Genomic DNA, 55,407 nt, shown 5'->3' with positions numbered 1-55,407 from the left:
GAGTCTGCGCAGGGCGTCGATGCCGTCCATGCCCGGCATCTTGACGTCCATGAGGACGACGTCGGGCCGCAGTTCCTCGGCTCGGGCGACTCCCTCGGCTCCGTCGGCGGCCTCGCCGACCACCTCGATGTCGTCCTGCACCTCCAGGAAGGTGCGCAGCCCCCGGCGGACGACCTGGTGGTCGTCGACCAGCAGCACTCTGATCGCTTCACCCACCGGGGACCTCCAACTCGATCGTGGTGCCCTTGCCGGGCGCCGATTCCACGGTCAGCGTGCCGCCGACCCCGCTCGCCCGGTCCCGCATCGAGACCAGGCCCAGGTGGCGGCCGGCACGGCGGACCGTCTGCGGGTCGAAGCCGCCGCCGTCGTCGGTGACGCGCAGGACCGCTCCGCCGCCGCGGCGCGCCACGCTGACGTCGACGTGTCCGGCGCCGGAGTGGCGCAGGGCGTTGTGCAGGGCCTCCTGGGCCACCCGCAGCAGGGCCTCCTCCTGGGCGGCGGGCAGGGCACGGAACCCGTTGCCGGTGAAGGTCACGCGCGCGGTGTGGGCGCGGTCGAGGACCTGCGTCTGGGTGCGCAGGGTGGCTATCAGACCGTCCTCGTCGAGGGCAGCGGGCCGCAACTCCACCACGGCGGCGCGCAGTTCGTCGACGGCTTCGGCGGCGAGGACGGCCACCTGGTGCAGTTCCCCCTTGGCGCGGGCGGGGTCGCGGTCGACGAGGGCCGCCGCGGCCTGTGCGGTCAGGCGCAGCGAGAACAGCTTCTGGCTGACCGCGTCGTGCAGTTCGTGGGCGAGGCGGGAGCGCTCCTCGGCGATGGTCAGCTCGCGGCTGCGCTCGTAGAGGCGGGCGTTGGTGAGGGCGATGGCGGCGTGCTGGGCGAGGATGCCGAGCAGATCCTCGTCCTCCTGGGTGAACCCGCAGCTTCCCTGCTGTTTGGGGCAGTTCTTGTTCGCGAGGAACAGGGCGCCGATGACCTCGTCGCCGTCGCGGATGGGCAGGCCCAGGAAGTCGGCCAGTTCGGGGTGCGCGGCCGGCCAGCCCTCGAAGCGGGGGTCCGTGCGCACGTCGGCGAGGCGCTCGGGGCGGGCCTCGTGCAGCATCGCGGCGAGGATGCCGTGCTGGCGGGGCAGCGGGCCGATGGCCTTCCACTGGGCGTCGCTGACGCCGTCGACGACGAACTGGGCGAAGCCTCCGTGGTCGTCGGGGACGCCGAGGGCGGCGTACTGCGCGTCGAGCAGCTCGCGGGCGGAGGCGACGATCGTCTTGAGGACGTCGCGCACCTCCAGGTGCCTGCTCATGGCCAGCAGCGCGGAGCTGACCGCGGCGAGGCCGGACCGGGGGCCTTGACTCATGTCCTCACGGTACCGGCGGGGTCCGGCGGTGCGGATCGGACCTGTGGCGGCAGGGCCGGGCCGCTGGGCCTAGGGCGGGAGACGTACGCCCGGGAGGCCGGGCGGGGCGCAGGTCCTGCGTCGCAGGGCCCGCGGTGTACGTCCTGCGGCCCCGGGCGTGCGGTGTACGCCGAAGGGACCGTGTGCTCTGCGGCCCGCGTCCGAGGCGGCGGGGACCGTGCCGTTCCTAGGTTGTGGTCACCGCCCGGCGTGGGCGGTGAGCGACGAGGGGACGGTTGTCATGCCGGTAGCGATCATCACGGGGGCCTCGAAGGGCCTGGGGCGAGCGCTCGCCGAGGCGCTGGCCGCGCGCGGCTGGGATCTGGTGCTCGACGCCCGGGGTGCCGGGGCCCTGGCGGAGACCGCCGAGGCGGTCGCCGGCCGGGGGGCGCGGGTGGCGGCACTGCCCGGTGATGTCACGGACGCGGAGCACCGGGGGGAGCTGGTGGCCGCCGCGGAGAAGTTCGGGGGTGCCGATCTGCTGGTGAACAACGCGAGCGCGCTGGGCGCGGAGCCGCTGGTGCGGCTGGCCGAGCTGCCCCTGGAGGGGCTGCGTCGGGCGCTGGAGGTGAACGTGACGGCCGCGCTCGGCCTCGTCCAGGGGGTGCTGCCGCTGTTGCGGGAGTCGCCGGCGGGTGCGGTGATCGCGGTCAGCTCGGACGCGGCGGCCGAGGCGTACGGGACGTGGGGCGGCTACGGCGCCTCGAAGGCGGCCCTGGACCAGCTTTCGGCGGTGCTGGGGGTGGAGGAGCCCGGGCTGCGGGTGTGGGCGGTGGACCCCGGGGACATGGCCACCGACCTGTACGCGGCGGCCGTACCGGACGACCACGGTCCGCGGCCGGCGCCCGCCGGGGTGGTGCCGGCGTTCCTGCGGCTGCTGGACGAGCGGCCGGCCAGTGGGCGGTACGCGGCGCCGGCGCTGCCGGCGGCGCCGTGACCGTCGACGTGCGGGTCCCCGAGGAGCTGTCCGCGCGGGTGCCGGCCGAGCAGCGGGGGCCGGGGCTGGACCGGGACGCCGTACGGCTGCTGGTGTCGCGCGGTACGGAGGTGACGCATCACGCCTTCCCCGAGCTGCCGCGGTTGCTGCGGGCCGGGGACCTCCTGGTCGTGAACACCTCCCCGACGCTGGCCGCCGCGGTGGACGGACGGATCGGTCACGCGCGCGTGGTGGTGCACTTCTCCACGCGCGGGGACGACGGGCGGTGGGCCGTGGAGCTGCGGGAGCCGGACGGGCGCGGTACCACACGCGCGCGTACGGGCACGCGCATCCGGACGGAGGTGGTGCTGCCGGGCGGGGGCCGGCTGGTGCTGGAGGAGCCGCTGAGCCCGCGCGGGGAGCGGCTGTGGTGGGCGCGCGCCGCCGGTGCGGCCGTACCGGAGGTGCTGCGGGAGCACGGGCGGCCCATTCGCTACTCCTATACGGAGCGGGACCAGCCGCTGTCGGTCTACCAGACGGTGTTCGCACTGCCCGCGCCGGACGGGTCGGGCAGCGCGGAGATGCCGAGCGCGGCGCGGCCCTTCACCGCGCGGACGGTGGCGGAGCTGGTGAGCCGGGGGGTGGGGTTCGCGCCGGTCGCCCTGCACACGGGAGTGGCGTCGGCGGAGGCGCACGAGCCGCCCTGTCCGGAGCGGTTCGCGGTGCCCGCGGCCTCGGCGCGGCTGATCGAAGCCGTCCGGGCCGGTGGGGGCCGGGTGATCGCCGTGGGGACGACGGCGGTGCGGGCCGTGGAGTCGGCGGTGGGGGCGGACGGGGTGGTCCGGGCGGCGCGGGGATGGACGGATCTGGTGGTCACGCCGGAGCGGGGGGTGCGGGTGGTGGACGGGCTGCTGACCGGACTGCACGAGCCGGAGGCCTCGCACCTGCTGATGCTGGAGGCGGTCGCCGGGCGGCCCGCGGTCGAGCGTGCCTACGACGAGGCGCTGCGCGGGCTCTACCTCTGGCACGAGTTCGGCGACGTGCACCTCCTCCTGAGGGAGGAGGATCCTCACGCAGCGAATTGCTGCGGCAACTCCATGTGAAACCGGTGGGTGGCCGGTGTGAGCCCGCACATAGGGCCCACATCACGTACGAAAGGGCATAGGAGATAAACCGCCCCCACATGAACGGGGCAGACGGTCTCGTCTGTCCCGATTTGCCCTTCCCTGATCCACTATGGGGGATCGTACGTCACACCTTTGCCTGGGGATTTTGCGCCAGCTAAGAATTGCTTCCGTCGCTCAGCGCCGTGGGTTTCCGCCCCGCGGCGTTCGTGTGGGAGGAACCGATTCCCACGGCGGACGCAAGAGCGACCTCCGCGCTACAGAAGAGGTCCTTCAGCCATGCCCAAGAACATTCTCGGTCGAGCTCATAGTCGCAACCTGACCAAGCAGCACAAGATCGCGATCGCCGGTGTCGCCGCTCTCGGCGTCGCCGCCATCGCCGCCTCGGCCGTCCCCAGCAGCGCCGACACGGTCACCACCGGCGCCCCGGCCACGGCCGCCCAGGTCGCCACCGGCACGGCCCTGAAGAACGTCCACGGCACGGTCACCGACCAGCTCGCCACCCAGACGGTCAAGCTCGACACCTTCGCGGCCCAGAAGAAGGCCGCCGACGCCGCCGTCGCGAAGAAGGCCGCGGACGCCGCCGCCAAGAAGGCCGCCGTCCAGGCCGCCGCGAAGAAGGCCGCGCAGGCGCACGCCGTCCAGGCCGCCGCGAGCCGTTCCACGCAGCGCGTCGAGATCCAGCCGGTCGCCGCGAAGACGTACACGAACAACCTGGACGGCTGGATCCGCCAGGCCCTGGACATCATGAAGTCCAAGAACATCCCGGGCTCCTACCACGGCCTGCACAAGAACATCATGCGCGAGTCCTCGGGCAACCCGATGGCCATCAACAACTGGGACATCAACGCGATCAACGGCATCCCGTCCAAGGGCCTGCTGCAGGTCATCCCGCCGACCTTCAACGCGTACCACGTCGCCGGCACCTCGTGGAACATCTACGACCCGGTCGCGAACATCACCGCCGCCGCCAACTACGCGGCCGACAAGTACGGTTCGATCGACAACGTGAACAGCGCGTACTGAGGTCGGCGCGGACCTCTGACGTAACGCGGAAGGGCGGCACCCCTCGGGGGGATGCCGCCCTTCACGTCGTCCGGACGCGGTGTCGCGGTTACTTCCGCATGACCTCCGGCTCGTGCCGGCGCAGGAAGCGGGACACGAGGAAGCCGCAGACCACACCGAGCACGATCAGCGCGACCATGTCGATGCCCCAGGCCGAGGCCGCGTGGTCCCACAGCGGGTCGGTGCTGCCCGGGTCGTCGGTGTTCGGGGCGATGTTGTTGAAGTCCAGCGTGGCGCCGGCCGCGGCCACCGCCCAGCGCGACGGCATCAGGTACGAGAACTCGTTGACGCCGACGGTGCCGTGCAGGGTGAAGAGGCAGCCGGTGAAGACGACCTGGATGATCGCGAACATCACCAGCAGCGGCATGGTCTTCTCCGCGGTCTTCACCAGCGAGGAGATCACCAGGCCGAACATCATCGAGGTGAAGCCGAGCGCCATGATCGGCAGGCACAGCTCGAACAGCGTCGAGTTGCCGAGGACGACCCCCTCGGCGGGGATCTCCCGGCTCGAGAAGCCGATCAGGCCGACCATCAGGCCCTGCAGCACGGTGACCGCGCCCAGCACGACCACCTTGGACATCAGGTACGCCGACCGGGACAGGCCGGTCGCCCGCTCCCGCTCGTAGATGACCCGTTCCTTGATCAGCTCACGCACGGAGTTCGCGGCGCCCGCGAAACAGGCGCCGACCGCGAGGATCAGCAGGACGGTGGTCGCCGTGCCGTTCGGGATCGGCACATGGGTGCGCGGGTTGACCGGGTTGACCAGCAACCCCTTGTCCGAGTCGATGAGCAGGCTGACCGCGCCGAGCACGGCCGGCAGGATCACCGTCAGCGCCAGGAAGCCCTTGTCGGACGCGATGACCGACACGTAGCGCCGGATCAGGGTGATCAGCTGCGAGCCCCAGCCCTGCGGCTTGGGCGGCTTCATCGCCTGCGGCGGAGGCATGTGTACGGACTGCGGCGCCACCGCGTCGATGTCGGCGGCGTACATCTGGTAGTGCTGCGAGCCCTTCCAGCGGCCGGCCCAGTCGTAGTCGCGGTAGTTCTCGAAGGCGGAGAAGACATCGGCCCAGCTGTCGTAGCCGAAGAAGTTCAGCGCCTCCTCCGGCGGCCCGAAGTAGGCGACGGCACCGCCCGGCGCCATCACCAGCAGCTTGTCGCACAGGGCCAGCTCGGCCACCGAGTGGGTGACCACCAGGACCGTACGGCCGTCGTCGGCGAGGCCGCGCAGCAGCTGCATGACGTCACGGTCCATGCCCGGGTCGAGACCGGAGGTCGGCTCGTCCAGGAAGATCAGCGACGGCTTGGTGAGCAGCTCCAGCGCCACCGAGACACGCTTGCGCTGACCGCCGGACAGGGACGTGACCTTCTTGTCCTTGTGGATGTCCAGCTTCAGCTCGCGCAGCACCTCGTCTATCCGGGAGTCGCGCTCCTGGGCCGTGGTGTCGGCCGGGAAGCGCAGCTTGGCCGCGTACTTCAGGGCCTTCTTGACGGTCAGCTCCTTGTGCAGGATGTCGTCCTGCGGGACCAGACCGATGCGCTGACGCAGCTCGGCGAACTGCTTGTACAGGTTGCGGTTGTCGTAGAGGACCTCGCCCTGGTTGGCGGGCCGGTAGCCGGTGAGCGCCTTGAGCAGGGTCGACTTGCCGGAGCCGGACGGGCCGATGACCGCGATCAGGGACTTCTCCGGGACACCGAAGGAGACGTCCTTCAGGATCTGCTTGCCGCCGTCGACCGTGACGGTGAGGTGGCGTGCGGAGAAGGAGACCTCACCGGTGTCGACGAACTCCTCGAGACGGTCGCCGACGATGCGGAAGGTGGAGTGGCCGACGCCGACGATGTCGTTCGGGCCGAGCAGCGCCGAGCCGCCCTTGGCGATCGGCTGACCGTTGACGTAGGTGCCGTTGTGCGAGCCCAGGTCGCGGATCTCCATGCGGCCGTCGGGCGTCGAGTGGAACTCGGCGTGGTGCCGCGAGACCTGCAGGTCGGAGACGACCAGCTCGTTCTCCAGGGAACGGCCGATACGCATCACACGGCCGATGGAGAACTGGTGGAACGTGGTCGGGCTGCGGTCGCCGTACACCGGCGGCGCCCCCGCGCCTCCACCGGGCGTCTTCTGCGCGTACTGGTCGGGCGGTCCCGACTGCTGCTGCGGGAAGCCGGCCCCCGCCTGCGGCTGCTGCCAGCCGGGCTGCGGGTTCTGCTGCGCCGGTGCCTGATGCGGCACGGACTGCGGCGGCGCGGACTGCTGCGGCGCCTGCTGCTGGGCCCAGCCCGGTGCGCCGGCTCCCTGGGCCGCGTACGGCGCCGCCCCCTGCGGCTGCCCGCCGACCGGGGCGGCGGCCCCGGACAGGTTCAGCCGCGGCCCGTCCGTCGCGTTGCCGAGGTGCAGCGACGAGCCCGGGCCGATCTCCATCTGATGGATCCGCTGGCCCTGCACGAACGTGCCGTTGGTGCTGCCGTGGTCCTCGATGGCCCAACTGCGGCCGTTGTGACTGACCGTGGCGTGCCGCCAGGAGACCCTGGCGTCGTCGAAGACGATGTCACCCTGCGGATCGCGGCCGAGGGTGTAGGACCTGGACGTGTCGAGCGTCCAGGTCCGTCCGTTTGATTCCAGTACGAGTTCCGGCACTCCATGCCCCACTGAGTTGTCCCCCGAGTTACCCCCATCACAGGGAGTCTAGGGATGTCGAACATCGTGGGGAACTATTTCAGGCTCGGCCCTCTGACCGAAACTCGGGCCTTGCGAAGAACAACGGTGCGCGCATCAAGTCGCCCCGTTGACGGGGTTGAAACCGGGCCGGAGAGTGGTAATCCCCCACGAGGGGGACCAGCGCGGCTGCGACGCCGCGCCGCGGATCGGGGGGTCTGCCATGAGCGTTGCCCTGGACGTCGGGACCGCACGTCGCGGTACCGGGCTGCCCTGGACGGACATCGCCGTGTCCGCGATCGCCACGGTGAGCTGGGCGTTGATCGGGATGGCGGGCACCGCCGCGCTCGGCCTGCACCTGCTGCAGGCCGACTCCTCGGCCTCACTGGGCCCCATGACGGCGGCCGTTGTGGCGTTGGGTGCGGGTGGTTCGGTCTCGCCGTCCGGCGATGTGTCCGTGTTCGGGCTGAAAGGCGCGGAGGCGCACACCGCCATCGAGATCACGCCACTCGGCGTGGGCCTGGTCGGAGCGCTGCTGCTGTCGTGGTTCTTCCTACGGTCCCTGCGTACGGCCGGAGTTGCCGTCACGCCCGCCGAACTCCTCGCGCGCGCCGGCACGGTGATCGCGCTCTTCGTGGCGATGCTGGGCGGACTCGCCTGGGCCGGGCACGACGTCGTCACCATCGACGGCGGCTCGCTCGGCCTGGACCGGCTGCCGGGCGGAGGCGGGAAAGGCGGCGGCGGCCTGAGCGTCCCGGGCCTCGGGGACCTCGGCGGGCTGCTGCCGGACAAGGTCGGTGACCTGGTCCACGCCGAGGCGGCCGTCGGCTTCACCGTGGACACCCCGGCCACGCTCCTCGGCGGCTTCGGCTGGTGCGTCGGGATCCTGCTGATCGCACTGTTCGCCTCCCGCCGCGCCCCCCTGCCGCCGGGCTGGGCTCCCCTGCACCGGTTGGTCCGGCCGGCGGTCTCGGCACTCGTGACCGTGCTGCTGCTGGCCGTGCTGGCGGGGGCCGCCGCGGCGGCGTACGCGGCCATCGGCGACGACCACCCGCGGCGGATCGCCGGCGCGGCGCTGCTCGGCACGCCGAACGGGGTCTGGCTGGGCCTCCCGCTCGGCCTGTTCGTCCCCTGGGACGGCCGCGCCACCGGCGTGCTCGGCAAGCTGCTCCCCCATCCCCTGGACCAGCTCCTCGGCGGGGGCTCCGACGAGCCGGTGACCCTGGGCCGGCTGGCCGGACTGGACGACCGGGTGTGGCTGCTGGCGGTGGCGTCCGCGCTGACGATGCTGCTCGCCGGGGTGCTGACGGCCCTGCGGACGCCGGTGGTCCGAGGGGCCGGGGCGGCCGGGGGTCCTGCGTCGGCGGCCGGGACGAGCGGCAGCGGGAGGCGTGGCGGCGGGGCCGCCGACAGTGCTCTCGGACTGGCGGGACGGTGCGCGCTGCGGCTGGGGGTCGCGACCGCGCTCGCCCTGCCGCTGCTCGCCCGGCTGACGGACGTGTCCGTGGACGCCTCCCTGTCCGTCCTCGGCTTCGACGCCTTCGGCGCGGGTGTCACCCTGCACGGGCACCTCGGCGCGGCCCTGCTCCTCGGGGCCGTGTGGGGGGCCGGGGCCGGAGCGGTGGGAGCGCTGCTCGCCCGGGCGACCGGGGCGGCGGGGGCATGGGCGGCGGCCGGAGACGGGACCCGGGGCGCCGGGAGCCCGGCCGTGTCCGGGTACGTGGCGGATCAGGGGCGGGCCGGCGTGTGCGGCCCGGCGTCCGGGGGTGGCGGGCGGGTGCCCGGCGGAAGTCCCACCGGGCCGGAGGGCGAGGCCGGGCCGTACGTGCCGGGCCGGCCCCACCGGCCGCCGAACCCCGACACGAACCCCTATCTGCGGGTCCCGGAGGAGGTGCGGGACGCCCCGGCGCCCCGGGCGGGGGACGACGTGTACGGCGCCCCGACCGTCGTCCGGCCGCTGGGCCAGACTCCCCCGCGACAACGGAAACGCCCGGCCGCGCGGTCGGGTGAGCGCCCGCCGGGGCCGGACGGCTCCGAGTGGCCGCCGCCACCGCCACCGCCGCCGCCACCGGGGAGGCCGAAACGCGGCGGGTGAGGCCCGCGGCCCGGGAAGCACGCGATGCAGGGGAAGGAGACCGCCCTGCCGGTCCGAAGAGGGCGGCGGCCGTGGAACTGCCTTCGGGGGCATCCCGTGGCACAGTCGTGGTGGGGCCGGAGACACGCGGGCGGGTGGCCGTGCCGTCCTCCGGTGGCAAGATTCCTGACATCGGGCCGACACCCACTGTTCCCTGTCCGGCAGGCGGACCTCGGCGGCGTGCGGCACTGGGTGCCGGATACGGTGGTGACACCATGAGCGCTTCGCAGACCTCCGAGGTCCCCACTCTCCTCGTCAAGATCTTCGGCAAGGACAGGCCGGGCATCACGGCCGGCCTCTTCGACACCCTGGCCGCCTACTACGTCGACGTGGTCGACATCGAGCAGGTCGTCACCCGGGGCCGCCTGGTGCTGTGCGTGCTGGTCACCCAGCCGCCGGCCGGCCGGGAGGGCGACCTGCGGGCGACCGTGCACAGCTGGGCCGAGTCGATGAAGATGCAGGCGGAGATCCTCTCGGGGCACGGCGACAACCGTCCGCGCGGTGTCGGGCGCTCCCTGGTGACCGTGCTCGGTCATCCGCTCACCGCCGAGTCGACGGCCGCCATCGCCGCGCGCATCGCGAAGGCGGGCGGCAACATCGACCGCATCTTCCGCCTGGCCAAGTACCCGGTGACGGCGGTGGAGTTCGCCGTCTCCGGGGTGGAGACCGAGCCGCTGCGCACGGCCCTGGCCTCCGACGCGGCGGCACTGGGTGTCGACATCGCCGTCGTCTCGGCGGGTCTGCACCGGCGTGCCCAGCGGCTGGTGGTCATGGACGTGGACTCCACCCTGATCCAGGACGAGGTCATCGAGCTGTTCGCCGCGCACGCCGGCTGCGAGGACAAGGTCGCCGAGGTGACGGCGGCGGCGATGCGTGGGGAGCTGGACTTCGAGCAGTCGCTGCACGCGCGTGTGGCGCTGCTGGCGGGGCTGGACGCCTCGGTGGTGGAGAAGGTGCGCGACGAGGTGCGGCTGACGCCGGGCGCCCGTACCCTGATCCGCACCCTGAAGCGCCTCGGCTACCAGGTCGGTGTCGTCTCCGGTGGTTTCACCCAGGTGACGGACGATCTGAAGGAGCGGCTCGGGCTCGACTTCGCCCAGGCCAACACGCTGGAGATCGTCGACGGCAAGCTGACCGGCCGGGTCACCGGCGAGATCGTGGACCGGGCGGGCAAGGCGCGGCTGCTGCGCCGGTTCGCCGCGGAGGCCGGGGTGCCGCTGTCGCAGACGGTGGCGATCGGTGACGGCGCCAACGACCTGGACATGCTGAACGCGGCCGGTCTCGGTGTCGCCTTCAACGCCAAGCCGGTGGTCCGCGAGGCGGCGCACACCGCGGTGAACTTCCCCTTCCTCGACACCGTCCTCTACCTGCTCGGCGTCACCCGCGAAGAGGTCGAGACCGCCGACACGCACGACGAGGACTGAACGCCGGCGGACGCGGGAGGGCCCGGCGCCCCTGAGGCGCCGGGCCCTCCCGCGTACCGGACACGCCGGGCCGTCCGTGACTCACTCCGAGGGCGCCCAGTACTCCGTCAGCGTGGCGACGGCGGGCTCGAGGCTCTTCCAGGGGCCGTCGTGGGAGAGCAGCGCGAAGCCGGCGGCGGGGAAGCCGCGGCGGTTCATCCGGTCGCGGGCATCTCCCTCCGCGGCGCCGGACAGGATGTCGGCCAGGCCGTGGATGCCGGGGTTGTGACCGATCATGATCACGTTGCGCACGTCGTCCGGGATCTCGTTGAGCACGGCGATCAGCTCACCGGGCGAGGCCTCGTAGACCCGCTCCTCGTAGATGGTTTTCGGCCGGTGCGACAGTTCGTGGACGGCGAGCTTCCAGGTCTCGCGGGTCCGGACCGCGGTGGAGCACAGGGCCAGGTCGAAGGTGATGGCGGTGTCGGCCAGCTTCCGTCCGGCGACCGCGGCATCCATGCGGCCGCGCTCGGCGAGCGGGCGCTCATGGTCGGACACCTGGGGCCAGTCTGCTTTCGCATGCCGGAAGAGGGCGATCCTGCGGGGTTCTGCGGCGCTCATGTGACCCAGCTTCGCATGAAACAGGCCACGCGGCGCAGGGAGTTGACATGCGGATTCACCGCGCGCGCAGGCTCCGGGTCAGCGTGCGAGGAGCCGCTGGGCGCGTTCCAGGAGGTGGGTGATCGCCGGGTCGCCGGTCGCCGCGTGGGCGTCCGACGGGTTCAGTATCAGCGCGAGCAGCGCCATGAAGGCGAGCGCGGGCAGGGCGAGGGCCCACCAGGGCAGCCGGATGTCGACGCCGCCCGTGGTCGCCGGGTGGGGCCGGGAGTGGGTGCGAGCCGGCATGGTCGCCTCCGTGTCTTCGAGCGGGTCCGTGACCACGTCGTGCGGTCGTATCTCGAAGGTACGGATCACGGGGCAGCCAACCCATCCGGAAGTCCACCCAGTTGACCCTGAGCCTGACCCCCTAGGGGTTGGGGGGCCAGCACCACCATCGGCGGGGTGCGGGCCGCCGTCAGGGTGACGCGATGGTCGCGATGACGGCGATGATCACGAAGATGGCGAGGAACGAGCCGAAGACGAGCAGCATCTTCTTCTGGCCGTTCTTCGGGTTCGGGTCGAGCACAGGCTGCATGCGCCCAGTCTCGCACCCTTCGTCCGGAGAGTTCCGCCGGGGTCGCCCGGTCAGCGCACCGCCGCTTCCTCCTCGACCGTGCGGTTGCGGCCCGCCAGGACGCCCATGACCATCTGGGGCACCATGAGGGCCGCCATCAGGGCGATCGGCAGCCCCCAGCCGCCGCTGCGCTGGTAGAGCACGCCGACCAGCAGCGGGCCGGGGATGGAGATCAGGTAGCCGGTGCTCTGCGCGAACGCGGACAGCTGGGCCACGCCCGGTCCGCTGCGGGCCCGCATGCCGACCATCGTCAGCGCGAGCGGGAAGGCGCAGTTGGAGACGCCGAGCAGCAGGGCCCAGGCCCAGGCGCCGGCGGCCGGCGCGAAGTACAGACCGGCGTATCCGGCGAGCCCGCAGGCGCCCAGGACCAGCGCGATCGGCCCCTGGTGGGTCAGCCGCGTGGCGACGCGCGGGATGACGAAGGCCAGCGGCACGCCCATCACCATGGTGACGGCGAGGAGGACGCCCGCGGTGCCCGCCGGGACCCCGGCGTCGCGGAAGATCTGCGGCATCCAGCCCATGGTGATGTAGGCCGCGGTGGCCTGGAGGCCGAAGAAGACGGCGAGCGCCCAGGCGGTGCGGCTGCGGGCCATCCGCAGCGGGGCGTGCTGTTCCGCCGTCCCGGCCGCCCGCTGCCGGGACGGGGCGGGCGCGGTGCCGCGGTCCCTCACGAGCGGCAGCCAGGGCAGCACGGCGGCCGCGGCGAGGGCCGCCCAGACGGCGAGGCCGGACCGCCAGCTGCCGCCCAGGGCGCCGGTCAGCGGGACGGTCACCGCGGCCGCGAGGGACGTGCCGAGGGCGAGGGCCATCGAGTACAGGCCGGTCATGGAGCCGACCCGGTCGGGGAACCAGTGCTTGACGACGACCGGCATCAGGACGTTGCTGACGGCGATGCCCATGAGGGCGAGCGCGCTGGCGGCCAGGAAGCCGGCGGTGCCGCCGGCGTAGGGGCGTATCAGCAGGCCCGCGGCGATGGCGGCCATGCCGGCGCAGATCACCGCGGCCGGTCCGAAGCGGCGGGCCAGCCGGGGCGCGGTGACCCCGAAGACGGCGAAGCACAACGGCGGCACGGAGGTGAGCAGCCCGGCCACGCTGCCGCTCATGCCGAGATCGTCGCGCACCTCCTCCAGGAGGGCGCCGAGGCTCGTGATGGCCGGGCGGAGGTTCAGGGCGGACAGCAGGATGCCGGCGACGACCAGCCGGGTCGCCCACGCGCGCGTACGGCCCGCGCCGGGGTTCGTCTCCTCGGTGCCCGCCACGGCGTCCGTACCGCGTTCGGTGGGTGACATCGCCGTACGGGTGTCCACTGTCCGGAACTTCTCACTAGCCATGAGGTCCATCATAGAATCATGGGATGATTGGTTGTCCATTCCCGGGACGTCCCCGCCCGGGCCTCTCGTGCGAAGGTGGGCCATGCCCCTGAGCCACCCGCGCCGTTCGGCGCTGTCCGAGCAGGTCATCGCCGCGCTGCGCCACCAGATCACCTCCGGCGAGTGGCCGGTCGGCTCGCGCATCCCGACCGAGCCGGAGCTGGTCGAGCAGCTCGGAGTGGCCCGCAACACGGTCCGCGAGGCGGTTCGCGCCCTCGCGCACAACGGACTGCTGGACATCCGGCAGGGCTCGGGCACCTACGTGGTGGCGACGAGCGAGCTGGCCGGCGTGATGCACCGGCGCTTCGCCGACGCCGACCCCCGGCACATCGCCGAGCTGCGCTCCACGCTGGAGTCGGCCGCGGCGAAGCTGGCCGCCGGGCGGCGCACCGAGAAGGACCTCAAGCAGCTGGACGCGCTCCTCGCGCGGCGCGAGGAGGCGTGGGAGACGGGCGAGGCGGAGGCCTTCGTGACCGCCGACGCCACGTTCCACCTGGCCGTCGTGGCCGCGTCCCACAACGACGCCATGACCGCCATGTACGCCGACCTGGGCGAGGTGCTGCGCGACTGGCTGCGCGCGGACGTCGGCGCGGAGCTGACCCCGGAGACGCACATGGACCACACCCGGCTGGTGGACGCGATCCGCACCGGGGACGCCGAGGCGGCGGCGGTGGAGGCCGCCAGCTACCCGTTCCTGTGCCGTCCGGACAGGTTCAGCGGACCTTCTGGTGGCTGACCCACACCGAGCCGACGTCCTTCCAGCACCGGCCGCTGAGCCGGACGGTCATCGCGGGCCCGGCGTCCACCGGGGCGCTGTCGGTGTCGATGTCCCACCAGCGGGCGCACTCGATGTGCAGGCGCACGCGGTCGGTGTCGACATAGGGGTTGTGGCAGTAGGCGACCACGTGGGAGCCGTCGACCGAGGTCCGGCAGGCGGCGCCGAACAGTCCGGGCGCGGGAGGCTTGCCGTCACCCGCGCGGACGTGCGACATCGCGTCGTACGGCAGACAGAGCACGAGGGCCACGGCCACGGTCAGCGGGGCCAGGCTGCGGGACAGGCGCACAAGGGGACCTCCTCGCCGGGCTGCGGTGGGGAAATCGCGAGGTGAACGCGTAATCCAGGGTGCTCCGCCGGTGCCCCGGCGGCCCGGCCGGTGGGCCGAACGGGTGACGCCCGCACGCATTCCCCCGTACGGCCGAGGCCCGCACCCCGGAGAGGGTGCGGGCCTCGGTGGCGATCAGGCGCGGCGATCGGGCGCCGGTGGCGGTGATCAGGCGCCGATGGCGTGCAGACCGCCGTCGACGTGGATGATCTCGCCCGTGGTCTTCGGGAACCAGTCGCTGAGCAGGGCGACGACACCCTTGCCCGCCGGCTCCGGGTCCTTCAGGTCCCACTCCAGCGGAGAGCGGGTGTCCCACACGGAGGCCAGCTCGCCGAAGCCCGGGATGGACTTGGCGGCCATGGAGCCGATCGGGCCCGCGGAGATGAGGTTGCAGCGGATGTTCTGCTTGCCCAGGTCACGCGCCATGTAGCGGTTGGTCGCCTCCAGGGCGGCCTTGGCCGGGCCCATCCAGTCGTACTGCGGCCAGGCGTACTGGGCGTCGAAGGTGAGACCGACGACCGAGCCGCCGTTCTGCATCAGCGGCAGGCAGGCCATGGTCAGCGACTTCAGCGAGAAGGCCGAGACGTGCATGGCGGTGGAGACCGACTCGAACGGCGTGTTGAGGAAGTTGCCGCCGAGCGCGTCCTGCGGGGCGAAGCCGATGGAGTGGACGATGCCGTCCAGTCCGCCCAGCTCCTCGCCGACGACGTCGGCCAGGCGGCCGAGGTGCTCGTCGTTCGTGACGTCCAGCTCGATGACCTTGGTGGGCTTCGGCAGCTTCCTGGCGATGCGCTCGGTCAGCGTGGGCCGCGGGAACGCGGTCAGGATGATCTCGGCGCCCTGCTCCTGGGCCAGCTTGGCGACGTGGAAGGCGATGGAGGACTCCATCAGCACGCCCGTGACCAGGATGCGCTTGCCCTCGAGAATTCCGCTCATGGTGATCAGTGACCCATTCCCAGTCCGCCGTCAACGGGAATGACGGCTCCAGTGATGTACGAGGCGTCGTCCGAGGCGAGGAACCGCACCGTCGCGGCGATCTCCTCCGGCTGCGCGTAACGGCCGAGCGGCACCTGCGAGACGATGCTCTCGCGCTGCTCGTCGGTGAGCGCCTTGGTCATGTCGGTGTCGACGAAGCCGGGCGCGACGACGTTGAAGGTGAGGTTGCGCGAACCCAGCTCACGGGCGAGGGAGCGCGCGAAGCCGACCAGGGCGGCCTTGGAGGCGGCGTAGTTCGCCTGCCCCGCCGAGCCGAGCAGACCGACCACGGACGAGATGAGGACGACGCGGCCCTTCTTGGCGCGCAGCATGCCGCGGTTCGCACGCTTGACGACGCGGAAGGTGCCGGTGAGGTTCGTGTCGATGACCGAGGTGAAGTCCTCCTCGGACATGCGCATCAGGAGCTGGTCCTTGGTGACGCCGGCGTTGGCGACGAGAACCTCGACCGGACCGTGCTGCTCCTCGATCTCCTTGTAGGCCTGCTCCACCTGCTCCGGGTCGGTGATGTCGCACTTGACCGCCAGGAAGCCGGCCGGCGGCTCCCCGGAGCGGTACGTGATCGCGACCTTGTCGCCGGCGTCGGCGAATGCACGGGCGATGGCGAGGCCGATGCCCCGGTTGCCTCCGGTGACGAGAACCGAGCGGCTCAACGGATCACCCTTTCGATAGCGGTCTAGCAGCGGTCCGACAGCCCGCCCGAACACCTGGTGACAGGCGGCTTCATCCAAAAACCTATCGGTCGCGCCCCTGCCGCGGGCAATCGGGCACCGACAGTGGCTGGGGGGAGTCACTGTCGGGTCCCTACAGAAACGCCCGGAGACGGGCGGAAACATGTGGTCCGCCGGGCGGGTCGCGCGACATGATCGGAGCCGACAGGCCACGACAGCAGGGAGATCTCCGTGCCCCATTCCATCGACGAAGCCTTCACGGCGCTTCCCCTACGGGCCCTCGCCGACGCCGCGCTCGCACGCGCGCGTGCGCTGGGGGCCGAGCACGCGGACTTCCGGTTCGAGCGGGTGCGCAGCGCCTCCTGGCGGCTGCGGGACGCCAAGCCCGCCGGATCGTCGGACACCACCGACCTCGGGTACGCGGTCCGGGTCGTGCACGGCGGTACGTGGGGCTTCGCGTCCGGGGTCGACCTGACCATGGACGCCGCCGCGAGGGTCGCCTCGCAGGCGGTGGCCATGGCCAAGCTCTCCGCGCAGGTGATCAGGGCGGCCGGGTCGGAGGAGCTGGTGGAGCTCGCCGACGAGCCCGTGCACGCGGAGCGGACGTGGATCTCGTCGTACGAGATCGACCCGTTCTCCGTGCCCGCCGAGGAGAAGGCCGCGCTGCTGGCGGAGTGGAGCGCCCGGCTGCTGGCGGCGAACGGCGTCGACCACGTCGACGCCTCGCTGCTCACCGTGCACGAGAACAAGTTCTACGCCGACACCGCCGGGACCGTCACCACCCAGCAGCGGGTGCGGCTGCACCCGGAGCTGACCGCGGTGTCGGTGGACGAGTCCAGCGGCGAGTTCGACTCGATGCGGACCATCGCGCCGCCGGCCGGGCGCGGCTGGGAGTACCTGACCGGCACGGGCTGGGACTGGGACGCCGAGCTGGAGCGGATCCCCGAGCTGCTCGCCGAGAAGATGCGCGCGCCCAGCGTGGAGCCCGGCCTGTACGACCTCGTCGTCGACCCGTCCAACCTGTGGCTGACCATCCACGAGTCCATCGGGCACGCCACGGAGCTGGACCGCGCCCTCGGCTACGAGGCCGCCTACGCCGGCACCTCCTTCGCCACCTTCGACCGGCTCGGCAAGCTGAAGTACGGCTCCGAGCTGATGAACGTCACGGGTGACCGCACCGCCGAGCACGGTCTCGCGACCGTCGGCTTCGACGACGAGGGCGTCGAGGCGCAGTCCTGGGACCTGGTGAAGGACGGCACGCTGGTGGGCTACCAGCTGGACCGGCGGATCGCACGGCTGACCGGGTTCGAGCGGTCCAACGGCTGCGCGTTCGCCGACTCCCCCGGGCATGTGCCGGTGCAGCGCATGGCGAACGTCTCCCTGCAGCCGGATCCCGCGGGGCTGTCCACCGAGGACCTGATCGGGGGCGTCGACCGGGGCATCTACGTCGTCGGCGACCGGTCCTGGTCGATCGACATGCAGCGGTACAACTTCCAGTTCACCGGGCAGCGCTTCTTCCGGATCGAGAACGGCCGGATCACCGGGCAGCTGAAGGACGTGGCCTACCAGGCGACGACCACCGACTTCTGGGGGTCCATGGCGGCGGTCGGCGGACCGCAGACCTACGTCCTCGGCGGCGCCTTCAACTGCGGCAAGGCCCAGCCGGGCCAGGTGGCCGCCGTGTCCCACGGGTGCCCGTCCGCGCTCTTCCGGGGCGTCAACATTCTCAACACCACGCAGGAGGCCGGTCGATGAGCGCCCGCACCCACAAGCCGCACGAGATCGTCGAGCAGGCCCTGGCGCTGTCCCGTGCCGACGGCTGCGTCGTCATCGCGGACGAGCACTCCACCGCCAACCTGCGCTGGGCCGGCAACGCGCTCACCACGAACGGCGTGACGCGCGGCCGTACGCTCACCGTGATCGCGACCGTGGACGGCAAGGAGGGCACCGCCTCCGGGGTGGTGTCCCGCTCCGCGGTCACCGCGGACGAGCTGGAGCCCCTGGTACGGGCCGCCGAGGCCGCCGCGCGCGGGGCCGCACCGGCCGAGGACGCGCAGCCGCTGGTCGGCGGTGTGCCCCAGTCGCCGGACTTCACGGACGCGCCCGCCGAGACCTCCTCCGCGGTGTTCGCCGACTTCGCCCCGGCGCTCGGCGAGGCGTTCGCACGCGCGCGTGCGGGCGGCCGGGAGCTGTACGGCTTCGCCAACCACGAGCTGGTCTCCACGTATGTCGGCACCTCCACCGGGCTGCGCCTGCGGCACGACCAGCCCACCGGCACGCTGGAGCTGAACGCCAAGTCGCCCGACCGCACCCGTTCGGCCTGGGCCGGCCGGTCCACGCGGGACTTCAAGGACGTCGACCCCGGGGCGCTCGACGCCGAGCTCGCCGTACGGCTCGGCTGGGCGGAGCGGCGCGTGGAGCTGCCCGCCGGCCGCTACGAGACGCTGCTGCCCCCGACCGCGGTCGCGGACCTGCTGATCTACCAGCTGTGGTCGGCGTCGGGCCGGGACGCGGCCGAGGGCCGGACGGTGTTCTCCAAGCCGGGCGGCGGCACCCGCGTCGGCGAGAAGCTGAGCGAGCTGCCGCTGACCCTGCGCAGCGACCCGAACGAGCCGGGCCTGGAGTGCCCGCCCTTCGTCGTCGCCCACTCCTCCGGCGGCGACCAGTCGGTGTTCGACAACGGACTGCCCACGCACGCGACCGAGTGGGTCGACGAGGGGGTGCTGAAGCACCTGACCACCACCCGGCACAGCGCGGGCCTGACCGGGCTGCCGGTCGCCCCGGCGCTCGGGAACCTGATCCTGGACGGCGGCAGCGACCGCTCGCTGGACCAGATGGTCGCGGACACCGAGCGCGGGCTGCTGCTGACCTGCCTGTGGTACATCCGCGAGGTCGACCCGGCGACGCTGCTGCTCACCGGTCTGACCCGGGACGGCGTCTACCTCGTGGAGAACGGCGAGGTGACCGGGCAGGTGAACAACTTCCGGTTCAACGAGTCCCCGGTGGGCCTGCTGGGCCGGGCCGCGGAGGCCGGACGCACGGAGAAGACGCTGCCGCGGGAGTGGAGCGACTGGTTCACGCGGGCCGCGATGCCCGCGCTGCGGATCCCCGATTTCAATATGAGCTCTGTCAGTCAGGGCGTATAACCTCGTAGTCGGCTGTCACCCGACCGCCCCGAAGATCACCGAGGAGACACGAGAACCGTGACGGACATCGTCGACGAGCTGAAGTGGCGTGGGCTGTTCGCCCTGTCCACCGACGAGGACGCCTTGCGCAAGGCTCTCGCGGACGGTCCCGTCACGTTCTATTGCGGCTTCGACCCGACGGCGCCGTCCCTGCACGTGGGGCACCTCGTGCAGGTGCTCACCGTGCGCCGGCTCCAGCAGGCCGGGCACCGGCCGCTGGCGCTGGTGGGCGGCGCGACGGGTCTGATCGGCGACCCCCGCCCGACCGCGGAGCGCACGCTGAACGACCCGGAGACGGTGGCCGGCTGGGTCGGCAAGCTGCGTTCGCAGATCGAGCCGTTCCTGTCCTTCGAGGGTGAGAACGCGGCCGTCATGGTCAACAACCTCGACTGGACCGCGAACCTCTCCGCGATCGAGTTCCTGCGGGACGTCGGCAAGCACTTCCGTGTCAACAAGATGCTGACGAAAGACTCCGTGGCCCGCCGCCTGGAGTCCGACCAGGGCATCAGCTACACGGAGTTCAGCTACCAGATCCTCCAGGGCATGGACTTCCTCCAGCTCTACCGCCGCCACGGCTGCACGCTCCAGCAGGGCGGCAGCGACCAGTGGGGGAACCTCACGGCCGGGCTCGACCTGATCCACCGGCTGGAGCCGGGTGCCGAGGTCCACGCCCTGGCCACCCCGCTGATGACGAAGGCGGACGGCACCAAGTTCGGCAAGACCGAGGGCGGCGCCGTCTGGCTCGACCCGGAGATGACGACGCCGTACGCGTTCTACCAGTTCTGGCTGAACGTGGACGACCGGGACATCTCCAAGTACCTGCGCATCCTGTCCTTCAGGTCCCGCGAGGAGCTGGAGGAGCTGGAGAGGCAGACCGAGGAGCGTCCGCAGGCCCGGGCCGCGCAGCGCGCGCTCGCCGAGGAGCTGACGACGCTGGTGCACGGCGCCGACCAGACCGCGGCGGTCGTCGCGGCGTCCAAGGCGCTGTTCGGGCAGGGCGAGCTGGCGGAGCTGGACGGCCCGACACTGGCCGCGGCGCTCTCCGAGGTGCCGCACGTGCGGGTCACCGAGCTGGGTCCGGTCGTCGACCTGCTCGCCGAGGTCGGGCTCGTCGCCAGCAAGTCCGCCGCGCGGCGGACGGTGAAGGAGGGCGGCGCGTACGTGAACAACGTGAAGGTCGCCGCCGAGGACGCCGTCCCGGCGAAGGAGGACCTGCTGCACGGACGGTGGCTGGTGCTGCGCCGGGGGAAGAAGAACCTCGCCGCGGTCGAGGTCGTCCCCGCCTAGCACGACGAGGGGCGCGCCTCGTACGAGGCGCGCCCCTCGCCCGGGAACGGTCCGGCTCGCTCAAGGGCGGTGCGGCCGGCTCAGGCCCGCTGCTGTTTCCTCTTCCCCAGGGTCGCCATGTAGAGGGCGTCGACGAGCGCGACGATAATGATCGCGGCCACGAGCTGGAAGAAGTGCCGGCTCCAGTCGATGCCCCGGGTCTCCGCGACGCCGAGGGCACTGGCGATGGCGTTGCCCGCGATGGCGCCCAGGATGCCGCAGATGGTGGTCAGCCACAGAGGGCTGTGCTGCTTGCCCGGGATGACCGCCTTGGCGATCAGGCCCAGCACGAATCCCACGATGATCGCCCACAACCAGCCCATGGCTCCTCCTCGTACGGCTCGACGTGAGCACTACCGCCAGTGTGGTTGCGTACACCGTTCGGCGCATGTCGGCCTCCCCCGTACGGGGCCGGGCCCATGGCGTTCCCGCTGGCAGGGCGGTGACCCGGTCTCGTGGGCGGCGCGGGCGCGGCGTACCGTAAGAGATGCCCGGGCCGGTTCCCCGCCGGGTGTGACGACGGTGCGGGCCGGGGTGAGTCCGATGCGCGCGGATGGTGGAATGTGACGCGGAAACAGCACGGCGGAAGCGCCCAGGTATTCCGGATCACCGGGGCCCGGACCGGGCTCGCCGAGGACGTGCGGGGCCGGCAGCGGCGCTACGTGATCTCGATGTCGATCCGTACGGTCTCCGTGATCCTCGCGGCGACGCTGTGGAACGTCGAGCGGTACGTCGCCGTCGTGGCGCTGGTGTTCGGTGCCGTCCTCCCCTATGTCGCCGTAGTGATCGCGAACGCCGGCCGGGAGCGGCCGCCGACGCTGCCCTCCACGTTCGTGGCTGCACCCACGCGCCCCATGATCAACGCGCCGCGCGGCGAGGACGAGCGGACGGAGCCCGCGGCGGAGGGCGCGACCCCGGACCCGGCGGCCGGAGCGCGGGGCGAGCGGGCCGACCCGGTGTGACCACGGCCGACGCGGTGGAAGCGGAACGCGGCCACCCGGGAAGCTCAAGAAAAGCTCAGATCAATCATGCTGTTCCGGTGCCGTGCGGCGGGTGACCCATGACATACTGCGTACGCGCTCCGCATCCCCCGTCGGAGCGACGGACCGACGCCGGGCAGCTCCCCCCGTGGCTGCTCGGCGTCGCCTTGTTTCCGGGGGCTTTGCGAGACGGAACCAGTGACTGACCTGTGAGTGAGACGCCTGTCTGTTCGGCCAAGGGATGCCGCGTCGACGCCGTGTGGGTGCTGGCGTGGAACAACCCGAAGATCCACACGCCGGAGCGGCGCAAGACGTGGCTCGCCTGCGAGGAACACCGCGAGCATCTGTCGCAGTTCCTCGGGGTGCGCGGGTTCCTGAAGGACGTCGTCCTGCTCGGCGAATGGGAGGACCCGCGTCCCTGACGGGGTCCGTCAGCCGCCGATGGCGGACATCGGCCGGTCGGGCTGGACGAACGACGGGTCGTCCAGCCCCGCGCCCGCCTTCTTGCCCCACATCGCCAGACGCCAGAGGCGGGCGATCTCCTCGTCCGGGGCGCCGGAGCGCAGGGCGGCGCGGAGGTCGGTCTCCTCGGTGGCGAAGAGGCAGGTCCGTATCTGCCCGTCGGCCGTCAGCCGGGTACGGTCGCAGGCCGCGCAGAACGGGCGGGTGACCGACGCGATCACCCCGACCCGGTGCGGGCCGCCGTCGACCAGCCAGCGCTCCGCCGGTGCCGAGCCGCGCTCGTCGGCGCCCTCGGGGGTGAGGTCGAAACGGGTGAGCAGGGAGTCGAGGATGTCCCCGGCGGTGACCATGCCGTCGCGCTTCCAGCCGTGCTGGGCGTCCAGGGGCATCTGCTCGATGAACCGCAGTTCGTAGTCGTGCTCGACGGCCCAGGCCAGCAGGTCGGGGGCTTCGTCGGCGTTGAGTCCCGGCATCAGCACCGAGTTGACCTTGACCGGGGTGAGGCCGGCCTCGCGGGCCGCTTCCAGGCCCTCGAGCACGTCCTTGTGGCGGTCACGGCGGGTGAGCGTCTTGAACACGTCCGGGCGGAGGGTGTCCAGGGAGACGTTGACCCGGTCCAGGCCCGCCGCCTTCAGGGCGGACGCGGTGCGCCGGAGGCCGATGCCGTTGGTGGTGAGGGACATCCGGGGGCGCGGGTCGAGCGCGGCGACGCGCTCGACGATGCCGACCAGGCCGGGGCGGAGCAGGGGTTCGCCGCCGGTGAAGCGGACTTCCTCGATGCCCAGCGTGCGGACCGCGATGTCGATGAGGCGGACGAACTCGTCGTCGGTGAGCAGGTCGGGCTTGGCCAGCCACTGCAGCCCCTCCTCGGGCATGCAGTAGGTGCACCGCAGATTGCACCGGTCGGTCAGCGAGACCCTCAGGTCGGTGGCCACTCGGCCGTAGGTGTCGATGAGCACGTGGGCCCCCTCCCTCTCTCTCCCGGTCACACTTGGTTCCGCACGGGCGAGGTGAGTCACCCGTCACTTGCGAGCCTACGTGACATCGCCGACACCGGGCAGCGATCCGATCTTACGAGGTACGACCCGGCCACGTCGTAGGACCGTACAGTCCGGAACGACGCGGCCGTCCGTACGAAGCTCAGTGCGCTCCGGTACCGGTCAGGGACCGCACCTCCAGTTCGGCGTACTTGCCGGCGTCCGGGACCTCCTTCGACAGCCAAGTGCCCACGACGCCCAGCAGGAATCCGACCGGGATGGAGATGATCCCGGGGTTCTCCAGCGGGAACCAGTGGAAGTCGACGTCGGGGAACATCGAGGTCGGCTTGCCGGAGACCACCGGGGAGAACAGCACCAGGCCGACGGCGGTGACCAGTCCGCCGTAGATCGACCACAGGGCGCCCGAGGTGGTGAACCGCTTCCAGAACAGGCTGTACAGGATGGTCGGCAGATTGGCGGAGGCGGCGACCGCGAACGCGAGGGCGACGAGTCCGGCCACGTTCAGGTCGCGGGCGAGCGCACCGAGCACGATGGAGACGGCGCCGATGCCGACCGTGGCCCAGCGGGCCGCGCCCAGTTCCTGCTTCTCGGTGGCCTGCCCCCTCTTGATGACGTTCGCGTAGATGTCGTGCGCGAAGGAGGACGAGGAGGCCAGGGTGAGGCCGGCGACGACCGCGAGGATCGTGGCGAAGGCGACCGCGGAGATGGTGGCCAGCAGGACGGCGCCCCAGTTGGAGTCCACTCCCCCGAGGTGCAGCGCGAGCAGGGGGGCGGCGGTGTTGCCCGCCTTGTTGGAGGCGATGATCTCGTCCGGCTTGATCAGCGCGGCGGCGCCGAAGCCGAGGGCGAGGGTCATCAGGTAGAAGGCGCCGATCAGGCCGATCGCCCAGATCACGGACTTGCGGGCGGCCTTGGCGGTGGGGACCGTGTAGAAGCGGATCAGGATGTGCGGCAGGCCCGCGGTGCCGAGGACCAGGGCGATGCCGAGCGAGAGGAAGTCCAGCTTGGTGGTGCCGGAGGCGCCGTACTTCAGACCGGGCTCCAGGAACGCCGAGCCCTTGGCGCTGTTGTCGGCGGCGCTGCCGAGCAGGTCGGAGATGTTGAAGTCGAACTTCAGCAGGACCAGGAAGGTCAGCAGCAGGGCGCCGATGATCAGCAGCACGGCCTTGACCATCTGCACCCAGGTGGTGCCCTTCATGCCGCCGATGGTGACGTACACGATCATCAGGACGCCGACCAGGGCGACGATGCCGATCTTGCCGCCGTCGCTGGTGATGCCCAGCAGGAGCGAGACGAGGACGCCGGCGCCCGCCATCTGGGCCAGCAGGTAGAAGATCGAGACGACGATGGTGGAGGTGCCCGCGGCGGTGCGGACCGGGCGCTGGCGCATCCGGTAGGCCAGCACGTCGCCCATCGTGTAGCGGCCGGAGTTGCGCAGCGGCTCCGCGACGAGGAGCAGGGCGACCAGCCAGGCGACCAGGAAGCCGATGGAGTACAGGAAGCCGTCGTAGCCGAAGAGGGCGATGGCGCCGGCGATGCCGAGGAAGGACGCGGCGGACATGTAGTCGCCGGAGACGGCGAGGCCGTTCTGGAAGCCGGTGAACTGGCGTCCGCCGGCGTAGAAGTCGGCGGCGTCCTTGGTCTGGCGGCCCGCCCAGACGGTGATGACGAGGGTCGCGGCGACGAACACCGCGAACAGCGTGATGATCAGCGTGCGGTGCTCGCTCGCCTCTCCGGCGGCCAGCAGGGTGTGCTGTACGGGGCTCATGCGCCGCCCTCCATCCGGGTCTTGATGGCCTCGGCCTTGGGGTCGAGCTTGGCGGCGGCGTGCCGCGCGTACCACCAGGCGATGAGGAAGGTGGTCAGGAACTGGGCGAGGCCCAGCACGAGGGCCACGTTGATGTTGCCGGCCACCTTGGTGCCCATGAAGCCGCCCGCGTAGCTGGACAGCAGCACGTACAGCAGGTACCAGGCGATGAAGGCGACGGTCAGCGGGAAGGCGAAGGAGCGGTAGGCGCGGCGCAGTTCACCGAACTCCGCGCTCTGCTGCACCTCGGTGAACTCCTCGGTGGAGGGAAGTGTGGTCCCCCGCGCGGGGGGCGGTGTCTCGGTGGCCACGGAGTCTCCTCGGGTGACGGACATGCGCGATGTCGGACCTCACGGGATCGGGATCACGTTACCGAAAGTCAGTTTCCGACTCCGCCGTGTGATTCCGGCGGGGGCCACGATCCTGCTGGGCCCCCTGTCCACGGTCACGGCGCCACGCGCGGAGCGGTTCAAGCCGGTCGGACTCTTTCGGAGATCGGGCGTGGAAGATAGCTTCGGCCTGCACCACCCGTCATGCACCTGCCCGAGCACCACCTGTGTCTCGGGCAGGTTTCGTTTTCGGATGATGTGGAGACCCCATGGCTCATCTGCGTTCCAGACGCCGGCTCGCGCTCGCCGTGCCGGTCGTGCTGTCGCTGACCGCCTCGCTCGGCTTCCTGCCGGCGGCGGCCTCGGCGGCACACGCCGCGCCGGCGGCGGCGCGGGCGGCGGACGGCACGAATCTCGCGTACGTGGTCAACACCCGGACGGACCACCGCACGATCGAATCGGTACAGCGCGCGATCGCCCTCAACGGCGGCAGCGTCGTGGTCAGTTACGACAGGATCGGCGTGATCGTCGCCCATTCGGCGGACCCGGACTTCGGTGCGCGCATGCGCGCGGTGCGCGGCGTGCAGTCGGCGGGCGCCACGCGTACGGCGCCGCTGAGCGCGGCGGGCACGACGGACGAGGGCGCGGTCCAGGTCCTCTCCAGGGCGGAGGCCGCGAAGCTCGCGAAGGGCGCCGCGGCGGGCGAGGAGCCGCTGGAGGCGGACCAGTGGGACCTGCGGGCGATCGGCGCCGACAAGGCCGCGCGGATCGACCCTGGCAGCAGGAGCGTGACCGTCGGCGTGATCGACACGGGCGTCGACGACACCCACCCGGACATCGCCCCGAACTTCTCCGCCTCCCAGTCGGCGAACTGTGTGAGCGGCAAGCCGGACACGACGTACGGCGCGTGGCGGCCGGTGGACGCCGACCACTACCACGGCACCCATGTGGCCGGTGAGATAGCGGCGGCCCGCAACGGCGTCGGCGTGGCGGGTGTGGCGCCCGGGGTGAAGGTCGCGAGCATCACCGTGGCGCAGCCGGACCCGTCGTCGCTGTTCTACCCGGAGAGCGTGGTCTGCGCCTTCGTGTTCGCCGCCGACCACGGCATCGAGATCACCAACAACAGTTACTACGTCGACCCGTGGCTGTACAACTGCATGGACGACCCCGATCAGCGTGCCATCGTGGACGCGGTCAACAGGGCGCAGCTGTACGCCCAGCGCAAGGGCACGCTCAACGTGGCCTCGGCGGGCAACTCCAACGACGACCTGGACTCGCACGCGCTGGTGGACGACTCCAGCCCGGACGACTCGACGGCGACCCCCCGCACGGTCGATCCGCACGAGTGCTTCGACGTGCCGACCCAGCTGCCCGGTGTGGTGACCGTCAGCGCGGTGGGCGTGCGGGGCGCCAAGTCCTACTACTCCAGCTACGGGCGGGGCGTCGTCGACGTGGCGGGGCCGGGCGGCGACAAGTACCAGATCCCGGACACCCCGTCGAAGAACGGCCGCATCCTGTCCACGCTGCCCAACGACCAGTACGGATTCCTGCAGGGGACCTCGATGGCGTCCCCGCACGTGGCCGCGGTGGCCGCGCTGCTGAAGTCGGCGCACCGGCACGCCACTCCCGCCCAGCTGCAGGCGCTGCTGAAGGCCCAGGCGGACAACCCGGGCTGCCCGGCCGGCCCCTACGACGGGGACGGCGACGGGGTCGTGGACGCGACCTGCGTCGGCACCAAGCGGGTCAACGGCTTCTACGGGTTCGGCATCGTCGACGCCCTGCGTGCAGTCAAGTAGCCGGCGGGTGGACGTCGCACGGCGAGGACGTCCCGCACGGCACGCTCGTACCGCGAACGAACTGGAGAGAACTGAATGACAGCGCCCAAGCAGCGCTACCGCCGCGCCCTCGCGATCCCCGCGGGGATGGCCCTGGCGACGGCACTCGCGTTCCTGCCCAACGTCACCGCCTCCGCCGCGGACCACGCTCCGGCGGCCACGGCCGACGGGCCCGCGCTCAGCTACGTCGTCAACGTCGGCCCGGGACACGGGGTATCGGCCCACGTCCAGAAGGCGATCGTCCGGGCCGGGGGCTCGGTGGTGGTCTCCTACGACCGGATCGGCGTGATCGTCGCCCACTCCGCCAACCCGGACTTCGCCAAGGAGATCCGCAAGGTGCACGGGGTCGACTCGGCGGGAGCCACGCGCAACGCGCCGCTGCCCGCACAGTCCACCACCGACATGGGCACACCGAAGGTGCTGACCGCCGAGGAGGTCGCCGACGCGCAGGCGGCCGACGGCCAGGACCCGCTGGAGCCGTTGCAGTGGGACCTGCCGGCCATCAAGGCGGACAAGGCGCACGAGAAGACGCTGGGCAGCCCGGACGTCACGGTCGCCGTCATCGACACGGGCGTCGACGACACCCACCCGGACATCGCGCCCAACTTCGACCGCGCGGCGTCGGCCAACTGCGTGTCGGGCAAGGCGGACACGACGGACGGGTCGTGGCGGCCGAGCGCGGCGGAGAGCCCGCACGGCACGCACGTGGCGGGCGAGATCGCGGCCGCGAAGAACGGCGTGGGCGTCACCGGTGTCGCGCCGGGCGTCAAGGTGGCCGGCATCAAGGTCGCCAACCCGGACGGGTACTTCTACACCGAGGCCGTGGTCTGCGGCTTCATGTGGGCCGCCGGGCACCACGTCGACGTGACCAACAACAGCTACTACACCGACCCGTGGTACTTCAACTGCAAGAACGACCCGGACCAGCGGGCGCTCGTGGACGCCGTCACCCGGGCCTCGCGGTACGCGGAGAAGAAGGGCACGGTCAACGTCGCCGCGGCGGGCAACGAGAGCTACGACCTCGCGTCCGACTCGATCACCGACCCGGTCTCCCCCAACGACGGCACCCCGTCGGACCGGGTGATCGACCCGCACAAGTGCTCCGACATACCGACTCAGCTGCCGGGTGTCGTGACGGTCGCCTCGACCGGCGCCAAGGGCCTGAAGTCGTCCTTCTCCAACTACGGTCTCGGTGTCATCGACATCGCCGCGCCGGGCGGCGACTCGACGGCCTACCAGAAGCCGGAGCCCCCGGCGACCAGCGGTCTCATCCTGGGCCCGCTGCCGGGCGGCAAGTGGGGCTACATGGCGGGTACGTCGATGGCGACGCCGCATGTCGTGGGTGTCGCCGCGTTGATCAAGTCGACGCATCCGCACGCCCCCGCGTCCCTGGTGAAGGCGCTGCTGTACGCGGAGGCCAACCCGACGCCGTGCACCGACCCGTACGACATCAACGGTGACGGCAAGGTCGACGCGGTGTGCGAGGGGTCGAGGAACCACAACGGCTTCTACGGCTGGGGCACGGCGGACGCACTGGCCGCCGTCACCAAGTAGATCCCGGCACCCGGGTCCGCGGGCGGACCGCGCGCAGGCATATTGATTGAGTCAATACTGCATAGTGCAGTCATGACTGCTATCGAGTACGCGTGGTCCGCCCTGGGCGGCGATCCCGCCCACCCGGCACGGCTCACCACCGTCACGCGGGAAGGCGCGCTCCCGGCGCGCCTTCCCGTCCGGGAGCTCGCCCGGGCGTGCGTCGGCGTGTGCGCGCTGGCCGCCGCCGAGCTGGCGGCCCGCCGGGCCGGACTCGGTGACCCGCCCGCCGTCCGGGTCGACGACGGCGCGGTCGCGACCGCCTTCCACAGCGAGCGTCTGCTCCAGGTCGACGGGCGCGCCCCGGTCGCCTTCGCCCCGCTGTCCCGGTTCTGGCGGACGGCGGACGGCTGGGTGCGCACCCACGGCAACTACCCGCACCACCGGGCCCGGTTGCTGGCCGCGCTGGACCTCACCGAGGAGTTCCCGGCCGACGAGGTGGCCGCGCGGTTCGCGGAACTCCCCTCCCTGGAGGCGGAGGAGACCGTGCTCGGCGCGGGCGGCCTGGCCGTGGCCCTGCGCACCCCGGGCCAGTGGCAGGCGCACGAACAGTCCGCCGAGGTCTCCGTCCGGCCGCTGGTCGAGCGCGAACGGCTGGACACCTCCCGCGCACGCGCGCTCCCTCCGCTCGATCCGGCCGCCGCCGTGCTGCTGCCCGCCGCGGGACTGCGCGTGCTGGACCTGACCCGGGTCCTCGCCGGACCGGTGGCCACCCGCACCCTCGCCCTGCTCGGCGCGGACGTGCTGCGCCTGGACGCCCCCTGGCTGCCCGAACTACCGGACCAGCACGCGGACACGGGCTTCGGCAAGCGTTCGGCGACCCTCGATCTGGCCGCCGGCCGGGAGCGGTTCGAGGAACTGCTCGCCTCGGCGGACGTCGTGGTCACCGGCTACCGGCCGGCCGCCCTCGACCGGTTCGGCCTCTCCCCGCGGGCACTGGCAGCGCGGCGGCCGGGGCTGGTCGTGGCAGAGATCTCCGCGTGGGGAGCGTACGGGCCCTGGGGTGCCCGGCGCGGTTTCGACAGCCTGGTCCAGGTCGCGACGGGCATCGCGGTCACCGAGGGCTCGGCCCAGAAGCCGGGCGCGCTGCCCGCGCAGGCGCTGGACCACGGCACCGGCTATCTGCTGGCGGCGGCCGTCCTGCGGGCGCTGACCGAGCAGTCGTACGACGGGTACGGCCGGTGCGTACGGGTGGCGCTCGCCCGGACCGCGCACTGGCTGACGGACGGGATCCGGCCGGAGCCGGCCACCGGCCCTCCGTACCCGGGCCCGGACGCCTGGCTGGCCGAGACGGACAGCACCCTCGGCCGGCTGCGGTACGCCCGGCCGCCGGTGTCCTTCGCGGGCGGTCCAACCGACTGGGCCCGGCCCGCCGTGCCCTGGGGTTCGGACGCGGCCGCCTGGCGGTGAGCGCACCGGCGGCCGGAAACGTACGGATCGGTGGAATGCCGTACCGTCAGTTGTTTTCCCGGACTTGCCCGGCTCTGCGGCGACTGGTGAAGATCATGGGGTGACCTTGATACGACCGACCGGCGGGGCGACCGGCGCGGACGGCACCTCCCGGCGGCAGGGCACCCGCCGGGCAGCGGCCCTCCTGGTCCTGGTGACCCTGGGCGCCCTGGTCCCCCTGCTCGAGCCGTCGGCGGCGCTGCACGGCACCGGGGAGGCCGCCGCTCCCGGGGTGGGCGGCATCGCCCTGCTGCGCGCGGTGCTGTTCGCGGCCCTGTCGGTCTCCCTGGGCGAGCTGTTCGTGCACCGGCTCGCCGGGCGGCTGCCCGGCGCCCCGCCCGAAGTGCCGCGCAGCTGGGCCCGGTTCGCGAACACGGCCGGTCTGCTCGCCGCGCTGGCGCTGGCGTCGGTGGTGTCCACCGGCAACCTGGTCCCGCACAGCCCGGGCCAGATCGACGTCGGCGGACTCTACGACTCCCGGGACGGCAGGCTGGCCCTGCTGGAGGTGAACGCCTTCCTGCTGGCGGTGGTGCTCGCGCGGCGCCGGGCCGCCCATGTGTGGCCACTGGCCGCGGTGGTGGTCGCCGAGGCGCTGCGCGCGCACCCGGCCGGCGAGTCCGGTGCCCTGGCGGGCTCGGGTCTGACGCTGGTGCACCTGACGTGCGCGGCGCTGTGGGCCGGCGGTCTGCCGTACGCCCTGCGGACCCTGCGGCTGTGGCGCGGCCACGCGGCCGGGGCGGCGCTGCTCGGCCGCTACGCGCGCGTGGCGGCCGTGCTGCTCGCGCTCGTCACGGCGACCGGCGTGTGCAGTGCGCTGCGCCGGATGCCGCCGGACACCGTTCTGGGGCAGCTGACGACGACGGCGTACGGACGCACCCTGCTGGCCAAGGTGGTCCTGGTCGCCGTCGTCGCCGTGCTCGCCCTGTGGGCACGGATCCGGCTCGGCCGGGCGGCCGACCCGCTGACCGCGTGCACGCCCGCGCGGGCCGAGGTGGCCGCCCTGGGCGCGGTGGTCGCGGTCTCGGGGCTGCTCACCGCGCTGCCGCTGCCGATCCGCTGGTCCTAGCGGTTCACCGGTCGTTGGTGACGAGCACCTTCAGCGCGGTGCGCTCGTCCATCGCCTTGTAGCCGTCCGGCACGCCCTCGATGCCGACGGTCATGTCGAACACGGGCGAGGGGTCGACGGTGCCGTCGAGGACGTCGGGCATGAGGTCCGGGATGTAGGCGCGGACCGGGGCGACACCGCCGCGCAGGGCGATGTTCCGGTCGAACATGACGCCGAGGTCCAGGCCGGTGCCGCTGCCGTGGGGCACACCGACGAAGCCGATGGCGCCGCCGTCACGGGTGATGTCGACGGCCGTCCGCATGGACTGCTCGGTGCCGACCGCCTCGACGACGGCGTGGGCGCCCTGGCCGCGGGTGAGCTCGCGGACGGCCGCGACGGCCGCCTCGCCGCGCTCGGCGACCACGTCGGTGGCGCCGAAGCGGCGCGCGATGTCGGTGCGGACCTCGTGCCGGCCCAACGCGATGATCCGCTCGGCGCCCAGTCGCTTGGCGGCCAGCACCGCGCACAGGCCGACGGCGCCGTCACCGACGACGGCGACCGTGGCTCCGGGGCGGGCGCCCGCGCCGAGGGCGGCGTGGTGGCCGGTGCCGAGGACGTCGGAGAGGGTCAGCAGGGCGGACAGCAGACGGTCGTCGGAGGCCGCCTCCTTGGGCAGCTGGACGAGGGTGCCGTCGGCGAACGGCACGCGCACGGCCTCGCCCTGGCCGCCGTCGTAGCCCACGGAGCCCCAGAAGCCGCCGTGCTCGCAGGACGTCGTCAGACCCTCGCGGCAGTAGTCGCAGACGCCGTCGGACCACATGAAGGGCGCGACCACCAGGTCGCCGCGGCGCACGGTGGCCACCTCGGAGCCGGTCTCCTCGACGATGCCGAGGAACTCGTGCCCGATGCGCTGCCCCGGCTGCCGGGCGGCCTCGCCGCGGTACGCCCACAGGTCGCTGCCGCAGATGCAGGCGCGCAGCACCCGGACCACGGCGTCGGTGGGCAGCTGCACCATGGGTTCGGGGACGTCCTCCACGCGCATGTCGAACGGGGCGTGGATGGTGGTGGCGCGCATGGCGGGGGTCCTTCTCGTGCAGGGGTGTGCGGAGACGTACGGCGCGCTCAGGGGGTGGTCGAGCGCGCACTTCACGGTACGCCGCGGCCGTCGCGGCCCGCGCGGCGAGGGCGCCGGCGGGCCGGGCGCCGAGGGGCCGTGCTCCGGCCGCCGTGCCCTGCCGGCTCAGACGCCCGCCGCGCCCAGCAGGCTTCCCGCCGCGTAGGTGACCGCCATCGCCAGTGCCCCGCCCACCGCGTTGCGCACGATCGCCCGCCTCGGGTCCGCGGCGCCGAGGCGGGCGCTGCTCCAGCCGGTGAGGACGAGCGCGGCCAGGACGGAGAGGACCGTGACGGCGAGCCGCCAGCCGGCCGGGGGCAGGACGATGGCCAGCAGGGGCAGCAGCGCGCCGACGGTGAACGACAGGAAGCTCGCCCAGGCCGCGTGCCAGGGGTTGGTCAGCTCGTCCGGGTCGATGCCGAGCTCCACGCGCGCGTGGGCCCGCAGCGCGTCCCGTTCGGTGAGCTGTACGGCGGCCTCGCGGGCGACCTCGCGGGACAGGCCGCGCGCCGCCAGCAGGTCGGTCAGCTCCCGCAGTTCGGCCTCCGGCTGCTCGCGCAGTTCCCGTCTCTCCACGGCCAGCGCGGCCAGTTCGGAGTCGCGCTGGGTGGAGACGGAGACGTACTCGCCGGCCGCCATGGACATCGACCCGGCGAGCAGGCCTGCCAGACCGGCGGTGAGCAGGGCGGCCCGGTTCTCGGTCGCGCCGGCCACGCCGACGACCAGTCCCGCGGTGGAGACGATGCCGTCGTTCGCGCCCAGCACGGCGGCCCGCAGCCAGTTCAGCCGGGAGCCGAGCGCACCGCCGTGGGTCTCGTCGTGCGTGGGTTCCGTCACAGCAGGGAGGATCGCACCCCGGAGGACACCGGCACCGCACCGACGCTCCCCGGCCTCCGGTGCGGTGCCGGGTGCCGGGTGCCGGGTGCCGTGGTGCCCCGGTCTCACCACACCCGCAGGGACGCCCCCCGGGCGAACACCGGGCTCGTCGCGTCGGGCGGCGGGGTCCGGAGGGGCTCGGCGAGTTCCGTCACCGTGGGGCCCACCTTCGCGGCGACGGCATCCAGGAGGGCGAGGTCGAAGCCGTAGACGCGGGCCGCGTTGCCGCCGAGCATGGCCGCGAGCTCCGCGCGCGGGACGCCCGCGCAGGCGAAGCGCAGCGCTTCCCTGGTGTAGGGGAAGGTGCCCTCGTCGTGCGGGTAGTCGCTGCCCCACATGATCTTGTCGACGCCGATGCGCTCGCGCAGCGTCACCTCGTGGGGGCGGATGAAGCTGGCGCCGACGAAGCAGTTGTCCCGCCACACCTCGGAGGGCGGCGCGCCCATGCCCACGGCCAGTCCGGCGCCGAACTTCGACTCCGCGGTGTCGGCCCCGGACGCGGCCGCGACCAGCCGCCCGTGGTAGTAGTCGAGCATGCCGAGCACGCCGGGGATCCAGCCCGAGCCCTGCTCGGTCAGGACCAGCCTCAGCGCCGGGTGACGGCGGAAGGCGCCGCCGAAGACCAGGTGCCACAGGGCGCGGTGGGAGAACCAGGTCGTCTCCACCATGAAGACCGCGCGGGCGGCCGGTTCCTCGCCGAGCGGCGGCGAGGCCGAGCCGGCGTGGTGGTTGACCGGGACGCCGAGTTCCGCGCATGCGGCCCACAGGGGGTCGTACGCGCGCGAGTACAGCTCCGGCAGGCCCGAGCCGGGCGGCGTGCCGGGCAGCATCAGACCGCCCTTGAGGCCGGCGGCGGCGGCCCACCGCACCTCCTCCACGGCCTGCCCGACGTCGCCCAGGAGGATCTGGAAGACGCCCGCGCGGCGGCCCGGCGCGGCCGCGCAGAAGTCGGCGAGCCAGCGGTTGTGGGCGCGCAGGCCCGCCCAGCGCCGCTCGAAGTCCTCGGCGCCGGGGGGCGGGGCCATGAGCGAGCCGGACGGGAAGAACGGCGGGATGGTGTTCGGGAAGATCACCTCCGCGACGATCCCGTCCGCCTCCAGTTCCGCGAGGCGCCGTTCGGAGTTCCAGTTGCGGTCGGCGGAGTCGGCGAGCAGGTCCTCGTGGGGGTTGACGTAGGTGGCGGCCCAGACGTCGAAGTCGTCGTGGTACCGCTTCTCCAGATAGGGCCTGTAGTCCAGCAGGTCCGCGCCGGCGTGGCAGTCGGCGGAGATCACGGTGTAGCGGTCGTCGGTCATCGGGTCACCCCCAGTGCCGGGAAGTCCTCGCCGGTCAGCCAGTGCCGGCCGGTCTCGCGCGAGCGGGCCCAGGACGCCTCCACGGCCGTCTGGTCGGCCGGCTGGCCGAGGTCGGCGGGGGTCGGCCCGATGCGGCGGGCCAAGGCCGTCAGCCGGTCGGTGTCGAAGCCGAAGACGTCGGCCGCGGCGAGGCCCAGCATGCGGCGGGTCTCGGCGACCGGGATGTCGTGGAAGGTGCGGCGCAGCCATGCGCGAGTGTCGGGCCAGGTGCCCTCGGGGTGCGGGAAGTCGCTGCCCCAGAGGATGTTGTCGACGCCGATCTCGTACCGCTGGGCCAGTTCGCGCCGTTTGGTGTTGGTGGCGCAGACGAACACCTGCCGGTCCAGGTACTCGTGCGGCGGGCGCCTCAGTTCCTCGAACGGGGAGAGTTTCTTGCCGCCGTGGGCGCCGAGGTAGAGGCGGTCCATGAACCACAGCAGGTTCGGCAGCCACCAGCAGCCGGACTCGGCGACGCCGAAGCGCAGCCCCGGGTGGCGTTCGAGGGCACCGGACCAGAGCAGGAACCACAGCGGGCGGGCGGGCCACCAGGTGACCTCGGAGACGTAGATGCCGAGATGGTCGCCGTACTCGTGGCGGGGAGCGGCTCCGGAGTGGGTGAGCACGGGCATCCGGCACTCGGCGGCGGCCGCCCACACCGGATCGTAGCGGCGGTCGTGGTACGGCTCCCTGCCCTCCCACATGGACGGGATCATCAGGGCGCCGAGACCGGACTCCCTGGCGCGGTGGATCTCGGCGACGACCCGGTCCACGGGGGCGGTGACCGGCAGCAGGGCGACCCCGCAGTGCCGTTCGGGGTGCGCGGAGACGAAGTCGGCGAGCCAGCGGTTGTGCGCCCGGGCGCCGGCCATGCCGAGTTCGGGGTCCTGGTCGCCGGAGAGGCCGAGGCCCACGCCGAAGGGTGCGGCGGTCCGGCTGTCCACGGCGTCGGCGTCCGGGAAGACGACCTCGGCGGCCACCCCGTCGCCGTCCAGCTCCTTCAGGCGCTGGACGGAGTCCCAGCCGCCGCGCAGGCCCTCCTCGTTGTCGTGGAACCAGCGGTCGGCGAACTCCTCGTTGCGGACGCCGAGCCGGGTCATCTCCTCCCGGCGGCGGTCGCGTCCGGCCAGGAACTCGTCGAAGTCCCGGTGGAAGCGGGACTCCAGATAGGGCCGGTACTCCTCGGTGGGCAGTCCGGCGTGGCAGTCGGAGGAGATGATCAGGTAGGGGTCCTGGCCGGAATCGGCGTCGGTCACTGCGGCCTCCCGGTCAATCCAGAATGAAGTTCTCGAGGTACGACGGGTTGGCGCGGTCCAGCATCGAGCGGGCCCGCGCGAGGATCTGCGCGTCGCTGTGCTCGCTCGGCGGCAGCATCCAGAAGCGGTCCTCCCGGATGCCGGCGACGACGAGTCCGGCGACGTCCTCGACGGGGGTGAAGCGGACGTCCCGGCCCGCCGCACGCATGGCCGCCTCCCACTGGCCGAGGCTGCGGTACGGCGTCCTGCGCGGGCGTTCCTTGGCGTACCGTCCGGGCCGGTTGCGGTGCGACTCCCACAGGCCCGTGCGCAGCATGTGCGGCCCGGGGAAGAGCACCGACGCGCTCACGCGCGCGTGCTCGGCGCGGAGGTGGGCGTACAGGGACTCGGTGAGGGTGACGACGGCGGCCTTGGTGACGGCGTAGACGGAGGCGGTCGGGAGCGGGGCGATCCCGCCGTCTCCGGAGGACGTGTTGACCACGTGACCGGGCGCCCCGGACGCGATCATCCGGGGCACGAACGCCTGGACGCCGTGGAAGACGCCCCACACGTTGACGGCGAAGGCCCAGCGCCAGTCGTTCGGCTCGTGCTCCCACATCCGGCCCTCGGCGCCGGAGCCGACACCGGCGTTGTTGCACAGCACGTGCACGGCGCCGTACGCCTCGTACGCCGAGTCGGCCAGTTCCACGACCTGTTCGCGCACCCCGACGTCGACCACGCGCGCGTGCACGTCGGCGCCCCGGTCGCGGAGTTCGGCCGCGGCCTTGTCGAGGGCGGCCGGCTCGACGTCGGCGAGGACCACTTTCAGGCCCTCGGCCGCGAACCGCCGGGCCAGGGCGAGTCCGATCCCGCTCGCCGCACCGGTGACGACGGCGACCTGTCCCGCTTCGAGGTCCATCAGCGACTCCCGCCGGCCGGCGCGTCGAGGATCTGCAGCGGGTCGTCGTACCGCTGGTGGACGTAGGGCAGCAGGGCGTCGGGGTCGACCCGTTCGACGACCCGTCCGCTCTGATCGGTGGTCTTCTCGCCGAGGGTGATCTCCCGCAGGCGAAGCACCGGCAGATCGGCCACGGGGTCGTACGGCGACTCCCGCAGGACGACCTCCCCGTCGACCCGCTCCAGCCGGCGCGTTCTCTCCCGGCGCAGGCAGTGCACCAGGGCGGGGTCGGTGTCGAAGCCGGAACCGTTCACCGCGGGGAGGAACTTGAAGTAGAAGTCGGTCCTGCGCGCGGGCTCCGGCAGGGGCAGCTCACCGGTGACCGTGCCGCGCACCGCCACGAAGGCGACGCCGTGCCGGGCCAGCGCCGCGGTGACGGCGGTTCCGTCGCGCTCCAGGGTCACCTCGCCGAGCTTCTTGGGTTCCCCGAAGACCTCGCGCCCGCCGGTGAGGGCCCGCTCCTGCGTCATCGGCATGACCAGTGGGTACCAGCCCTCGACCGGGCCGTGGGCGGCGGCGACCGCGAGGGAGCCCGCGCCGAGCGGGAGCGGCTGTCCGGGCAGGTCGACGGTGCTGATGGTCGCCCTGACGAGGGGGCTGCCGGTGGTTTTCAGGGGTGGCGGCAGGACCGCGGCCACGGCGTCCGGGTCGGTCTCCCAGACGGCCACCACGCCCGTGGACCAGATCTCGGGGAGCCGGCCGCCCGCGGTGCGCGCGGCGGCGATCTCCTCCTCGGTCCGTGCGCCGTACCGTACGCGTGCCATACGCCGTACCGCCCTTCTTCTGACGGACCGTCACCTGTAACACAGTTACAGCAGACTCCGTGCGGGGTAAAGACGTGCGGGGCGAAGTCGGTACCGCGGAGGGGAGTCGGGGCGCATGGCGAGCGGGACGAGGGGCGCGCTGACCCGGGACGCGGTGCTGGACGCCGCCGCCGGGCTGGTGCGGCGGCACGGCCCGGAGGCCCTCACCATGCGCGGGCTCGCCGCCGAGCTGGGCACCGCGGTGACGTCCATCTACTGGCACGTCGGCGGGCGGGAGGCCCTGCTGGACGCGCTCGTGGAGCGGACCATGGCCGGCCTCGGGGAGATCCACCCGTCCGGCGCCGGCCCCGGCGAGCGCGTCGTGTCGGTCGCGCACACCCTGCGCCGCCGGCTGCGCGAGCACCCGCACCTGGTCGCCCTGGTGCACGAACGGGGCCTGACCGAGCGGATGTTCCTGCCCGCGCAGCAGGCGCTGGTGCGCGAGGCGCACGCGGCCGGGCTGCGCGGGGCACGGGCCGCGGAGTTCGTCCGGGCCGTGCAGTTCCAGGTCGTGGGGCACGTGCTGGTCGAGCGCAACCGCGAGCGGGCCCCGGCGCAGCACCCCGGCGAGGAGGAGCTGTGGGGTGCGGGGGCCGCCGGTGACGATCCGGCGCTGGCCCGCGCGCTGGCGGGCCCGGTGGACACGGAGCGGCTGTTCGCGACGGCCGTGGAGGCGCTGGTGCGGGCCCTGCTGACGCGGGACGAAACCGGCGCGGTGTGACGGCGCGCGGGCGGCCGCGGGCACGCACGCGCGTACGGCGGCCGATCGCGCGGACGGATCCCGGAGCCCCGGGCGGCACCTGAGGGACGGCGCTGTCGGTCGTGGCCCGTATCCTCAATGACCATGCTCGAAGACCGTGCGACCGCAGTGTCCTCCCCCACCCGGTGGCCGGCCGCGTATCCCCAGGGATACGCGGTCGTTGACGTGGAGACCACCGGCCTGGCCCGGGACGACCGGATCATCTCGGCGGCCGTCTACCGGCTGGACGCGCGCGGCGAGGTCGAGGACCACTGGTACACGCTGGTCAACCCGGAGCGCGATCCGGGACCCGTGTGGATACACGGCCTGACGAGCGACGTGCTCGAAGGGGCACCCCTGTTCACGGACGTCGCCGAGGAGTTCGCCGCCCGGCTGAACGGCCGGGTGCTCGTGGCGCACAACGCCGTCTTCGACTGGCAGATGATCGCCCGGGAGTACGCGCGTGCGCGCCGGGAGGCCCCGGTGCGGCAGCGGCTGTGCACCATCGCGCTGTCGAAGGAGCTGGGCCTGCCGCTGCCCAACTTCAAACTGGAGTCGCTCGCGGCGCACTTCGGGGTCGTGCAGCAGCGGGCGCACCACGCACTGGACGACGCGCGCGTGCTGGCGGAGGCGTTCCGGCCCAGCCTGCTGGCCGCGGCGGCGGGCGACGTACGGCTGCCGCTGCTGGAGTGCCGGCCGCTGACGGAGTGGTCGGACCGGCCCGTGCCCCGCCAGGCGTCCGGCGGCTACGGCGGCCACCGGGCGGGCGGTTGGCGGCCTTCGCGGAAGCGGCCCGCCTGCCCCTACCCCAACCCCGGCCGGTACGAGGACGGCAAACGCCTCAGACAGGGCATGCGGGTGGCGTTCTCCGGCGACACCTCCACGGAGCGGGAGCTGCTGGAGGACCGGGCGACCGAGTGCGGTCTGCACGTGGCCTCCAGCATCTCGCGCCTGACGAGTCTGCTGGTGACCAACGACCCGGACTCGGGCACGTCGAAGACGGTCAAGGCGCGGCAGTTCGGCACGCCGATCGTGGACGAGGCGGCCTTCGGCCAGCTCCTGCGGGACGTGGAGCCGGCCGACGGCTGACCGCGCACGGGCGCGGACACGGCCGACCGGGCCGGCAGGTGATCGTACGAATGGGTGATTGGCGTACGACTCACCCGGCGGCCGCTCGCCCGCGGGTCGGCGACGGCTCACCCTGTGGCGCATGGCGACATGCGAAGTTTGCGGCAATGACTACGGAATGACCTTCGAGGTCCACGCACAGGGCGCTGTGCACGTGTTCGACTGCTTCTCCTGTGCGATCCACCGCATGGCCCCCCTCTGCGAGCACTGCCGGGTGCAGATCATCGGGCAGGGCGTCGAGGTGGAGGGCCACTGGTACTGCGGCGCCCACTGCGCCCGCGCGGAAGGAAAGGCGGGCGTGGTGGACCGGGTGTGACCCGGTACCCGCCCGATTGCACCCCACGGCCCGGAGGTACCGTCGTGGGGTGCACCGCTACCGCTTCCTGTTCTCCCTCCAGTGGGTGATCCTCACTCTCGTGGCGATCGCGCTGATCCCGACGATGATCAGACTGGGCTTCTGGCAGGAGCACCGGTACCAGGAGCGCACCGCCCGCAACGACCTGGTCTCCACCGCGCTGCACGCCGACCCGGTTCCGGTCGAGCGGCTGACCTCCCCCGGGCACTCGATCACCCGCACCGAGAAGTACCGCACGGTCACCGCGACCGGCACCTTCGACACCGGCCGGGAGGTCGTGGTCCGGCGCCGGACCAACGCCGACGGCGAGGTCGGCTTCCACGTCCTCACCCCGTTCGTGCTCACGGACGGCAAGGTGCTCCTCGTCAACCGCGGCTGGATCCCCGCGAACGGCGCGCAGACCGACTTCCCGAAGATCCCCGCCCCGCCGGCCGGCCGGACCACCGTCACCGGGCGGCTGAAGGCCGACGAGACGACCGCGGCGAGCGGGATCAAGAACGTCACGGGTCTCCCCGACCGGCAGATCATGCTGATCAACAGCGCGGAAGAAGCTCGGCGGCTCGGCGCCGACGTGCTCGGCGGCTACGTGGAGCAGACGGCACCCGCGGCCAGGGACGGGTCCCCGGAGCAGATCTCCGACCCGGGCAGCGAGGACGCCCCGCTGAACTACGCGTACATGATCCAGTGGTGGCTGTTCGCCGCCGCCGTACCGGTCGGCTGGTGGTTCCTGGTCCGGCGCGAGATCCGCGACCGCGAGGAGGCCGCCGCCGAGGAGCAGCCCGAGGAGAGCGAACCGGCCACGGTCTGACCGGCCCCGCGGACGGCGCACACGCTCCCCGGGCCCGGATCACTCCCCCGGCGCACCACCTGATTGGCCCCCCGGCAGGCCGGGAAGCCGGAACGCGTGACACCGCGCATCGAGGACTACGCCCTCATCGGCGACGAACAGACGGCGGCCCTGGTCGGCAAGGACGGCTCGATCGACTGGCTCTGCCTGCCCCGTTTCGACTCCGGTTCCTGCTTCGCCAGACTGCTGGGCGACGAGGACCACGGCCACTGGCGGATCGCACCGAAGGGCGCGGACACCTGCACCCGCCGCGCCTACCGCTCCGACACCCTGGTGCTCGACACCGAGTGGGAGACCGGGGACGGCACGGTCCGCGTCACCGACCTGATGCCGCAACGCGAGCACGCCCCCGACGTCGTCCGCATCGTGGAAGGGGTCAGCGGCCGCGTCACCGTCCGCAGCACGCTGCGCCTGCGCTTCGACCACGGCTCCATCACGCCGTGGGTGCGCCGCTCGGACGGCCACCGGGTGGCCGTCGCGGGCCCCGACTCGGTGTGGCTGCGCGCCGAGCCGGACGTCCACACCTGGGGCGAGGACTACGGCACCCACTCCGAGTTCACCGTCGCCGAGGGCGAACGGGTCGCGTTCGTGCTCACCTGGCACCCCTCGCACGAGCCCCGCCCCCCGCTCATCGACCCGTACGAGGCCATGGAGAGCAGCGTCGCCGACTGGCGGCGATGGGCCCGGCAGTGCGACTACGACGGCCCGCACCGGGACGCCGTCGTCCGCTCCCTGCTCACCCTGAAGGCCCTCACCTACGCCCCGACCGGCGGGATCCTCGCCGCGGCGACCACCTCCCTGCCCGAGAAACCCGGTGGCGTGCGCAACTGGGACTACCGGTACTGCTGGCTGCGCGACTCCACGCTCACCCTGGGCGCGCTGCTCGCCGCCGGCTACCGCCAGGAGGCCGAGGCCTGGCGCAACTGGCTGCTGCGCGCGGTCGCGGGCGATCCGGCCGACCTCCAGATCATGTACGGCGTCGCGGGCGAGCGCCGGCTGCCGGAGACCGAACTGCCGTGGCTCCCGGGCTTCGCCGGGTCCACACCGGTACGGACCGGCAACGGCGCCGTCGACCAGCTCCAGCTCGACGTATACGGCGAGGTGATGGACTCGCTGTTCCTCGCCCGTGCCGCGGGGCTGCCGACCCGGCCGCACATGTGGGCCATACAGCGCTCCCTGATGCAGTTTCTCGAGTCGGCGTGGCGGCAGCCGGACGAGGGCCTGTGGGAGGTGCGCGGCGGCAGACAGCAGTTCGTGCACTCCAAGATCATGGTGTGGGTGGCCGCCGACCGGGCCGTGCGGACCCTGGAGCGGTACGACGAGCTGGAGGGCGACCTGGAGGGCTGGCGCCGGCTGCGCGACGAGGTGCACCGGGAGGTGTGCGAGAAGGGCTTCGACCGCGAGCGCAACACCTTCACCCAGACCTACGGCTCCCGCGAACTCGACGCCGCGCTGCTGCTTCTCCCGCGCGTCGGATTCCTGCCGCCCGACGACCCGCGGGTCGTGGGCACGGTCGACGCCGTCCGGGACGACCTGGGCCACCACGGCTTCCTGCGCCGCTACGACACCGAGGACTCCGTCGTCGACGGCCTGCCGAGCGGCGAGGGCGCCTTCCTCGTCTGCTCGTTCTGGCTGGCCGACGCACTGCACATGACCGGCAGGACCGAGGAGGCCCGGGAGCTGTTCGAGCGGCTGGTGGGCCTGTGCAACGACGTGGGTCTGCTCGCCGAGGAGTACGACCCCGTGCACCGCCGTCAGCTCGGCAACTTCCCCCAGGCCTTCAGTCACGTCGGCCTGGTGAACACCGCCCTCACGCTGTTCGGGGACGAGGAGGCAGGATAGGGGCCATGGATCTTGGACTGAAGGACCGGGTGTACGTCGTCACCGGAGCGACCCGCGGGCTGGGCAACGCCGCCGCGCGGGAGCTCGTCGCCGACGGGGCGAAGGTGGTGATCACCGGCCGCGACGAGAAGCGGGTCGCCGACGCCGCCGCCGAACTGGGCCCGAACGCGGTCGGTGTGGCCGTGGACAACGCCGACGAGCAGGCTCCCGAGCGGCTGATCGCGGCCGCCCGCGAGCACTTCGGCGGCTTCCACGGGGTACTGGTGAGCGTGGGCGGCCCGCCGCCCGGGTTCCTCGCCGACAACACCGACGAACAGTGGCGGAACGCGTTCGAGTCGGTGTTCCTCGGTGCGGTCCGGCTGGCCCGCGCGGCGGCGGCCGAGCTCGAGGAGGGCGGGGTCATCGGGTTCGTGCTCTCGGGGTCGGTGCACGAGCCGATCCCGGCGCTGACCATCTCCAACGGGCTGCGCCCCGGGCTCGCCGGGTTCGCCAAGTCCCTGGCGGACGAACTGGGGCCGCGCGGCATCCGGGTGGTGGGACTGCTGCCGGCGCGCATCGACACCGATCGCGTGCGCGAGCTGGACGGACTGTCGGCCGACCCGGAGGCGACCCGGGCCGCGAACGAGTCCCGGATCCCGCTGCGCAGGTACGGGACTCCGGAGGAGTTCGGGAAGGCGGCGGCGTTCCTGCTGTCGCCTGCGGCCTCCTACCTGACCGGGATCATGCTGCCGGTGGACGGGGGCATGCGGCACGGGTTCTGAGGGCGGTCCTCAGGTGACCCGCTCCGCGCGGTGCCCGACCGCCCCCAGCCGTACCTCGGCGGGGAGCGACGCGAGGCCCGCCGACTCGCGTGCGTGCGCCAGGGCCTGACGGGTGAAGTCGGCCAGGGCCGGCGCCGGATCCACGTCCGGTTCCAGTTGCAGCCAGGCCCTGGCCGTCGGGGCGCCCCGACGGCCCCGCAGGAGGATCCGGGCCCGGGCCACCCCCTCCTGCCGGGCCGCGTCCCGGGTGAGCGCCGACTCCAGGGCGCCGCCGAGGAGTACCGCGCCCTCGCCGTCCCCGGTGTCGACCGGGATCTCGGCCGGCCGGCGCCGGCGCAGCGCCGCCAGCAGCCACCACAGGGCGAGCAGCAGCAGGACGGCCAGGGCGGCGATGACCACCGGCCACCACCAGCCGGTGCCCCGCCAGTGGGTGCGCTCGGCCGTGCTGAGCAGGACGTCGTGCGGGCCGGTGTGGAGCCACCGGAAGGGCGGCCGTACGCCCAGGCCGACGGCCAGGACCGAACCGCCGCCCGCGAGGAGCAGCAGGCCCACGAGCGCGAGCAGCACCCGGTGGACGCGACCGATGCGCATCGTCCTCATCCCTTCCGTCCGGGCCGGGCCACGCGCACCGACAGCGCGGGCGGCCGGGCCAGGCCGAGGCCCCGGATCGTGTCGGTGAGCGAGGCCTCCAGATCGGTGCGTACGTCGTCCAGTTCACGGAAGTGGACGACGGCCCGTACGTCGGCCTTCCGGCGGCGCATCCGTACCCGGGCCGCGCGCACCCCGGACACCTCCAGGGCCCGGTCGCGCAGCAGGAGCGCCGCCGCGTCGCGCCGGAGCGCGGCGCGGACGTCGGGGCGCGGGCGCCACATGGGCAGCAGGTCGCGCAGTCCGGGGGTGACGGCCAGGACGATCAGCCACAGGCCCAGGGCGGCGGCGACGCCCGCGCCCACCAGCACCCAGATGTCGTCCAGTTGCCGTTCGGCCAGCTGGTGGGCCAGCGCGCGGCGCCAGCGCATCGCCGGGTGTCCGGCGCGGACGGCGACGACGTCGTAGAGGAGGAGTGCGCACGCCGCCGCCAGCAGCAGCGCGACGACGACGGCGGGGACCCGGCGCGGGGCCCAGAAGCGCCGGCTGCTCACGGGCGTGGCCGCGGGCTCCTCGACGGCGGTGCCCCCGCCGAGGGCCGGGGTGGCCCCTGGCCCGCTCATCGCGCCCTCCCGCCGACCGCGCCCGGGGCCGCGGGGAGGTGCAGCCGTTCGATCTGCACGGCGACCTCCGCCACCTCCAGGTCCGCCAGCCCGCCCACCCGTTCGGTGACCCGGCGGCGGACGGCGGCGCAGCGGGCGCCGATGTCGCACGGGTAGCCGAGCGCGAGGTGGACGCGGACGCGGGCGGTTCCGTGCCGCACGACGACGGTGGCGTGCGGGGCCGCCGCCTCCCCGGGCGGGGGCGGCAGCGCCTCGCGGGCGGCCTGTGCGGCGATCTTCGCCACCACCCGGTCGGCGATCCGGGTGGCGCCGCGCTCGCCCGGCGGCACGGGGGGCGACGGGGGTCGCAGCGTGCCGCTCTCGGCGCTCACCGGGTCACCGCCGCCGGTCGCGCCGGTCGCCGCGGATACGGAAGAACTCGCCCGGTTCCAGGTCGCCCTCGGCGAACCGGCCCACGACGAAGCCGACGGCACCGAGGGCCGCCACCAGCAGAAAGGCGCCGAACCCCCCGAAATAGCCGGCGAATCCCAGCGCCATCCCGGCGATCATGCCGGCCACGGCCATGCTCATGCAGCGCTCCTCGACTCAAGGGGTGTGCGGTGCCGGACGCGTGACTCTCACTGGATCCGGGGCGGTTCGGGCTCCTCCTCCTCTTCATCGGGCAGCTTGACGTCGCTGACCGCGATGTTGACCTCGACCACTTCGAGTCCGGTCATGCGTTCCACCGCGGCGATCACGTTCTCCCGCACGGCGCGCGCGACATCGGTGATCGAGACGCCGTAGTCCACGACGATCTCCAGGTCCAGCGCGGTCTGCACCTCGCCGACCTCGGCCTTCACGCCCCGGGTCACGGACTTGGCCCCGCCGGGCACCCGGTCGCGCACGGCACCGAAGGTGCGGGCGAGTCCACTGCCCATGGTGTGGACGCCGAGGACGTCCCGGGCGGCCAGCCCGGCGATCTTCTCCACGACGCCGTCGGCGATGGTGGTCCGTCCGCGCGCCGCGGGATCGCCGCCGCCGCGCCGAACGGCCTTGCGGGTCGACACCTGCGGCTCCTGGCCGTCCTCTGGGCTCGTCGTCATGTCGGTCATCGCCGTACGTCCCTCCGGTCGTCGTCCTTCGACCACCGTATGCAAGGTTCGCCGGTTGTGCCCCGGGATGGGGCAGGCTGGAGGAATGACGGCGGACCGGTGGACACAGGCGGTGCGGCAGCAGGTGGGACTCGGCAGACTGCTGCCGCTCGGCGGCCCGCGCGACGGTGCGTGGCTCGCGGAGGGCGCGGCCGGGGCGGTGCTGGCGCGGGTGGTGGCGGTCGAGGTGCCCGGGGTGCGGCTGGGCGCGCTGCGGATCGCGCCGGCTGGGCCCGAAGGGGCGCCGGAGCCCGTCGTGCCCCCTCCGCCGGGGGCGCTGGCGCCCGGTGCGCTGCGGGTGACGGCGGATTTCGCGGCGTCGGCCGCCGAACCGCTGCCGGCGGTGGCCGCCCGGCTGCGGCTGGCACTGGCCGCGGCCGCGCACGAGCGGCTCGGTCTCGCGGTGACGGAGGTGGATCTGCGGGTGACGGACCTGCTGGAGGCAGACGGGGAGAGCGGCACGACGGTACGCGCGCCGCGTCCGGCGCCCGCCCGTGAGGTCACCGACCCGGACGAGGCCCGGGTGGCCGCCGCCGCGCTGGCCGTGCCCGGGGTGACGGGCCTGACGGGGGCGCTGGGCGGGCTCGGCCGGGCGGTCCATGTGGAGGAGCGTGCCGGTGCGGCCGCGCTGCCGCACCCGCATGTCCGGGTGGAGCTGGCGGTGGCCGCGGACCGCCGGACCGTGGACGTGGCCCGGCAGGTCCGCGCGGCCGTACGGGAGGCGCTGGAGGGCCGGCCCACGGTGGCGGTCCTGGTGACGGCCGTGGACTGAACCCCGGTCGGCGAAGACTACGGGGCGCTCAGCCGGGCGCGTGGATCGGACGCCGGCACGGCGCTCGGCAGCTCGCCCGCGCGCCGGTCGTCGCACGTGCGTCGGCGGCCGTGGACGGGCCCCCTCGGGGGAGGGGGTGCTCGTCAGCCGTGCGCGGGGGTCACTCCCCCACGCCGGCGAGGTCCCTCAGCCGCCGTGCCTGGGCAGCCCGCTCCGCCGCACGCTGCTCGTCGTACGTGCGGTCCACGGCGCCCCGCAGCAGCGCCTTCGTCTCCACGACGGCGTCGCGCGGTGCGGCCAGCAGCGCCGCCGCCAAGTCGCGCGCCGCGGCGTCGAGTTCGTCCGCGGGCACGGCGAGGTTGGCCAGCCCGGCGGCCACCGCCTCCTCGGCACCGACGGACCGCCCGGTCGCGCAGATCTCCAGCGCGCGGGCGTACCCGACGAGACCGACCAGCGGATGCGTGCCGGTCAGGTCGGGCACGAGACCGAGGCTGGTCTCGCGCATGGCGAACTGCACGTCGTCGGCCACCACGCGGAGGTCGCAGGCCAGCGCGAGCTGGAAGCCCGCCCCGATGGCGTGCCCCTGGACAGCGGCGACGGACACGAGGTCGTTGCGCCGCCACCAGGTGAACGCCTCCTGGAACTCGGCGATGGTCGCGTCGAGCCCGGCGTCGTCACGGCGCGCGAGATCGATGAAGGTCGGCTCGCCCGGAATCCCCTCCGGGGTGAACATCTGACGGTCCAGCCCGGCGGAGAAGGACTTGCCCTCGCCACGCAGCACGACGACCCGGACGGAGCCCGGCAGCAGCCGACCGGCCTCGGCGAGCGCCCGCCACAGAGCGGGGCTCTGCGCGTTGCGCTTGGCCGCGTTGGTCAGCGTCACCGTCGCGAGCGCGTCGTCGACGGTGAGCCGTACGCCGTCCTTGTCGAGTACAGGAGCGAGGTCCTGGTCGGGCGAAGCCATGGGGCGCCTCCGATGGGTGCGGTCAGCAGCACGTGCCGTGGGCACGCTCGCGTGCGGGGGCACGCTTAAGTGACTGCACAGTAACCACCCGGTCGATCAGCCGGCCGACCGGGTGGCCACCATCGAGGCCGATGGGCCGCCCGGAGTCAGGACGTCGCGGCCTTCTTGCCCCGGGTCGCTCCGCCACGCCCACGCAGCGTGACGCCCGACTCGCTGAGCATCCGGTGCACGAAGCCATACGAGCGGCCGGTCTCCTCGGCCAGCGCCCGGATGCTCGCACCGGAGTCGTACTTCTTCTTCAGGTCTGCCGCGAGCTTGTCGCGCGCGGCGCCGGTCACCCGGCTGCCCTTCTTCAGAGTCTCGGCCACCCGTGCCTCCTCATGGGAAGTGCGCTCTGGTCTCCTCATGATCACCCCTCCCGGGCCCGATGGCCACCCATTCGGCAAGGTCCGTGAGACATCGCCGTGACGACGGGAGCGCGTCCCCACAAGCGGAATGGACCATTCCAACGGATCGCGTCGGCGGGGCCGAACGGGTGGTTCCGCGAAGTACCAGGTCAGGGACGCGAAGCGGCCGATCCCTTGGCCACCAAGGGATCGGCCGGAAAATCCGTGTATGACACACCTCGGTACGAGGAGATCTCACACAGATGATGGATCACCGATCGGCCGAATGATCCATACGCAGTGGATCATCCCTTCGATCACGCCAGGGCGACGAGGTCCGCGTAGTCGGAACCCCACAGGTCCTCGACGCCGTCCGGCAGCAGGATGATCCGCTCCGGCTGGAGCGCCTCGACGGCGCCCTCGTCGTGGGTGACGAGGACGACCGCGCCCTTGTAGGTGCGCAGGGCGCCGAGGATCTCCTCGCGGCTCGCCGGGTCGAGGTTGTTGGTCGGCTCGTCGAGGAGGAGCACGTTCGCCGAGGAGACGACCAGGGTCGCGAGCGCGAGCCGGGTCTTCTCGCCGCCGGAGAGCACACCGGCGGGCTTGTCGACGTCGTCCCCGGAGAACAGGAACGAGCCCAGCACCTTGCGGACCTCGACCAGGTCCATGTCGGGTGCGGCCGAGCGCATGTTCTCCAGGACCGTGCGGTCGGGGTCCAGCGTCTCGTGCTCCTGCGCGTAGTAGCCGAGCTTGAGCCCGTGCCCGGGGACGACCTGGCCGGTGTCCGGCTTCTCGACGCCCGCGAGCAGGCGCAGCAGGGTGGTCTTGCCCGCGCCGTTGAGACCGAGGATGACGACCCGGGAGCCCTTGTCGATGGCGAGGTCGACGTCGGTGAAGATCTCCAGGGAGCCGTACGACTTCGACAGTTCCTCGGCCGTCAGCGGGGTCTTGCCGCAGGGCGCGGGCTCCGGGAAGCGCAGCTTGGCGACCTTGTCGGACTGGCGGACCGCCTCCAGCCCGGAGAGCAGCTTGTCGGCGCGGCGGGCCATGTTCTGCGCGGCGACCGTCTTGGTGGCCTTGGCGCGCATCTTGTCGGCCTGCGAGTGCAGGGCGGCGGCCTTCTTCTCGGCGTTGGCGCGCTCGCGCTTGCGGCGCTTCTCGTCGGCCTCGCGCTGCTGCTGGTAGAGCTTCCAGCCCATGTTGTAGACGTCGATCTGGGAACGGTTGGCGTCCAGGTAGAACACCTTGTTCACGACCGTCTCGACCAGGTCGACGTCGTGGGAGATCACGATGAAGCCGCCGCGGTAGGTCTTCAGGTAGTCGCGCAGCCAGATGATCGAGTCCGCGTCGAGGTGGTTGGTCGGCTCGTCCAGGAGCAGGGTGTCGGCGTCCGAGAAGAGGATGCGGGCCAGCTCGATACGGCGCCGCTGACCGCCGGAGAGGGTGTGCAGCGGCTGGCCGAGCACGCGGTCGGGCAGGTTGAGCGCGGCGGCGATGGTGGCGGCCTCGGCCTCGGCGGCGTACCCGCCCTTGGTGAGGAACTCGGTCTCCTGGCGCTCGTACTGCTTCATCGCCTTGTCGCGGGTGCCGCCCTTGCCGTTGGCGATGCGCTCCTCGTTCTCGCGCATCTTGCGGATCAGGACGTCGAGCCCGCGGGCGGACAGGACGCGGTCGCGGGCGAGGATGTCGAGGTCGCCGGTGCGGGGGTCCTGCGGGAGGTAGCCGACCTCGCCGGAGCGGGTGACGGTGCCGGCGGCGGGGATGCCCTGGCCGGCGAGGACCTTGGTGAGGGTGGTCTTGCCTGCGCCGTTGCGGCCGACGAGGCCGATGCGGTCGCCCTTGGCGACACGGAAGGTGGCGTTCTCGATGAGGACGCGCGCACCGGCGCGCAGCTCGATACCGGAGGCGGAGATCACGGACAGACTCCAGGGCGTACAGGATTGGCAGGTGGGCGGCTGAGGACGTTCCCGCCGTCTAATGCGCGAGGAGAATGGCCATGACGACAGTCTAACGGGGCCGGGCAAGCGGTTTTTCTACGTCCAGGTGTTCGGCTCGCCACGCTGGATCGTCCCCCGCCGCTGCGGCGCTCCGACCTGGTACGGGGGCGCGGCACAGGGGTCGGAGGGAGGTGGGGGATGCGGGGTGGGGGGCGGGGCCGGATGCTGGTGGTGGGTGGTCGCGGGTGACGGCCGGTGTCCGGTGCGGGGCGGCGGGTACCAGGACTCGCGGCTGTGGGGAGCACAGGCTCGGGACCGGGACGTAGGGCGGTGACGCGTGCAGTTCGACGACGACGCCAATCTGGACACCTCCGAAGTGCAGGACGTGCGCGGCAGCCGGATCCCCGGCGGCCGCGCGACGGTCGGCGGCGGCATCGCCGGGCTGATCGCCCTGCTGATCGGACTGTTCTTCGGTGTGGGCCCGGACGAGCTGGGGCTGTCCTCCGGCGGTGACACCCCGCAGCCGGCGGCCTCCTCGCTCCAGCAGGTGCAGCAGACCTGCCGTACCGGGCGGGACGCCAACACGAGGGACGACTGCCGGATCGTGGCGGTCGTCAACAGCGTGCAGGACTACTGGACGCAGGAGTTCCAGCGGCGCCGGGGGGCGTACACCGGCTCGCCGACGGTGCTCTTCAGCGGCCGGGTCGGCACCGCGTGCGGGGCGGCGACCTCGGCGGTCGGGCCCTTCTACTGTCCGGGCGACCGCAAGGTCTACCTGGACCTGGGCTTCTTCGACGACCTGCGGACGAGGTTCGGCTCCACCGGTGGCCCCTTCGCACAGGCGTACGTGGTGGCCCACGAGTACGGCCACCACGTGCAGGACCTGCTGGGTGTCCTCGGCCGGTCCCAGGACGGGCTGACCGGGGCGAACAGCAACTCGGTGCGCACCGAGCTCCAGGCGGACTGCTACGCGGGCGTGTGGGCACGGCACGCGACGACCACCCCGGACGAGTCGACGGGCCGTCCGCTGATCACCAGCCTGACGGCCGCCGACGTCCGCGACGGCCTGGACGCGGCGGCGGCCGTCGGCGACGACCGTATCCAGGAGCGCTTCCAGGGCCGGGTGACCCCGGAGACCTGGACGCACGGGTCGGCGAAACAGCGGCAGCAGTGGTTCACGCAGGGGTACCGGACGGGCGACATGCGGCAGTGCGACACGTTCCGCTGACGCGTTGTCAGTGCCGGCTGCGAGACTGGGCGGCAGGCCACGGAACCGACGCACGAAGGAGTGATCGGCATGGCGGGCACGGGCACTGGACGGCCGAGCATCTACCCCACGCTGCTGTACGCGGACGCGAGGGCGGCGATCAGGCAGCTGACGGAGGCCCTCGGTTTCACCGAGCTCTCGGTGTACGAGACGGAGGACGGCAAGGTGATGCACGCCGAGCTGGTCCAGGGCAGCGGCGCGGTGATGATCGGCTCCAGGGGCCGAGGCGGCCTCTTCGACACGGCGATGAAGGACGCGGGACCCGCCGGGGTGTACGTCGTGGTGGACGACGTGGACGCCCACCACCAGCGGGCCGTGGAGCACGGGGTGGAGATCGTGATGCCCCCGACGGACCAGGACTACGGCTCGCGGGACTACATGGCCCGGGACGCCGAGGGCAATCTGTGGAGCTTCGGGACGTACGCGCCGGAGATCGGCGCCTGAGCGGCCCCCGCGCCGCTCATCCCCCGGTGTGCACCTGGAAGGCCGCCCGGCGCACGGCCTTGGCGAGGGCCGGGTCGGGATGCGCGGCCGCGAGCGCGACCAGCACCTGCACGGTGCGGGGGTGACCCACGGCGCGGACCTCGTCGAGCAGCTGGGGGACGGTGGGCTGCACCGCGGCCTCCAGATGCCGGACCAGCATCGGCGCCTCACCGTGGTCGGCGACGGCCGCGGCGGTGTCCACCCACAGCCAGGTGGCCTCGTTGCGGGTGAGTGCCTCGTGGGCGTCCTCCGGGTCGACGCCGTCGTGCTCGGCGAGCCACAGCAGGGCGTACGGTCTGAGCGCCGGCTCGACCACGACGGCCCGTACGTCCGGCTCGGCGGGGGCGCCGACGACCCGCAGCGCCTCGAAGGCCAGGCCGCGCAGCAGGGCGTCCTCGCCACGGGCGGCGTCGATCAGCTGGGTGACCGCGCTGCCGACGGGGCGGGCGGCGAGCCAGGCGCGGTACTCGGCGCGGGCCGCGTTGGGGCGGAGCTGGGCGCAGCCGCGGAGCATGTCCTCGGCGGACTGCTCGATGTTCCCGGCGGGGCTCTGCGCGGCCACGCAGATCTGCTCCAGCTTGACCCAGACCGCCCAGCTGCCCAGCGGGGTGAGGGTGGCCTGGCCGGCGCCGTAGGTCAGCGCGCCGACGGAGGCCAGGGCCTTGAGGGCCCAGTCGAGCAGGGGATCGAGCGGGGCGTCCGCGGCGGGGGTGGGCTCGGCGGGGCCCGGGGAGCCGGCCGGCTGCTCGGTCCCGGGCCCGTAGGGCACCTCGCAGCGCTCGGTGCGCAGTTCGGTGACCCGCTGCTGGAGCAGGTCGAGCAGCTGCTCGACGGGGACGGGCCCGGCGGACAGCTGCAGGAAGGAGAGCAGCTGCGGCATGGCCGAGACGACCTCGGCGACGGCGGCGGGCTCGTGCTCCTCGTGCTCCGGGTGCGCAAGCGACCAGGCGTCGAAGAGGGCGACCCAGCCGCGCAGCACGGCGCTGTCGTCGCGGTCCCAGGCGCGCAGCCGCCAGCCGGGGCGCGCGCTGTCGCCGTGCACCTCGACGAGGCCGGCGAGGCGGGCGGTGTCCCAGTCGGCGCGGACCTGAGCGAGGCTCAGGCCGAGGTCGACGGCGGCCCGTCGGGCGGTGGACTCGGAGAGGGTGGCCTTGCCGTCGGCGGTGGCGCCGTCGCTGCCGGGGCCGAGGGCGGCATCGGCCCAGCGGGCGACGCGGACCGGGCCGGCCAGGCCGGTGCGTGCCATTCTGGCCAGTTCGGCGCGGGCGGGGGTGCCCTCCGGCGGCCGGGGTGCGGGGCGGCTCGGGCGCCGCTGGTTCACAGCTCTGGGGGCGGCGGCCAGGGGTCGCGGTCGGACGAGTCGAAGCCTGGAGTCGCGCGGGATACGGGACGTCACGGGTGCAGTCTTCCGGTTGACGGTCCGAAAACCCAAACGGAATGTCACCGGGGGCGACGGGGCTGGCCAACGCACGGGGCGCGGCGAGGGGTGAGCCGACGTGATCCGGCCAGCCGTACGGCCTTAAACGGAATGGGTGGGACCGGGTGGGGGGCGGGACCGGCCGTCCCTACATCAGCGGGGTGAGGAAGCGGCGCATGCGCTCCTCGTACTCCTTCGGGTCCGCGTTCCACATCGCCGCGTGCGGGGCGTCGCGGACGGTGTGCAGGGTGACCAGGTCGGCGCGGCTGTGCGCGAGCCGCCGGGAGAACTCCCAGGGGGCGACCCGGTCCCCCGGACCGTGGACGATCAGGGTGGGCACGGCGAGCCGGGCGGGGTCGACGATCTCGGCGACCCGGTCGGCGTGCAGCCCGGCCCGGCCCTGGGCGGCCCGCACCGCGAGCGGCAGCAGCGGCTGCGGGGTGCGGCGGGCCCGGGCGAGGGCGCGCAGCGTGGCCTCCCAGCTGAGCACCGGCGAGTCGAGGATCAGCCCGGCGATGCGCTCGCGCACCGCGGAGTGCTCGGCGGCGCGCAGGGCCATGGTGGCGCCGGTGGACCAGCCGAGGAGCACGACCCGGCGGGCGCCGTAGCGGACGGCGTAGCGGATCGCCGCGTCCACGTCCCGCCACTCGGTCTCGCCGAGGTGGTTCAGCCCGTCCGGCGGGCGCGGGGCGCCGAGGTCGCCGCGGTAGGCGAGCGCGAGGACCGGCAGGCGGCGGCCGTGCAGGAAGCGCATGACGTTCATGGCCTGCTCGCGGGTGGTGCCTAGACCGTGCACGGCGATCACCCAGGTGTCCCGGCCGCCGGGCAGGAACCAGGCGGGCAGGGCGCCGAGTTCGCCGGGCACGTCGATGTCGGCGTGGTCGAGGCCGAGGGCGGCCGCCGGATCGCCGACGTACAGGTTCGGGGTGAGCCACACCGGGTCGCCGGCGGCGAAGGTGCCGTGCGTGACCCGTTCCAGGCGGCGTACGACGGCGTCGGCGGTGTGCGGGGCCGTCTCCAGGACGGGGCCCAGGACCGCGTGGGAGCCGTCGCCCGCGAGACCGTAGGTGCCGGGGCGCAGCGAGGCCAGGTCGCGGGTGAGCGCGATCCGGCCGGGTGCCGTGCCGTGCACGGTGAGCCGGGGCTCGGTGGGGAGGGGTCGGCCGGCGGGCGCCTTCAGGGCGGCGTCGCTGGCCAGGCGGCCGGCGGCGACGGATGCCGCGCCGGCGGCGAGGACGGCGGTGAGTGCGGTGGCGGTCGCTTTGGCTGGGCCCACGTGTCCAGTGTCGGGGCGGTTCCGGCCACCGGCCAGTGGAAGGGCGGCACGCGCCGAGCGCGCCGGCGGCGCCGGCGGGTTCGTCACCGTGCGGCGGATCAGGGCGAGCGGGGCCCGCAGCGGGCGGAGCAGGGGGCTGGGCAGCAAGGGGTCACCTCCGTTGGCCGTACCCCTTCAAGCGTGCCCCGGCTTCGGCAAGTTGTGCCTCCGTCAGCAGGGACGGCGTCAGACCCGGCACGGAGGACGCCGTCAGCCACAGGCGGCACATCCATTCCAGCTGGGCGGTGCGGTCGTAGGCCTGGTCGAGGGTGTCGCCGTAGGTGACGGTGCCGTGGTTGCGGAGCAGGCAGCCGGAGCGGCCGGCGAGGGCGCGGAGCATGTTCTCGGCGAGTTCCTCGGTGCCGTACGTCGCGTAGGGGGCGACCCGGACGGTTCCGCCGAGGGCGCCGGCCATGTAGTGGACGGCCGGCAGCTCGGGGACGAGCGTGGAGACGGCGGTCGCGTGCACGGCGTGGGTGTGGACGACCGCGCGGGCACCGGTGGTGCGGTAGACGGCGAGGTGCAGGGGCAGCTCGCTGGTCGGTACGAGGGTGCCGAGGACCTGGCGTCCGGTGAGGTCGACCCCGGTGATGTCGTCCGGGGTGAGCCGGTCGTAGGGGACGCCCGTGGGGGTGACCAGGACGAGGTCGCCGACTCGTGCGGAGACGTTGCCGGAGGTGCCGACGACAAGCCCGTCGGCGACGGTGCGCCGTGCGGTGGCGACCAGCGCCTCCCAGACGCGCGCCGGGTCCTCCGCCCGTCGCTCCGGGCCACCGTGCGGGGACTCCCCCTTGTCGCCGACCGCCGCTTCCCCCGCCGTGCTCTGTCGCTCTTCAGCCATGCGGTGATCCTGCCAGCCGGGTTCACGGCGGGTGAGGGGGCCGTCCGGGCGACGGCGGGGGCCGTACCTCCGAACGGGCGGAAGTCGTCGCGGATCGCCGGGATGGACGTGGGTCCGGCGGGCGGCGGGACTTCAATGATCCCCCTTGCCCGCCCGGTGATCCTCCGCCCGCCACTTCCGGGGAGACGACGCATGGCCTGTGACCGCATCCCCCTCCGCCACCGCGCCGGTGTCCTCGCGGCGGCGACGGCGGCCCTCGCCCTCACGGCCACCGCCCCGGCCTCGGCGACGGCCCCGCGGGCGGCCGAACCGGAAGCGGCCGGACCCTTCGCGGCCGAGCCCCAGGCCGCCGCCCCCCTCGCGGCCGAGCCCCAGGCCGCCGCCCCCCTCGCGGCCGGCGCCCGGGCCTCCGCACCCAGGGCGACCGCGCCCCGGGCCCGCGCCCCCCGGGCAGCGGCGGTTCGGGTGTCGCACGGGCATGACGTGTCGTCCCATCAGAAGCACGTCGACTGGCCGGAGGCCCGCGCGGAGGGGGCGCGGTTCGTCTACGTGAAGGCGACGGAGTCCACGGACTACCGCAACCCCTATTTCTCCCGGCAGTACGACGGCGCCCGCGAGGCCGGCCTGATC

56 protein-coding genes (2 of these 56 cut by a window edge) are annotated in these 55,407 nt (G+C 73.0%); 25 read left to right on the top strand and 31 right to left on the bottom strand.

Going from position 1 to position 55,407, the window contains the following annotated elements:
• Together ACF08B_RS17520 and ACF08B_RS17515 are read right to left on the bottom strand one after the other, a co-directional pair.
• Window positions 1-216 carry the beginning of a response regulator gene (locus ACF08B_RS17520; protein ID WP_392318132.1) on the bottom strand. Its footprint begins 426 nt before the window's first position, so only the first 216 of its 642 coding nucleotides appear in the window; its start codon is at window positions 214-216; its stop codon lies off the left edge, out of view.
• Window positions 209-1,354, bottom strand: a complete 1,146-nt coding sequence (locus tag ACF08B_RS17515; RefSeq protein ID WP_392318131.1) for a GAF domain-containing sensor histidine kinase — start codon at window positions 1,352-1,354, stop codon at window positions 209-211. Before ACF08B_RS17515 ends, ACF08B_RS17520 begins: the two co-directional genes overlap by 8 nt.
• Window positions 1,355-1,634: 280 nt before the next feature.
• On the opposite strand from ACF08B_RS17515, the gene ACF08B_RS17510 reads away from it, so the two are divergent.
• The 3 genes from ACF08B_RS17510 to ACF08B_RS17500 all read left to right on the top strand — a co-directional run bounded on the left by ACF08B_RS17510 (window position 1,635) and on the right by ACF08B_RS17500 (window position 4,459).
• Window positions 1,635-2,330 (top strand): SDR family NAD(P)-dependent oxidoreductase, encoded by a 696-nt coding sequence (locus tag ACF08B_RS17510; RefSeq protein WP_392318130.1) that lies wholly within the window; start codon window positions 1,635-1,637, stop codon window positions 2,328-2,330.
• Window positions 2,327-3,412: an S-adenosylmethionine:tRNA ribosyltransferase-isomerase gene (locus ACF08B_RS17505; RefSeq protein WP_392318129.1), complete on the top strand. Its 1,086-nt coding sequence runs from the start codon at window positions 2,327-2,329 to the stop codon at window positions 3,410-3,412. Before ACF08B_RS17510 ends, ACF08B_RS17505 begins: the two co-directional genes overlap by 4 nt.
• A 300-nt stretch (window positions 3,413-3,712) precedes the next feature.
• On the top strand, window positions 3,713-4,459 hold the full coding sequence (locus ACF08B_RS17500; RefSeq protein WP_392318128.1) for a transglycosylase SLT domain-containing protein: 747 nt from the start codon (window positions 3,713-3,715) through the stop codon (window positions 4,457-4,459).
• Window positions 4,460-4,547: 88 nt separating this feature from the next.
• Here the strand turns inward: ACF08B_RS17500 and ACF08B_RS17495 are convergent, their stop codons facing one another.
• A complete protein-coding gene (locus ACF08B_RS17495) occupies window positions 4,548-7,130 on the bottom strand; it encodes an FHA domain-containing protein (protein ID WP_392318127.1) in 2,583 nt (860 codons plus the stop codon).
• 241 nt (window positions 7,131-7,371) lie between these two features.
• On the opposite strand from ACF08B_RS17495, the gene ACF08B_RS17490 reads away from it, so the two are divergent.
• A complete protein-coding gene (locus ACF08B_RS17490; protein WP_392318126.1) occupies window positions 7,372-9,243 on the top strand; it encodes a streptophobe family protein in 1,872 nt (623 codons plus the stop codon).
• A 254-nt stretch (window positions 9,244-9,497) separates the two neighbouring features.
• Window positions 9,498-10,706, top strand: coding sequence for a phosphoserine phosphatase SerB (gene serB, locus ACF08B_RS17485; RefSeq protein WP_093478797.1), 1,209 nt, complete (start codon window positions 9,498-9,500; stop codon window positions 10,704-10,706).
• A gap of 81 nt (window positions 10,707-10,787) precedes the next feature.
• Here the strand turns inward: serB and ACF08B_RS17480 are convergent, their stop codons facing one another.
• The 4 genes from ACF08B_RS17480 to ACF08B_RS17465 all read right to left on the bottom strand — a co-directional run bounded on the left by ACF08B_RS17480 (window position 10,788) and on the right by ACF08B_RS17465 (window position 13,262).
• On the bottom strand, window positions 10,788-11,306 hold the full coding sequence (locus tag ACF08B_RS17480; protein WP_392318125.1) for a SixA phosphatase family protein: 519 nt from the start codon (window positions 11,304-11,306) through the stop codon (window positions 10,788-10,790).
• A 78-nt stretch (window positions 11,307-11,384) separates the two neighbouring features.
• Window positions 11,385-11,591 (bottom strand): hypothetical protein, encoded by a 207-nt coding sequence (locus ACF08B_RS17475; protein WP_093478794.1) that lies wholly within the window; start codon window positions 11,589-11,591, stop codon window positions 11,385-11,387.
• Window positions 11,592-11,760: 169 nt separating this feature from the next.
• A complete protein-coding gene (locus ACF08B_RS17470) occupies window positions 11,761-11,880 on the bottom strand; it encodes an SGM_5486 family transporter-associated protein (RefSeq protein ID WP_392318124.1) in 120 nt (39 codons plus the stop codon).
• Between the two features lie 50 nt (window positions 11,881-11,930).
• Window positions 11,931-13,262 (bottom strand): CynX/NimT family MFS transporter, encoded by a 1,332-nt coding sequence (locus ACF08B_RS17465; protein ID WP_392318123.1) that lies wholly within the window; start codon window positions 13,260-13,262, stop codon window positions 11,931-11,933.
• A gap of 70 nt (window positions 13,263-13,332) precedes the next feature.
• Here ACF08B_RS17465 and ACF08B_RS17460 point away from each other — a divergent pair, with 70 nt between their 5' ends.
• Complete coding sequence (locus ACF08B_RS17460; RefSeq protein ID WP_392318122.1) at window positions 13,333-14,025, top strand: FadR/GntR family transcriptional regulator; 693 nt, start codon at window positions 13,333-13,335, stop codon at window positions 14,023-14,025.
• Here the strand turns inward: ACF08B_RS17460 and ACF08B_RS17455 are convergent.
• The 3 genes from ACF08B_RS17455 to fabG all read right to left on the bottom strand — a co-directional run bounded on the left by ACF08B_RS17455 (window position 14,003) and on the right by fabG (window position 16,038).
• Window positions 14,003-14,353 carry a hypothetical protein gene (locus ACF08B_RS17455; RefSeq protein ID WP_073892270.1) on the bottom strand — a complete coding sequence of 117 codons (351 nt, stop codon included), beginning with the start codon at window positions 14,351-14,353 and terminating at the stop codon, window positions 14,003-14,005. The two genes, ACF08B_RS17460 and ACF08B_RS17455, sit on opposite strands and share 23 nt — an antisense overlap.
• 207 nt (window positions 14,354-14,560) lie before the next feature.
• Entirely contained in the window at window positions 14,561-15,328 is a 768-nt protein-coding gene (fabI, locus tag ACF08B_RS17450; protein WP_392318121.1) for an enoyl-ACP reductase FabI, read from the bottom strand.
• A 5-nt stretch (window positions 15,329-15,333) separates the two neighbouring features.
• Window positions 15,334-16,038, bottom strand: a complete 705-nt coding sequence (gene fabG / locus ACF08B_RS17445; RefSeq protein ID WP_392318120.1) for a 3-oxoacyl-[acyl-carrier-protein] reductase — start codon at window positions 16,036-16,038, stop codon at window positions 15,334-15,336.
• A gap of 249 nt (window positions 16,039-16,287) precedes the next feature.
• Here fabG and ACF08B_RS17440 point away from each other — a divergent pair, with 249 nt between their 5' ends.
• Genes ACF08B_RS17440 through tyrS form a run of 3 tightly spaced genes read left to right on the top strand, consistent with a single transcriptional unit; the run spans window position 16,288 to window position 20,528 of the window.
• Window positions 16,288-17,811: a TldD/PmbA family protein gene (locus tag ACF08B_RS17440; protein WP_392318119.1), complete on the top strand. Its 1,524-nt coding sequence runs from the start codon at window positions 16,288-16,290 to the stop codon at window positions 17,809-17,811.
• Entirely contained in the window at window positions 17,808-19,202 is a 1,395-nt protein-coding gene (locus ACF08B_RS17435) for a metallopeptidase TldD-related protein (protein ID WP_392318118.1), read from the top strand. Before ACF08B_RS17440 ends, ACF08B_RS17435 begins: the two co-directional genes overlap by 4 nt.
• A gap of 57 nt (window positions 19,203-19,259) precedes the next feature.
• Complete coding sequence (gene tyrS, locus ACF08B_RS17430; RefSeq protein ID WP_392318117.1) at window positions 19,260-20,528, top strand: tyrosine--tRNA ligase; 1,269 nt, start codon at window positions 19,260-19,262, stop codon at window positions 20,526-20,528.
• Window positions 20,529-20,608: 80 nt separating this feature from the next.
• On the opposite strand, the gene ACF08B_RS17425 is transcribed toward tyrS, so the two are convergent.
• Window positions 20,609-20,890 (bottom strand): GlsB/YeaQ/YmgE family stress response membrane protein, encoded by a 282-nt coding sequence (locus ACF08B_RS17425; protein ID WP_392318116.1) that lies wholly within the window; start codon window positions 20,888-20,890, stop codon window positions 20,609-20,611.
• A gap of 240 nt (window positions 20,891-21,130) precedes the next feature.
• Between ACF08B_RS17425 and ACF08B_RS17420 the strand changes: the two genes are divergently transcribed.
• Both ACF08B_RS17420 and ACF08B_RS17415 read left to right on the top strand, forming a co-directional pair.
• Window positions 21,131-21,529, top strand: coding sequence for a DUF3099 domain-containing protein (locus tag ACF08B_RS17420; protein WP_392318115.1), 399 nt, complete (start codon window positions 21,131-21,133; stop codon window positions 21,527-21,529).
• Between the two features lie 227 nt (window positions 21,530-21,756).
• Entirely contained in the window at window positions 21,757-21,969 is a 213-nt protein-coding gene (locus tag ACF08B_RS17415) for a hypothetical protein (protein ID WP_185091425.1), read from the top strand.
• A 9-nt stretch (window positions 21,970-21,978) separates the two neighbouring features.
• Here ACF08B_RS17415 and moaA read toward each other — a convergent pair whose 3' ends face one another.
• The 3 genes from moaA to ACF08B_RS17400 form a co-directional block, all read right to left on the bottom strand.
• The gene (moaA, locus tag ACF08B_RS17410) at window positions 21,979-22,968 is read right to left on the bottom strand and encodes a GTP 3',8-cyclase MoaA (protein ID WP_392318114.1); all 990 of its coding nucleotides are present in this window, start codon (window positions 22,966-22,968) and stop codon (window positions 21,979-21,981) included.
• Window positions 22,969-23,149: 181 nt separating this feature from the next.
• Window positions 23,150-24,775, bottom strand: a complete 1,626-nt coding sequence (locus ACF08B_RS17405; RefSeq protein WP_392318113.1) for a cation acetate symporter — start codon at window positions 24,773-24,775, stop codon at window positions 23,150-23,152.
• Window positions 24,772-25,125, bottom strand: coding sequence for a DUF485 domain-containing protein (locus tag ACF08B_RS17400; protein WP_392318112.1), 354 nt, complete (start codon window positions 25,123-25,125; stop codon window positions 24,772-24,774). Before ACF08B_RS17400 ends, ACF08B_RS17405 begins: the two co-directional genes overlap by 4 nt.
• A 287-nt stretch (window positions 25,126-25,412) precedes the next feature.
• Between ACF08B_RS17400 and ACF08B_RS17395 the strand changes: the two genes are divergently transcribed.
• The 4 genes from ACF08B_RS17395 to ACF08B_RS17380 all read left to right on the top strand — a co-directional run bounded on the left by ACF08B_RS17395 (window position 25,413) and on the right by ACF08B_RS17380 (window position 31,086).
• Window positions 25,413-26,939 (top strand): S8 family serine peptidase, encoded by a 1,527-nt coding sequence (locus ACF08B_RS17395; protein ID WP_392318111.1) that lies wholly within the window; start codon window positions 25,413-25,415, stop codon window positions 26,937-26,939.
• Window positions 26,940-27,014: 75 nt separating this feature from the next.
• Window positions 27,015-28,532 carry a S8 family serine peptidase gene (locus tag ACF08B_RS17390; RefSeq protein ID WP_392318110.1) on the top strand — a complete coding sequence of 506 codons (1,518 nt, stop codon included), beginning with the start codon at window positions 27,015-27,017 and terminating at the stop codon, window positions 28,530-28,532.
• 72 nt (window positions 28,533-28,604) lie between these two features.
• Window positions 28,605-29,981, top strand: coding sequence for a CoA transferase (locus ACF08B_RS17385; protein ID WP_392318109.1), 1,377 nt, complete (start codon window positions 28,605-28,607; stop codon window positions 29,979-29,981).
• A 100-nt stretch (window positions 29,982-30,081) separates the two neighbouring features.
• A complete protein-coding gene (locus tag ACF08B_RS17380) occupies window positions 30,082-31,086 on the top strand; it encodes a CopD family protein (protein ID WP_392318108.1) in 1,005 nt (334 codons plus the stop codon).
• A gap of 4 nt (window positions 31,087-31,090) precedes the next feature.
• On the opposite strand, the gene ACF08B_RS17375 is transcribed toward ACF08B_RS17380, so the two are convergent.
• The 6 genes from ACF08B_RS17375 to ACF08B_RS17350 all read right to left on the bottom strand — a co-directional run bounded on the left by ACF08B_RS17375 (window position 31,091) and on the right by ACF08B_RS17350 (window position 37,343).
• Window positions 31,091-32,140 (bottom strand): zinc-dependent alcohol dehydrogenase family protein, encoded by a 1,050-nt coding sequence (locus tag ACF08B_RS17375; RefSeq protein WP_093695922.1) that lies wholly within the window; start codon window positions 32,138-32,140, stop codon window positions 31,091-31,093.
• 165 nt (window positions 32,141-32,305) lie between these two features.
• Window positions 32,306-33,016, bottom strand: a complete 711-nt coding sequence (locus tag ACF08B_RS17370) for a VIT family protein (protein WP_392318107.1) — start codon at window positions 33,014-33,016, stop codon at window positions 32,306-32,308.
• 104 nt (window positions 33,017-33,120) lie between these two features.
• Window positions 33,121-34,350 (bottom strand): amidohydrolase family protein, encoded by a 1,230-nt coding sequence (locus ACF08B_RS17365; protein WP_392318106.1) that lies wholly within the window; start codon window positions 34,348-34,350, stop codon window positions 33,121-33,123.
• Window positions 34,347-35,642, bottom strand: a complete 1,296-nt coding sequence (locus ACF08B_RS17360; protein ID WP_392318105.1) for an amidohydrolase family protein — start codon at window positions 35,640-35,642, stop codon at window positions 34,347-34,349. Before ACF08B_RS17360 ends, ACF08B_RS17365 begins: the two co-directional genes overlap by 4 nt.
• A gap of 13 nt (window positions 35,643-35,655) precedes the next feature.
• Window positions 35,656-36,540, bottom strand: coding sequence for an SDR family NAD(P)-dependent oxidoreductase (locus tag ACF08B_RS17355; protein WP_392318104.1), 885 nt, complete (start codon window positions 36,538-36,540; stop codon window positions 35,656-35,658).
• Window positions 36,540-37,343, bottom strand: a complete 804-nt coding sequence (locus ACF08B_RS17350) for an acetoacetate decarboxylase family protein (RefSeq protein ID WP_392318103.1) — start codon at window positions 37,341-37,343, stop codon at window positions 36,540-36,542. The genes ACF08B_RS17355 and ACF08B_RS17350 overlap by 1 nt, the downstream gene beginning before the upstream one ends.
• 115 nt (window positions 37,344-37,458) lie before the next feature.
• Here ACF08B_RS17350 and ACF08B_RS17345 point away from each other — a divergent pair, with 115 nt between their 5' ends.
• The 6 genes from ACF08B_RS17345 (at window position 37,459) to ACF08B_RS17320 (ending at window position 43,054) form a co-directional block, all read left to right on the top strand.
• On the top strand, window positions 37,459-38,103 hold the full coding sequence (locus ACF08B_RS17345; RefSeq protein ID WP_392318102.1) for a TetR/AcrR family transcriptional regulator: 645 nt from the start codon (window positions 37,459-37,461) through the stop codon (window positions 38,101-38,103).
• 123 nt (window positions 38,104-38,226) lie between these two features.
• Window positions 38,227-39,210, top strand: a complete 984-nt coding sequence (locus ACF08B_RS17340; protein ID WP_392318101.1) for a DEDDh family exonuclease — start codon at window positions 38,227-38,229, stop codon at window positions 39,208-39,210.
• 121 nt (window positions 39,211-39,331) lie between these two features.
• Window positions 39,332-39,565 (top strand): hypothetical protein, encoded by a 234-nt coding sequence (locus tag ACF08B_RS17335; protein WP_093478753.1) that lies wholly within the window; start codon window positions 39,332-39,334, stop codon window positions 39,563-39,565.
• A 49-nt stretch (window positions 39,566-39,614) separates the two neighbouring features.
• The gene (locus ACF08B_RS17330) at window positions 39,615-40,412 is read left to right on the top strand and encodes an SURF1 family protein (protein WP_392318100.1); all 798 of its coding nucleotides are present in this window, start codon (window positions 39,615-39,617) and stop codon (window positions 40,410-40,412) included.
• A gap of 96 nt (window positions 40,413-40,508) precedes the next feature.
• On the top strand, window positions 40,509-42,293 hold the full coding sequence (locus ACF08B_RS17325) for a glycoside hydrolase family 15 protein (RefSeq protein ID WP_392318099.1): 1,785 nt from the start codon (window positions 40,509-40,511) through the stop codon (window positions 42,291-42,293).
• A gap of 5 nt (window positions 42,294-42,298) precedes the next feature.
• Window positions 42,299-43,054 carry an SDR family oxidoreductase gene (locus tag ACF08B_RS17320; RefSeq protein ID WP_093478749.1) on the top strand — a complete coding sequence of 252 codons (756 nt, stop codon included), beginning with the start codon at window positions 42,299-42,301 and terminating at the stop codon, window positions 43,052-43,054.
• Between the two features lie 9 nt (window positions 43,055-43,063).
• Here the strand turns inward: ACF08B_RS17320 and amaP are convergent, their stop codons facing one another.
• The 5 genes from amaP to ACF08B_RS17295 are packed head-to-tail and all read right to left on the bottom strand — an operon-like array spanning window position 43,064 to window position 45,356.
• Complete coding sequence (gene amaP, locus ACF08B_RS17315) at window positions 43,064-43,654, bottom strand: alkaline shock response membrane anchor protein AmaP (RefSeq protein WP_392318098.1); 591 nt, start codon at window positions 43,652-43,654, stop codon at window positions 43,064-43,066.
• A complete protein-coding gene (locus tag ACF08B_RS17310) occupies window positions 43,651-44,265 on the bottom strand; it encodes a DUF6286 domain-containing protein (RefSeq protein WP_392318097.1) in 615 nt (204 codons plus the stop codon). The genes amaP and ACF08B_RS17310 overlap by 4 nt, the downstream gene beginning before the upstream one ends.
• Window positions 44,262-44,636 carry a hypothetical protein gene (locus tag ACF08B_RS17305; protein ID WP_392318096.1) on the bottom strand — a complete coding sequence of 125 codons (375 nt, stop codon included), beginning with the start codon at window positions 44,634-44,636 and terminating at the stop codon, window positions 44,262-44,264. The genes ACF08B_RS17310 and ACF08B_RS17305 overlap by 4 nt, the downstream gene beginning before the upstream one ends.
• 4 nt (window positions 44,637-44,640) lie before the next feature.
• Window positions 44,641-44,835: a hypothetical protein gene (locus tag ACF08B_RS17300; protein WP_073892346.1), complete on the bottom strand. Its 195-nt coding sequence runs from the start codon at window positions 44,833-44,835 to the stop codon at window positions 44,641-44,643.
• A gap of 47 nt (window positions 44,836-44,882) precedes the next feature.
• A complete protein-coding gene (locus tag ACF08B_RS17295) occupies window positions 44,883-45,356 on the bottom strand; it encodes an Asp23/Gls24 family envelope stress response protein (RefSeq protein WP_392318095.1) in 474 nt (157 codons plus the stop codon).
• Between the two features lie 85 nt (window positions 45,357-45,441).
• Here ACF08B_RS17295 and ACF08B_RS17290 point away from each other — a divergent pair, with 85 nt between their 5' ends.
• On the top strand, window positions 45,442-46,167 hold the full coding sequence (locus ACF08B_RS17290) for a nucleopolyhedrovirus P10 family protein (protein WP_392318094.1): 726 nt from the start codon (window positions 45,442-45,444) through the stop codon (window positions 46,165-46,167).
• 160 nt (window positions 46,168-46,327) lie between these two features.
• Here the strand turns inward: ACF08B_RS17290 and ACF08B_RS17285 are convergent, their stop codons facing one another.
• The 3 genes from ACF08B_RS17285 to abc-f form a co-directional block, all read right to left on the bottom strand.
• The gene (locus ACF08B_RS17285; protein WP_093478740.1) at window positions 46,328-47,131 is read right to left on the bottom strand and encodes an enoyl-CoA hydratase/isomerase family protein; all 804 of its coding nucleotides are present in this window, start codon (window positions 47,129-47,131) and stop codon (window positions 46,328-46,330) included.
• Between the two features lie 146 nt (window positions 47,132-47,277).
• Window positions 47,278-47,499: a helix-turn-helix domain-containing protein gene (locus tag ACF08B_RS17280; protein WP_010355597.1), complete on the bottom strand. Its 222-nt coding sequence runs from the start codon at window positions 47,497-47,499 to the stop codon at window positions 47,278-47,280.
• Between the two features lie 335 nt (window positions 47,500-47,834).
• Window positions 47,835-49,433, bottom strand: coding sequence for a ribosomal protection-like ABC-F family protein (gene abc-f / locus ACF08B_RS17275; protein WP_392318093.1), 1,599 nt, complete (start codon window positions 49,431-49,433; stop codon window positions 47,835-47,837).
• Between the two features lie 358 nt (window positions 49,434-49,791).
• On the opposite strand from abc-f, the gene ACF08B_RS17270 reads away from it, so the two are divergent.
• Together ACF08B_RS17270 and ACF08B_RS17265 are read left to right on the top strand one after the other, a co-directional pair.
• Complete coding sequence (locus ACF08B_RS17270) at window positions 49,792-50,682, top strand: neutral zinc metallopeptidase (protein WP_392318092.1); 891 nt, start codon at window positions 49,792-49,794, stop codon at window positions 50,680-50,682.
• 69 nt (window positions 50,683-50,751) lie between these two features.
• Entirely contained in the window at window positions 50,752-51,165 is a 414-nt protein-coding gene (locus ACF08B_RS17265) for a VOC family protein (protein ID WP_392318091.1), read from the top strand.
• Between the two features lie 16 nt (window positions 51,166-51,181).
• Here ACF08B_RS17265 and ACF08B_RS17260 read toward each other — a convergent pair whose 3' ends face one another.
• The 3 genes from ACF08B_RS17260 to ACF08B_RS17250 all read right to left on the bottom strand — a co-directional run bounded on the left by ACF08B_RS17260 (window position 51,182) and on the right by ACF08B_RS17250 (window position 54,777).
• Window positions 51,182-52,600, bottom strand: coding sequence for a hypothetical protein (locus ACF08B_RS17260; RefSeq protein ID WP_392318090.1), 1,419 nt, complete (start codon window positions 52,598-52,600; stop codon window positions 51,182-51,184).
• A gap of 169 nt (window positions 52,601-52,769) precedes the next feature.
• On the bottom strand, window positions 52,770-53,897 hold the full coding sequence (locus ACF08B_RS17255; protein ID WP_392318089.1) for an alpha/beta hydrolase: 1,128 nt from the start codon (window positions 53,895-53,897) through the stop codon (window positions 52,770-52,772).
• Window positions 53,898-54,048: 151 nt separating this feature from the next.
• Window positions 54,049-54,777 carry a class II aldolase/adducin family protein gene (locus ACF08B_RS17250; RefSeq protein WP_392318088.1) on the bottom strand — a complete coding sequence of 243 codons (729 nt, stop codon included), beginning with the start codon at window positions 54,775-54,777 and terminating at the stop codon, window positions 54,049-54,051.
• 192 nt (window positions 54,778-54,969) lie between these two features.
• Here ACF08B_RS17250 and ACF08B_RS17245 point away from each other — a divergent pair, with 192 nt between their 5' ends.
• A protein-coding gene (locus ACF08B_RS17245; protein ID WP_392318087.1) for a lysozyme crosses the window boundary here: on the top strand, window positions 54,970-55,407 show its start. Its footprint extends 465 nt past the window's final position; the window shows 438 of its 903 coding nt (coding positions 1-438); it begins with the start codon at window positions 54,970-54,972; its stop codon lies off the right edge, out of view.

The organism is Streptomyces sp. NPDC015139 (assembly GCF_043079785.1).
In the GTDB taxonomy this organism is placed as follows: domain Bacteria; phylum Actinomycetota; class Actinomycetes; order Streptomycetales; family Streptomycetaceae; genus Streptomyces; species Streptomyces albidocamelliae.
This window is presented reverse-complemented; position numbering and strand designations above follow the sequence as displayed.

Excerpts from the sequence above, each read along its gene's own strand:
- ACF08B_RS17515 (WP_392318131.1), bottom strand. The coding sequence starts at position 1,354 with ATGAGTCAAGGCCCCCGGTCCGGCCTCGCCGCGGTCAGCTCCGCGCTG.
- ACF08B_RS17510 (WP_392318130.1), top strand. The coding sequence starts at position 1,635 with ATGCCGGTAGCGATCATCACGGGGGCCTCGAAGGGCCTGGGGCGAGCG.
- ACF08B_RS17500 (WP_392318128.1), top strand. The coding sequence starts at position 3,713 with ATGCCCAAGAACATTCTCGGTCGAGCTCATAGTCGCAACCTGACCAAG.
- ACF08B_RS17490 (WP_392318126.1), top strand. The coding sequence starts at position 7,372 with ATGAGCGTTGCCCTGGACGTCGGGACCGCACGTCGCGGTACCGGGCTG.
- serB (WP_093478797.1), top strand. The coding sequence starts at position 9,498 with ATGAGCGCTTCGCAGACCTCCGAGGTCCCCACTCTCCTCGTCAAGATC.
- ACF08B_RS17480 (WP_392318125.1), bottom strand. The coding sequence starts at position 11,306 with ATGAGCGCCGCAGAACCCCGCAGGATCGCCCTCTTCCGGCATGCGAAA.
- ACF08B_RS17475 (WP_093478794.1), bottom strand. The coding sequence starts at position 11,591 with ATGCCGGCTCGCACCCACTCCCGGCCCCACCCGGCGACCACGGGCGGC.
- ACF08B_RS17470 (WP_392318124.1), bottom strand. The coding sequence starts at position 11,880 with ATGCAGCCTGTGCTCGACCCGAACCCGAAGAACGGCCAGAAGAAGATG.
- ACF08B_RS17465 (WP_392318123.1), bottom strand. The coding sequence starts at position 13,262 with ATGATGGACCTCATGGCTAGTGAGAAGTTCCGGACAGTGGACACCCGT.
- ACF08B_RS17460 (WP_392318122.1), top strand. The coding sequence starts at position 13,333 with ATGCCCCTGAGCCACCCGCGCCGTTCGGCGCTGTCCGAGCAGGTCATC.
- fabI (WP_392318121.1), bottom strand. The coding sequence starts at position 15,328 with ATGAGCGGAATTCTCGAGGGCAAGCGCATCCTGGTCACGGGCGTGCTG.
- ACF08B_RS17435 (WP_392318118.1), top strand. The coding sequence starts at position 17,808 with ATGAGCGCCCGCACCCACAAGCCGCACGAGATCGTCGAGCAGGCCCTG.
- ACF08B_RS17425 (WP_392318116.1), bottom strand. The coding sequence starts at position 20,890 with ATGGGCTGGTTGTGGGCGATCATCGTGGGATTCGTGCTGGGCCTGATC.
- ACF08B_RS17405 (WP_392318113.1), bottom strand. The coding sequence starts at position 24,775 with ATGAGCCCCGTACAGCACACCCTGCTGGCCGCCGGAGAGGCGAGCGAG.
- ACF08B_RS17395 (WP_392318111.1), top strand. The coding sequence starts at position 25,413 with ATGGCTCATCTGCGTTCCAGACGCCGGCTCGCGCTCGCCGTGCCGGTC.
- ACF08B_RS17390 (WP_392318110.1), top strand. The coding sequence starts at position 27,015 with ATGACAGCGCCCAAGCAGCGCTACCGCCGCGCCCTCGCGATCCCCGCG.
- ACF08B_RS17385 (WP_392318109.1), top strand. The coding sequence starts at position 28,605 with ATGACTGCTATCGAGTACGCGTGGTCCGCCCTGGGCGGCGATCCCGCC.
- ACF08B_RS17375 (WP_093695922.1), bottom strand. The coding sequence starts at position 32,140 with ATGCGCGCCACCACCATCCACGCCCCGTTCGACATGCGCGTGGAGGAC.
- ACF08B_RS17365 (WP_392318106.1), bottom strand. The coding sequence starts at position 34,350 with ATGACCGACGACCGCTACACCGTGATCTCCGCCGACTGCCACGCCGGC.
- ACF08B_RS17355 (WP_392318104.1), bottom strand. The coding sequence starts at position 36,540 with ATGGACCTCGAAGCGGGACAGGTCGCCGTCGTCACCGGTGCGGCGAGC.
- ACF08B_RS17350 (WP_392318103.1), bottom strand. The coding sequence starts at position 37,343 with ATGGCACGCGTACGGTACGGCGCACGGACCGAGGAGGAGATCGCCGCC.
- ACF08B_RS17345 (WP_392318102.1), top strand. The coding sequence starts at position 37,459 with ATGGCGAGCGGGACGAGGGGCGCGCTGACCCGGGACGCGGTGCTGGAC.
- ACF08B_RS17340 (WP_392318101.1), top strand. The coding sequence starts at position 38,227 with ATGCTCGAAGACCGTGCGACCGCAGTGTCCTCCCCCACCCGGTGGCCG.
- ACF08B_RS17335 (WP_093478753.1), top strand. The coding sequence starts at position 39,332 with ATGGCGACATGCGAAGTTTGCGGCAATGACTACGGAATGACCTTCGAG.
- ACF08B_RS17320 (WP_093478749.1), top strand. The coding sequence starts at position 42,299 with ATGGATCTTGGACTGAAGGACCGGGTGTACGTCGTCACCGGAGCGACC.
- amaP (WP_392318098.1), bottom strand. The coding sequence starts at position 43,654 with ATGAGGACGATGCGCATCGGTCGCGTCCACCGGGTGCTGCTCGCGCTC.
- ACF08B_RS17310 (WP_392318097.1), bottom strand. The coding sequence starts at position 44,265 with ATGAGCGGGCCAGGGGCCACCCCGGCCCTCGGCGGGGGCACCGCCGTC.
- ACF08B_RS17300 (WP_073892346.1), bottom strand. The coding sequence starts at position 44,835 with ATGAGCATGGCCGTGGCCGGCATGATCGCCGGGATGGCGCTGGGATTC.
- ACF08B_RS17295 (WP_392318095.1), bottom strand. The coding sequence starts at position 45,356 with ATGACCGACATGACGACGAGCCCAGAGGACGGCCAGGAGCCGCAGGTG.
- ACF08B_RS17290 (WP_392318094.1), top strand. The coding sequence starts at position 45,442 with ATGACGGCGGACCGGTGGACACAGGCGGTGCGGCAGCAGGTGGGACTC.
- ACF08B_RS17285 (WP_093478740.1), bottom strand. The coding sequence starts at position 47,131 with ATGGCTTCGCCCGACCAGGACCTCGCTCCTGTACTCGACAAGGACGGC.
- ACF08B_RS17265 (WP_392318091.1), top strand. The coding sequence starts at position 50,752 with ATGGCGGGCACGGGCACTGGACGGCCGAGCATCTACCCCACGCTGCTG.
- ACF08B_RS17250 (WP_392318088.1), bottom strand. The coding sequence starts at position 54,777 with ATGGCTGAAGAGCGACAGAGCACGGCGGGGGAAGCGGCGGTCGGCGAC.